Annotated in this window: 45 protein-coding genes (1 of these 45 cut by a window edge); 25 read left to right on the forward strand and 20 right to left on the reverse strand. The window is 67.8% G+C overall.

The window, feature by feature from the left end:
* The 3 genes from A6I89_RS09040 to A6I89_RS09050 form a co-directional block, all read right to left on the reverse strand.
* Nucleotides 1–295, reverse strand: the start of a protein-coding gene (locus A6I89_RS09040; RefSeq protein WP_022594071.1) for a TetR/AcrR family transcriptional regulator. The gene continues 329 nt to the left of window position 1, outside the view; the window shows 295 of its 624 coding nt (coding positions 1–295); the start codon lies at nt 293–295; the stop codon falls past the left edge of the window.
* A 144-nt stretch (nt 296–439) separates the two neighbouring features.
* On the reverse strand, nt 440–1,249 hold the full coding sequence (locus tag A6I89_RS09045; RefSeq protein WP_005515577.1) for an SDR family oxidoreductase: 810 nt from the start codon (nt 1,247–1,249) through the stop codon (nt 440–442).
* Entirely contained in the window at nt 1,246–2,457 is a 1,212-nt protein-coding gene (locus A6I89_RS09050; RefSeq protein ID WP_005515579.1) for an acyl-CoA dehydrogenase family protein, read from the reverse strand. The genes A6I89_RS09045 and A6I89_RS09050 overlap by 4 nt, the downstream gene beginning before the upstream one ends.
* A 77-nt stretch (nt 2,458–2,534) precedes the next feature.
* Here A6I89_RS09050 and A6I89_RS09055 point away from each other — a divergent pair, with 77 nt between their 5' ends.
* Genes A6I89_RS09055 through A6I89_RS09075 form a run of 5 tightly spaced genes read left to right on the forward strand, consistent with a single transcriptional unit; the run spans nt 2,535 to nt 8,245 of the window.
* Nucleotides 2,535–4,112, forward strand: coding sequence for a FadD3 family acyl-CoA ligase (locus A6I89_RS09055; RefSeq protein WP_044990457.1), 1,578 nt, complete (start codon nt 2,535–2,537; stop codon nt 4,110–4,112).
* A complete protein-coding gene (locus A6I89_RS09060) occupies nt 4,109–4,990 on the forward strand; it encodes an enoyl-CoA hydratase (protein ID WP_022594069.1) in 882 nt (293 codons plus the stop codon). The genes A6I89_RS09055 and A6I89_RS09060 overlap by 4 nt, the downstream gene beginning before the upstream one ends.
* Nucleotides 4,990–6,129, forward strand: a complete 1,140-nt coding sequence (locus tag A6I89_RS09065) for an acyl-CoA dehydrogenase family protein (RefSeq protein ID WP_005515582.1) — start codon at nt 4,990–4,992, stop codon at nt 6,127–6,129. The genes A6I89_RS09060 and A6I89_RS09065 overlap by 1 nt, the downstream gene beginning before the upstream one ends.
* On the forward strand, nt 6,126–7,112 hold the full coding sequence (locus A6I89_RS09070; RefSeq protein ID WP_022594068.1) for an acyl-CoA dehydrogenase family protein: 987 nt from the start codon (nt 6,126–6,128) through the stop codon (nt 7,110–7,112). Before A6I89_RS09065 ends, A6I89_RS09070 begins: the two co-directional genes overlap by 4 nt.
* Complete coding sequence (locus tag A6I89_RS09075) at nt 7,109–8,245, forward strand: acyl-CoA dehydrogenase family protein (RefSeq protein WP_022594067.1); 1,137 nt, start codon at nt 7,109–7,111, stop codon at nt 8,243–8,245. Before A6I89_RS09070 ends, A6I89_RS09075 begins: the two co-directional genes overlap by 4 nt.
* Before the next feature lie 69 nt (nt 8,246–8,314).
* Here the strand turns inward: A6I89_RS09075 and A6I89_RS09080 are convergent, their stop codons facing one another.
* The 3 genes from A6I89_RS09080 to A6I89_RS09090 all read right to left on the reverse strand — a co-directional run bounded on the left by A6I89_RS09080 (nt 8,315) and on the right by A6I89_RS09090 (nt 10,741).
* The gene (locus tag A6I89_RS09080; protein ID WP_005515586.1) at nt 8,315–8,959 is read right to left on the reverse strand and encodes a ScbR family autoregulator-binding transcription factor; all 645 of its coding nucleotides are present in this window, start codon (nt 8,957–8,959) and stop codon (nt 8,315–8,317) included.
* 40 nt (nt 8,960–8,999) lie between these two features.
* Nucleotides 9,000–9,863, reverse strand: coding sequence for an HAD family hydrolase (locus A6I89_RS09085; RefSeq protein WP_044990455.1), 864 nt, complete (start codon nt 9,861–9,863; stop codon nt 9,000–9,002).
* A 68-nt stretch (nt 9,864–9,931) separates the two neighbouring features.
* A complete protein-coding gene (locus tag A6I89_RS09090) occupies nt 9,932–10,741 on the reverse strand; it encodes an SDR family NAD(P)-dependent oxidoreductase (protein ID WP_022594063.1) in 810 nt (269 codons plus the stop codon).
* Between the two features lie 116 nt (nt 10,742–10,857).
* Here A6I89_RS09090 and A6I89_RS09095 point away from each other — a divergent pair, with 116 nt between their 5' ends.
* The 7 genes from A6I89_RS09095 to A6I89_RS09125 all read left to right on the forward strand — a co-directional run bounded on the left by A6I89_RS09095 (nt 10,858) and on the right by A6I89_RS09125 (nt 15,467).
* On the forward strand, nt 10,858–11,364 hold the full coding sequence (locus A6I89_RS09095; protein ID WP_037084619.1) for a nuclear transport factor 2 family protein: 507 nt from the start codon (nt 10,858–10,860) through the stop codon (nt 11,362–11,364).
* 40 nt (nt 11,365–11,404) lie between these two features.
* Complete coding sequence (locus A6I89_RS09100; protein WP_013414854.1) at nt 11,405–12,280, forward strand: aldo/keto reductase; 876 nt, start codon at nt 11,405–11,407, stop codon at nt 12,278–12,280.
* A 93-nt stretch (nt 12,281–12,373) separates the two neighbouring features.
* Complete coding sequence (locus tag A6I89_RS09105; RefSeq protein WP_005515594.1) at nt 12,374–12,802, forward strand: cupin domain-containing protein; 429 nt, start codon at nt 12,374–12,376, stop codon at nt 12,800–12,802.
* Nucleotides 12,803–12,949: 147 nt separating this feature from the next.
* A complete protein-coding gene (locus A6I89_RS25090; protein WP_157349023.1) occupies nt 12,950–13,450 on the forward strand; it encodes a DUF222 domain-containing protein in 501 nt (166 codons plus the stop codon).
* Between the two features lie 256 nt (nt 13,451–13,706).
* Complete coding sequence (locus A6I89_RS09115) at nt 13,707–14,174, forward strand: HNH endonuclease signature motif containing protein (RefSeq protein WP_022594057.1); 468 nt, start codon at nt 13,707–13,709, stop codon at nt 14,172–14,174.
* Between the two features lie 113 nt (nt 14,175–14,287).
* Entirely contained in the window at nt 14,288–14,830 is a 543-nt protein-coding gene (locus tag A6I89_RS09120) for a hypothetical protein (protein WP_022594055.1), read from the forward strand.
* Between the two features lie 64 nt (nt 14,831–14,894).
* Nucleotides 14,895–15,467, forward strand: a complete 573-nt coding sequence (locus tag A6I89_RS09125) for a hypothetical protein (RefSeq protein ID WP_044990453.1) — start codon at nt 14,895–14,897, stop codon at nt 15,465–15,467.
* Here A6I89_RS09125 and A6I89_RS09130 read toward each other — a convergent pair.
* On the reverse strand, nt 15,418–16,641 hold the full coding sequence (locus A6I89_RS09130) for a cytochrome P450 (protein ID WP_022594051.1): 1,224 nt from the start codon (nt 16,639–16,641) through the stop codon (nt 15,418–15,420). The two genes, A6I89_RS09125 and A6I89_RS09130, sit on opposite strands and share 50 nt — an antisense overlap.
* A gap of 120 nt (nt 16,642–16,761) precedes the next feature.
* Between A6I89_RS09130 and A6I89_RS09135 the strand changes: the two genes are divergently transcribed.
* The 3 genes from A6I89_RS09135 (at nt 16,762) to A6I89_RS09145 (ending at nt 20,521) form a co-directional block, all read left to right on the forward strand.
* Nucleotides 16,762–17,622, forward strand: a complete 861-nt coding sequence (locus tag A6I89_RS09135; protein ID WP_005515598.1) for an SDR family oxidoreductase — start codon at nt 16,762–16,764, stop codon at nt 17,620–17,622.
* The gene (locus A6I89_RS09140; protein ID WP_022594050.1) at nt 17,619–18,350 is read left to right on the forward strand and encodes an acetoacetate decarboxylase family protein; all 732 of its coding nucleotides are present in this window, start codon (nt 17,619–17,621) and stop codon (nt 18,348–18,350) included. The genes A6I89_RS09135 and A6I89_RS09140 overlap by 4 nt, the downstream gene beginning before the upstream one ends.
* 113 nt (nt 18,351–18,463) lie before the next feature.
* The gene (locus A6I89_RS09145) at nt 18,464–20,521 is read left to right on the forward strand and encodes a neutral/alkaline ceramidase (protein ID WP_022594048.1); all 2,058 of its coding nucleotides are present in this window, start codon (nt 18,464–18,466) and stop codon (nt 20,519–20,521) included.
* A gap of 55 nt (nt 20,522–20,576) precedes the next feature.
* Here A6I89_RS09145 and A6I89_RS09150 read toward each other — a convergent pair whose 3' ends face one another.
* From A6I89_RS09150 to hsaA, 5 genes are all read right to left on the reverse strand, one after another.
* The gene (locus tag A6I89_RS09150; RefSeq protein WP_022594046.1) at nt 20,577–21,032 is read right to left on the reverse strand and encodes an SRPBCC family protein; all 456 of its coding nucleotides are present in this window, start codon (nt 21,030–21,032) and stop codon (nt 20,577–20,579) included.
* Between the two features lie 248 nt (nt 21,033–21,280).
* Nucleotides 21,281–21,868 (reverse strand): 3-hydroxy-9,10-secoandrosta-1,3,5(10)-triene-9,17-dione monooxygenase reductase subunit, encoded by a 588-nt coding sequence (gene hsaB, locus A6I89_RS09155; protein ID WP_022594044.1) that lies wholly within the window; start codon nt 21,866–21,868, stop codon nt 21,281–21,283.
* Nucleotides 21,868–22,767, reverse strand: coding sequence for an iron-dependent extradiol dioxygenase HsaC (gene hsaC, locus A6I89_RS09160; RefSeq protein ID WP_022594042.1), 900 nt, complete (start codon nt 22,765–22,767; stop codon nt 21,868–21,870). Before hsaC ends, hsaB begins: the two co-directional genes overlap by 1 nt.
* Entirely contained in the window at nt 22,767–23,672 is a 906-nt protein-coding gene (gene hsaD / locus A6I89_RS09165; protein ID WP_022594040.1) for a 4,5:9,10-diseco-3-hydroxy-5,9,17-trioxoandrosta-1(10),2-diene-4-oate hydrolase, read from the reverse strand. The genes hsaC and hsaD overlap by 1 nt, the downstream gene beginning before the upstream one ends.
* 10 nt (nt 23,673–23,682) lie before the next feature.
* A complete protein-coding gene (gene hsaA / locus A6I89_RS09170; RefSeq protein WP_172504621.1) occupies nt 23,683–24,831 on the reverse strand; it encodes a 3-hydroxy-9,10-secoandrosta-1,3,5(10)-triene-9,17-dione monooxygenase oxygenase subunit in 1,149 nt (382 codons plus the stop codon).
* 217 nt (nt 24,832–25,048) lie between these two features.
* Here hsaA and A6I89_RS09175 point away from each other — a divergent pair, with 217 nt between their 5' ends.
* The 6 genes from A6I89_RS09175 to A6I89_RS09200 all read left to right on the forward strand — a co-directional run bounded on the left by A6I89_RS09175 (nt 25,049) and on the right by A6I89_RS09200 (nt 31,823).
* Complete coding sequence (locus tag A6I89_RS09175; RefSeq protein WP_005515610.1) at nt 25,049–26,209, forward strand: 3-ketosteroid-9-alpha-monooxygenase, oxygenase component; 1,161 nt, start codon at nt 25,049–25,051, stop codon at nt 26,207–26,209.
* Nucleotides 26,206–26,559 (forward strand): hypothetical protein, encoded by a 354-nt coding sequence (locus tag A6I89_RS09180; protein WP_005515611.1) that lies wholly within the window; start codon nt 26,206–26,208, stop codon nt 26,557–26,559. The genes A6I89_RS09175 and A6I89_RS09180 overlap by 4 nt, the downstream gene beginning before the upstream one ends.
* Before the next feature lie 204 nt (nt 26,560–26,763).
* Nucleotides 26,764–28,467, forward strand: a complete 1,704-nt coding sequence (gene kstD / locus A6I89_RS09185) for a 3-oxosteroid 1-dehydrogenase (protein ID WP_022594038.1) — start codon at nt 26,764–26,766, stop codon at nt 28,465–28,467.
* A gap of 12 nt (nt 28,468–28,479) precedes the next feature.
* Nucleotides 28,480–29,340: a MaoC/PaaZ C-terminal domain-containing protein gene (locus A6I89_RS09190; protein ID WP_005515613.1), complete on the forward strand. Its 861-nt coding sequence runs from the start codon at nt 28,480–28,482 to the stop codon at nt 29,338–29,340.
* 105 nt (nt 29,341–29,445) lie between these two features.
* Nucleotides 29,446–31,287, forward strand: a complete 1,842-nt coding sequence (locus A6I89_RS09195) for a cholesterol oxidase substrate-binding domain-containing protein (protein ID WP_022594037.1) — start codon at nt 29,446–29,448, stop codon at nt 31,285–31,287.
* Between the two features lie 140 nt (nt 31,288–31,427).
* The gene (locus A6I89_RS09200; RefSeq protein WP_005515615.1) at nt 31,428–31,823 is read left to right on the forward strand and encodes a CD225/dispanin family protein; all 396 of its coding nucleotides are present in this window, start codon (nt 31,428–31,430) and stop codon (nt 31,821–31,823) included.
* Between the two features lie 24 nt (nt 31,824–31,847).
* Here the strand turns inward: A6I89_RS09200 and A6I89_RS09205 are convergent, their stop codons facing one another.
* From A6I89_RS09205 to A6I89_RS09230, 6 genes are all read right to left on the reverse strand, one after another.
* Nucleotides 31,848–33,308, reverse strand: a complete 1,461-nt coding sequence (locus tag A6I89_RS09205; protein ID WP_013414840.1) for an MFS transporter — start codon at nt 33,306–33,308, stop codon at nt 31,848–31,850.
* Nucleotides 33,305–34,141 carry a mycofactocin-coupled SDR family oxidoreductase gene (locus A6I89_RS09210; RefSeq protein WP_013414839.1) on the reverse strand — a complete coding sequence of 279 codons (837 nt, stop codon included), beginning with the start codon at nt 34,139–34,141 and terminating at the stop codon, nt 33,305–33,307. The genes A6I89_RS09205 and A6I89_RS09210 overlap by 4 nt, the downstream gene beginning before the upstream one ends.
* A 167-nt stretch (nt 34,142–34,308) precedes the next feature.
* Entirely contained in the window at nt 34,309–34,644 is a 336-nt protein-coding gene (locus A6I89_RS09215; protein WP_022594036.1) for a DUF202 domain-containing protein, read from the reverse strand.
* On the reverse strand, nt 34,641–35,003 hold the full coding sequence (locus A6I89_RS09220) for a YidH family protein (protein ID WP_005515619.1): 363 nt from the start codon (nt 35,001–35,003) through the stop codon (nt 34,641–34,643). Before A6I89_RS09220 ends, A6I89_RS09215 begins: the two co-directional genes overlap by 4 nt.
* A gap of 34 nt (nt 35,004–35,037) precedes the next feature.
* Nucleotides 35,038–36,300: a DUF1214 domain-containing protein gene (locus tag A6I89_RS09225; RefSeq protein ID WP_022594035.1), complete on the reverse strand. Its 1,263-nt coding sequence runs from the start codon at nt 36,298–36,300 to the stop codon at nt 35,038–35,040.
* 9 nt (nt 36,301–36,309) lie between these two features.
* Nucleotides 36,310–37,227, reverse strand: a complete 918-nt coding sequence (locus tag A6I89_RS09230) for a TauD/TfdA dioxygenase family protein (protein ID WP_022594034.1) — start codon at nt 37,225–37,227, stop codon at nt 36,310–36,312.
* Nucleotides 37,228–37,637: 410 nt separating this feature from the next.
* Here A6I89_RS09230 and A6I89_RS09235 point away from each other — a divergent pair, with 410 nt between their 5' ends.
* Nucleotides 37,638–39,158: an MFS transporter gene (locus A6I89_RS09235; RefSeq protein WP_022594033.1), complete on the forward strand. Its 1,521-nt coding sequence runs from the start codon at nt 37,638–37,640 to the stop codon at nt 39,156–39,158.
* Here the strand turns inward: A6I89_RS09235 and A6I89_RS09240 are convergent.
* Nucleotides 39,101–39,733, reverse strand: a complete 633-nt coding sequence (locus A6I89_RS09240; RefSeq protein WP_232244887.1) for a TetR/AcrR family transcriptional regulator — start codon at nt 39,731–39,733, stop codon at nt 39,101–39,103. The genes A6I89_RS09235 and A6I89_RS09240 overlap by 58 nt on opposite strands.
* A gap of 179 nt (nt 39,734–39,912) precedes the next feature.
* Between A6I89_RS09240 and A6I89_RS09245 the strand changes: the two genes are divergently transcribed.
* Nucleotides 39,913–42,252: an arylsulfatase gene (locus tag A6I89_RS09245; protein WP_022594031.1), complete on the forward strand. Its 2,340-nt coding sequence runs from the start codon at nt 39,913–39,915 to the stop codon at nt 42,250–42,252.
* A gap of 36 nt (nt 42,253–42,288) precedes the next feature.
* On the opposite strand, the gene A6I89_RS09250 is transcribed toward A6I89_RS09245, so the two are convergent.
* On the reverse strand, nt 42,289–42,957 hold the full coding sequence (locus A6I89_RS09250; protein ID WP_013414834.1) for an IclR family transcriptional regulator: 669 nt from the start codon (nt 42,955–42,957) through the stop codon (nt 42,289–42,291).
* A 293-nt stretch (nt 42,958–43,250) separates the two neighbouring features.
* Here A6I89_RS09250 and A6I89_RS09255 point away from each other — a divergent pair, with 293 nt between their 5' ends.
* Entirely contained in the window at nt 43,251–43,733 is a 483-nt protein-coding gene (locus A6I89_RS09255; RefSeq protein WP_013414833.1) for a VOC family protein, read from the forward strand.
* 104 nt (nt 43,734–43,837) lie between these two features.
* Nucleotides 43,838–44,632 carry a mycofactocin-coupled SDR family oxidoreductase gene (locus A6I89_RS09260; RefSeq protein WP_013414832.1) on the forward strand — a complete coding sequence of 265 codons (795 nt, stop codon included), beginning with the start codon at nt 43,838–43,840 and terminating at the stop codon, nt 44,630–44,632.
* Nucleotides 44,633–44,826: the final 194 nt, after the last annotated feature.

Here is a 44,826-nt window from a genome sequence, read left to right on the forward strand (position 1 = left end):
ACGCGATCACGAGAGCCTCGAACGTCTCGCGCGAGCCCATGCCGGCGGCGACGATCTCGCGGTAGCGGCCGAACAGGTCGTCCTGGAAGCCGCGCAGGATCTCGTCGACCATCGACTCCTTGGAGTCGAAGTGGTGGTAGAGGCTGCCGGAGAGGATGCCCGCCGCGTCGGCGATGTCGCGCACGGTCGTGGCCCGCAGGCCGCGTTCGGCGAACAGGCCCGCAGCGAGTTCGAGGAGCTCGGCGCGGCGCCCGGACTTGTTCGAAGACTCGTCGGCGCCTCGGGGTGGAGTCATGCCGGACATCCTACCAACCAAGCGATTGCTAGGGTATCGGCGCATTTCGCCCAGCGGACACTCCTGTGCCGCGGCCGAATGTCACATCGGTGCAGTCGGACTGCACCGATGTGACATTCGGCCACCACGAGCACGGAAGGTTACCTACGCGCGCTGGCTCGAGACCGAGACGATCTCGCCGGTCATGTAGGTGGTGTAGTCGCTCGCGAGCATCGCGATCACCGACGCGATCTCCCACACCTCGGCCGCGCGGCCGTAGGCCTCACGCGACGCCAGGTTGTCGAGCAGCTCGTCGCTGGTGACCTTCGCCAGGAAGGGGTGCTTGGCGATGGACGGCGACACCGCATTGATGCGGACACCGAACTCGGCGGCCTCGATCGCGGAGCAGCGGGTGAGCGCCATGACGCCGGCCTTGGCCGCCGCATAGTGCGACTGCGAGTGCTGCGCACGCCAACCCAGGACGGAGGCGTTGTTCACGATGACGCCGCCGTGTGGGGCCTCCTTGAAGTAACGCAGCGCGGCGCGGGTGGCGCGGAAGGTGCTCGTCAGCGTGATGTCGACGACGCGGTCCCACTGCTCGTCGGTCATGTCGACGATCGGGGTCTCGCCGCCCAGGCCTGCATTGTTGACCAGAACGTCGATGCGGCCCAGCTTCTCCGCAGCGCCGACGATCAGCGCGTCGACCTGCTCGGTGCTCGAGACGTCGCAGACGAACGACTCGACCTGCTGGCTGCCGAACTCGGCCGACAGCTTCTCGACGGTCTCACCGAGACGACGCTCGTGGAAGTCCGAGACCAGGACGTCGGCGCCCTCGAGCAGCGCGCGGCGCGCGGTCGAGAAACCGATGCCGGTGCCGGCCGCGGCGGTCACGACGATCTTCTTGCCCTTGAGCAGGTCGTGGCCCGCGACCTCTTCGGGAGCGACGGCGAGCGGGGACTTGATGGTGGCGGTCACGGGCGTGCCTCTCGGGGAAGGCCGAGCACACGCTCGGCGATGATGTTGCGCTGGATCTCGTTGGATCCGCCGTAGATGGTGTCGGCGCGCGTAAACAGCCACAGGCGCTGCAGGTCGTTCAGCTCCTCGCCGGGCTCGGTGTTCTCCACACCGATCAGCGACGCGGCGCCCTGGACCTCCATCGCGAGCTCGCCGAGCCCGCGGTGCCAGTTGGCCCACAGCAGCTTCGCGACGGACGCCTCGCCGCCGTTGGCACTGGCGTCGACGCTCGCGAGCGTGCGCAGCGCGTGGGCACGGATGACCTGCAGGCTCGTCCACGCGCGGGAGATCTTGTTGCGGATCGCCGGATTCTCGGCGGCACCGTTGCGCTCGGCCAGTTCGACGATCGACTCGAGCTCACGGGCGAAGCCGATCTGCTGCCCCAGGGTCGAGACGCCGCGCTCGAAGGTGAGCGTGCCCATCGCGGTGCCCCAGCCGTTGCCCTCGCCACCGACGACCAGGTCGGCGTCGGTGCGGGCGTTGTCGAAGAACACCTCGTTGAACTCGGAGGTGCCGGTGAGCTGGATGATCGGGCGGACCTCGACACCCTCCTGGTTCATGGGAACCAGCAGGTACGACAGACCCTTGTGGCGCGACGAGCCCGGCTCGGTGCGCGCGACGACGAAGCACCAGTCGGCGAGGTGCGCGAGCGACGTCCAAACCTTCTGGCCGTTGACCACCCACTGGTCGCCGTCGAGTCGCGCCGTGGTCGACACGTTGGCGAGGTCGGAGCCGGCGCCCGGCTCGGAGTAACCCTGGCACCACAGCTCGGTGACGGTCTTGATGCCCGGCAGGAAGCGCTGCTTCTGCTCCTCGGTGCCGAACGCGATCAGCGTCGGGCCGAGCAGCTCCTCACCGATGTGACTCACGCGCGCAGGCGCATTCGCGCGCGCGTACTCCTGATGGAAGATGATCTGCTGGCTCAGCGTCGCCTCGCGACCGCCGTACTCCTTCGGCCACCCGAGGCAGGTCCAGCCGGCGGCAGCCAGGTGACGGTCCCACTCGAGGCGTTCCTCGAACGCCTCGTGTTCACGTCCCGGCCCGCCGAGGCCCTTCAGCTCGGCAAACTTCCCGGAGAGGTTCTCTTCGAGCCATTCGCGAATTTCCCGCGCAAAGGCCTCGTCAGCAGCTGCCTGCTCGCTGGTCTCAATACCCTGGCTAACGTCCACAGCGATACGGTACCCTACCAAGCACTTGCTTTGTATAGAGGTTCCGCCTCGCCTTAGGAGAGATTGTGAGCACGAATGTGACCACCGAGCCCCGGACGACCCCGGCCGCGCTGTGGCGCGCCGTTGAACAATTCGGATCGAACGAGGCTGTTGCGGACGGATCCGACCGCACCACTTACACCGAACTGCTGGAGCGTGTGCGCCTCGCCGCCCGCGCACTGATGGCCAAGGGCGTCGAAGCGGGCGACCGCGTCGCCGTCTGGGCACCCAATACCCACCACTGGATCGAGGCTTTCCTCGCCGCGCAGTACGCCGGCGCGACGCTGGTGCCGATCAGCACCCGCTACACCGGGCACGAGGCCCTGGACCTGCTCGAGCGCACCCGCGCCAAGGTCCTGGTCGTGCCGGACCGGTTCCTCAAGAACGACCGTCTCGCCGACGTCCTCAAGGCCGCCGGCCCGGGCGGCATCCCGTCGCTGCAGCTCGTACTCCGCACGCCGTCGGACGACCCGACCTCCGGCGCCCCCACCACCGAGTTCCCCGGCGGCGAGATCCTCGAATGGGATCAGCTCGCCGCCGCAGCCGAGCCGGTTTCCGTGGAGGAGGCCGACGCTCGCGCCCGCGCCGTCTCCCCCGACGACGTCGCCGACATCCTGTTCACGTCCGGCACCACCGGCAAGAGCAAGGGCGTCATGACCGCGCACCGCCAGACCGTCGGTATCGCCGACGCGTGGGCCGACTGCGCCGAGGTCGACGAGAACGACCGCTACCTGGTCATCAACCCGTTCTTCCACACTTTCGGCTACAAGGCCGGTCTCATGGTGTGCATCCTGCGCGGCGCCACGATGGTGCCCGCCGCCGTCTTCGACGTCCCCACGATCATGACGACGATCGCGAACGAGAAGATCAGTGTCCTGCCGGGCGCCCCGACGATCCACCAGACGATCCTCGACTTCCCGACCCGCGACGAGTACGACCTGTCGAGCCTGCGCGTCGCGATCACCGGCGCGGCCGCGATTCCGGTGGTGCTGGTGGAGCGGATGCAGGCCGAACTCGGCTACGACGCCGTCATCACCGCCTACGGCCAGACCGAGGCCGTCGTGGTGACGATGTGCCGCACCGACGACGACCCGGTCACGGTCGCCACCTCGTCCGGACGGGCGATCCCCGGCATGGAGGTCAAGATCGGCGAGCACGGGGAGATCCTGGTGCGCGGCGATAACGTCATGCTCGGTTACCTCGACGACCCGGAGTCGACGAAGAAGACCATCGACGCCGACGGCTGGCTGCACACCGGCGACGTGGGCGTGCTCGACGAGCGTGGCTACCTCGACATCACCGACCGCCTCAAGGACATGTACATCTCCAACGGGTTCAACGTGTACCCCGCCGAGATCGAGAATGCGCTGGCGCGAATGGATTCCATCGTCGAGGCGGCCGTCATCGGTATCCCGGACGAGCGGGCCGGCGAGGTCGGCCGCGCGTACATCGTGCCGAAGGCCGGCGTCGAGGTGACCGCGGAGGACGTCATCGCGTTCTGCAAGGAGCGTCTGGCGAACTTCAAGATTCCGCGCGAGGTGAAGATCGTCGGCGCGCTTCCGCGCAACCCGTCGGGCAAGGTGCTCAAGAACGATCTGCGAGAGGGCAAGGCATGACCGTCCCCCACGACGTTCCCGGTGGGGGCGAGCTTCCCGACGAGGGAGAGGTCGTCACCTACGAGGTGCGGGATCACGTCGCGTTCGTGACGTTGAACCGCCCCGACTACCGCAACGCCCAGAACTCGGTGATGACGTACGCCCTCGACGCCGCGTTCGAGCGGGCCGTCGAGGACGACGACGTGAAGGTGATCGTGCTGGCCGGTAACGGCGAGCATTTCAGCGCCGGCCACGACATCGGCACGCCCGGCCGCGACCACCACGTGCACTACGAGAACAAGGCCGCGCTGTGGTGGGACCACCTCGGCAAGGCGGGCGGCGACCAGCGTTTCGCGCGCGAGACCGAGGTCTACCTGGGCATGTGCCGTCGGTGGCGGGAGATTCCGAAGCCGATGATCGCGCAGATCCACGGGGCCTGCATCGCCGGTGGCCTCATGCTCGCGTGGTGCTGCGACCTGATCGTCGCGTCGGAAGATGCGTACTTCTCGGATCCCGTTGTCCGCATGGGTGTTCCGGGTGTCGAGTACTTCGCACATCCGTGGGTGCTGGGATCGCGGTTCGCGAAGGAGATCCTCTTCACGGGCGATCGCTTCTCCGCGCAGCGCGCCTACGAGGTGGGCATGGTCAACCGGGTGGTGCCGCGTGCCGACCTCGAGACCGAGACCCTGGCGCTGGCCGCCCGCGTCGCGGAGATGCCGCGGTTCGGCCTGGCGCTCACCAAGAAGGCCGTCAACCAGTGCGAGGACCTCATGGGACAGCGCGCAGGTATCGATTCGGTGTTCGGCCTGCATCACTTCGCCCACGCGCACAACGCCGAGGTGGGCAGGGACTCGCTGGGTGGAATGGACGTCAACAGTATGAAAGCGAAGGCGAAATAGTGGATCTCGAACTGGATGAAAAGGCCCGCGCCTTCCAGCTGGAAGTGCGCGAATGGCTCGCGGCCAACGTCCCGGCGGAACCGCTGCCGTCGATGGACACCGCGGAGGGCTTCGAGGCCCACCGCGAGTGGGAGCACAAGCTCGCCGACGCACGCCTGTCGACGGTCGCGTGGCCGGCGGAGTACGGCGGCCGCGACGCGTCGATGATCGAGTGGGTTCTCTTCGAGGAGGAGTACTACAAGGCCGGTGCGCCCGGGCGCGTCAGCCAGAACGGCATCTTCCTGTTCGCGCCGACGCTCTTCGAGCACGGCACCGAGGAGCAGCTCGCGCGCATCATGCCGCGCATGTCCCGCGCCGACGACATCTGGGCTCAGGCCTGGTCGGAGCCGGAGGCCGGTAGCGACCTGGCGGGCATCCGGTCGACGGCCCGCCGCACCGAGGGCGGCTGGATCCTCAACGGTCAGAAGACCTGGAGCTCGCGCGCCGTGTACGCGGACTGGGGCTTCGGCATGTTCCGCACCGACCCGGAGGCGCAGCGCCACAAGGGCCTGACGTACTTCATGTTCCCGCTGAACCAGGACGGCGTCACCGTGCGCGCCATCCCGCAGCTGGACGGCGAGCCCGGCTTCGCGGAGATCTTCTTCGAGGACGTCTTCGTCCCGGACACCGACGTCGTCGGTGAGGTGAACAACGGCTGGCGCGTCGCGATGAGCACCGCGTCCAACGAGCGTGGCCTGTCCCTGCGCAGCCCGGGCCGCTTCATCTCCGCGGTGAACCGCCTGATCGAGGTGTGGAAGACCGAGACCGACCCCGCCGACACAGCGTCGCGGGACCGCGTGGTCGACGCCTGGATCGGCGCCGAGGCGTACCGCCTGCACACCTGGGGCACCGTCACCCGCATGCTCGAGGGTGTACCCCTCGGCGTCGAGGGCTCGATCAACAAGATCTTCTGGTCCGAGCTCGACGTCCGCATCCACGAGACGGCGCTCGACCTGATGGGCGCCGACGGCGAGCTCGCCGGCAAGTGGCAGGACGGGTACCTCTTCTCGCTGTCCGGCCCGATCTACGCCGGCACCAACGAAATTCAGCGCAACATCGTTGCCGAGCGGATGCTCGGACTCCCGAAGGCGGATCGATGAAATTCTCTCTGTCCACCGAGCAGCGCGATTTCGCGGAGAGCCTCCGCGGCCTGCTCGCCAACGCCAACACCCCGGCCGTCGTCCGGTCGTGGGGTGAGAACGACACCGCCGCCGGACTGGCCCTGCTGCAGCAGCTCGCCGAGACCGGTGTGACGGCGCTCGCCGTGCCGGAGGAGTTCGACGGTATCGGCGCGCACCCGGCCGACCTGGCCGTCGCGTTCATCGAGCTGGGCCGTGCCGCGGTTCCCGGCCCCGTCCTGGAGACGGCTGCCGCCGTCCCCGCACTGCTGTCGGCGCTGAACGACCAGCAGCTGGCCAAGCGCTTCCTGCCCGGTATCGCCGAGGGCAACCTCGCGTCGCTGGTCCTCGAGCCGTCCACGCCGCGTGCCCTCGACGCCGACGTCGCCGAGCCGGTGCTGCGGGTTTCCGGTGACACCCTCGAGTTGGTCCGCCCCACCACGCAGCTCGAGTCGGTCGACCCGGCCCGGCGCCTGTTCGAGGTCGAGTCGGTCGAGACGCTCGCGCAGGGTGCGGACGTGGCCGCCGCCGCGGAGAAGGCGTACGACCTCGCGGTGCTGGCCGCGTCGGCGCAGCTGATCGGCGCCGGCCACGCGATGATCGAGACCGCCACCGACTACGCCAAGAACCGTTCGCAGTTCGGTCGTGTGATCGGCAGCTTCCAGGCCGTCAAGCACCACATGTCCGACGCCCTGGTGGCCGTCGAGATGGCGACCCCGCTGGTGTACGGTGCGGCGATCTCCATCGCCGAGGGATCCGACACCATCGCCCGCGACGTGTCGGCCGCCAAGGTTGCTACCGCGAACGCCGCGTACGTGGCGTCGCGCAAGGCGCTGCAGGTCCACGGCGCGATCGGTTACACCCTCGAGTGCGACCTGTCGCTGTGGCTCACCAAGACGCGGGCCCTGCAGTCCGCGTGGGGCACCGCCTCGACCCACCGCGCACGGATTGCGAGCGCGCTGTGAGCGGGGTCGGAGTGTTCGCGGAGGAGCAGACCGAACTCCGCAAGACGGTTGCCCAGTTGCTGGCCAAGCGCGCCGACGCGGCCGCGCTGCGCAAGACGCTCGAGTCGGGCGAGGCTTTCGACCGCGGCCTGTGGGACGTGCTGTGTCAGCAGGTCGGTGTCGCGGCGCTCGCGATCCCCGAGGAGTTCGGCGGCTTCGGCGCCACCCTCGTCGAGCAGCACCTGGTGCTCGAGGAACTCGGCGCCGCGCTGACGCCGTCGCCGATGTTCGGCTCCGCGGTCCTCGCCGCGCAGGCGATCCTGGCGACCGGCAACGACGAGGCGTGCGAGCGCCTGCTGCCGGGCATCGCGGAGGGCTCGTCCATCGCGGCACTCTGCTGGGTGGGCCCCGAGGGCCACTGGCGCAGTGACGACGTCGCGTGCACGGCCGCCGGCAGCGACGCCGCCGGCTACACCGTGTCGGGCACCGCGCACTACGTGCTCGACGGCGCGCACGCCGACGTGCTCATCGTGGCCGCGGCCGTGGAAGGCTCGGACGGCGTCATCGGTTTGTTCGAGGTCGACCCGACCGCTGCCGGCGTCGCGCGCCGTCAGCTGCCGACGATGGACCTCACCCGCCCGATGTCGTTGGTGGAATTCGACTCCGCCCCGGCCGTGCGGCTCACCGCCGACGACGCGACCGCGGCGCTCGAGAAGGTCCGCACCATCGCGATCGTCGCGCTGTCCGCCGAGCAGGTCGGTGCCGCCGAGCGCTGCATGCAGATGACGGTGGACTACAGCAAGGACCGCGTCCAGTTCGGTCGCGCGATCGGCAGCTTCCAGGCGCTCAAGCACCGCATGGCGGACCTGTACTTCCTGGTGGAGACTGCCCGCTCGGCGTCGTACGCGGCCGTGCACTCGCTGAGCGAGGGTCTGCCGACGGCCGCCGCCGACGCGCTGGTCGCGAAGGCGTACTGCTCGGAGGCGTTCCTCGCGGTCACCGGTGACGCCATCCAGCTGCACGGTGGCATCGCGATCACGTGGGAGCACGACGCACACCTGTTCTTCAAGCGAGCCCACGGCAGCGCTCAGCTGCTGGGGCAGCCGGAAGAGTTCTTCAAGGAGATGGAGACGCTCGCGGGTCTGCCCGCCTGATCTGCCTCTCGATCGCCCGAGGGCCGGCCCGGAATCTTCCGGGCCGGCCCTCGGCGTACATCGGGTGGTTCAGTCCTCGGTCTGCGGGATCCAGCGCGCCTCGCGGATGCGCGCGGCCTTGTGCCGGCGTCGCGGCGCCATGATGCCGGGCAGGAGGAACGACAACATCTGGTCGATGCGCTCGTACAGATCCTCCCGTCCCGTGAGCACGTTGGAGACCATCTGCACGCCGGTGAAGGCACCGACGATGAAGCGGCCCAGCTCCTCCGGGACGACCGTGTCGACGATGTCGCCCTCCTCGATCCCGGCGCGCGCCACCAGCTCACAGGCATCGACCCAGTCCTCGTACGGCCTCTGTGGCCCGCCTTCGGCGCTCATCTCGAGGGTGAGCCGGATCCCGGCCCGCACGATCGTGTCCTCGAGCATCTGCCGGCCCATCTCGTAGCAGAGCATCACCAACTGGTCGAGTCCAGGCTCACCCGAGGAGGTGATCGCCTCGACGGCCTTCATCGAGATCGCGTGCTGCTCGTCGATGACCACACTCGCGAGGTCGTCCTTCGACTTGAAGTGGAAGTACAGCGCGCCCTTCGTGATACCGGACAACTCGACGATCTCGGCGAGGCTGGCCCGCTCGTATCCGACGCGGTCGAACATCTCCGCCGCACCGTTGACGATCTGCTGCCGCGTGATCACCGCCCGTTCCTGCCTGAGCATCAAGCCGCACCCTTCGTCTGACGTGTTCCGACGCAAAGCATCATTGCCGACGGAGGGGAATCCGACCAGAGTTATTTTCGACGAGCTCCTCTCGACCTGCCAATTCTTCGAGGTAGTGCGCGACACCGTCGTCGTCGTTGGAGGGCAACACCCGGCCGGCGAGGGCTCGCACCTCGGGTATCGCGTTCGCGGGACACAGCGCGGTACCGGCCCACGTCAGCATCGGGATGTCGTTGACGGCGTCACCGATGACCGCCACCTCGCCGACCGCGATGCCTCTCGCCGCACACAGTCGCGCGAGCGCACTGGCCTTCGACACCCCGGTCGCCGCCATCTCGACGTACGGGGCACCCGAGTGCGTCAGTTCGACGCCGTCCACCCCTGCCTCGACTGCGAGTCGGTACAGCTCCCGGCTGGGCACCTCCGGATGCCGGGCGACGATCTTGACCATCGGCTCCCCCACTCGCGGCAGTTGCTCCTCGAGAATCATCTCGTCGAGTGTCCGGTGGTGGTCGGCGTAGTCGCACAGGGCCGCGTACTCGGGTTCGGCCACGAACGTCGTCGGCCCGACGTTGGCGAACACCACGCCGGGTACGAGCGTGCGGACGCGGTCCATGGCGGCGAGCGCCTCGGCGACCTCGATCGAGACGGTGCCGGTGATCTCGGGCGTGCCGTCCGCGAGGTCCAGGGTGACCGCTCCGTTGGCGCAGATCGCCTCGCCGCGGAAACCGCACGACCGGGCCAGGGCGTCCACCGAGTGACGGGCCCGTGCCGTCGCCCACACCACCTCGATGCCGGCATCCCGCGCCGCGGCCATCGCCCGCGCCGTGCGCGGCGACACCATCCGGTCGGACCGCAGCAGGGTGCCGTCGAGATCGGAGGCCACCAGTCTGATTCGCGTCACATGTCGATGATCCCAGGCGGGCGATGCGGCGCGGCTGTGGCCTGGTGGCCAGTCGTGTCCGTGACCCCTCAACGCCCGAACACGGTGCCGCCGTTGAGGTGGATCACCTGAGCGTTCACCAGGCCCCCGGCCTCGCTGCACAGCCACAGGATCGCCGCACCGACGTCGGCACCGGTACCGAGTCGGCCGATCGGAATCCCGCGGATCATCTTCTGCACGGCGGGATCGTCGGCGCGCCCCAGCCCCTCCATCAACCCCAGCGCCAACGCGTTGGCAGTGACGCCGTGCGGTCCGCATTCCACGCCGAGGTGTCGGATCAGCGCCTCCGAGCCCGCCTTCGCGGCGCCGTACGCCCCGACGCCGATCGGCAGTCCGCGGGACGACGCTCCCGAGGAGATCTGGACGATGCGGCCCCACCCGTTCTCGATCTGGCGGGGCAGCACCGCCTGCACGATGCGCATCGTCGCCGCCAGGTTGAGGTCGATCTGCAGTTGCCAGTCGGCGGGTGGCATGTCGACGAACTTGTTCGGCCGGCCGCCGCCGTCGGGGACGCCGGCGTTGTGGACGAGGATGTCGACGTCGCCGACCTGCTCAGTCGTCCGGGCGAGCGCGTCGGCGGTGGCGTCGACCTTCGTGACATCGAACGGGCAGGCCACCGCCTGTCCACCGGCCTCCGTGATCGTCTCGGCCACCGACTCGGCGCGATCGGCATGGAGATCGTTGACCGCCACCGTCGCTCCCGCCGCGGCCAGGACGCGCGCGATACCGGCCCCGACGCCCCGGCCGGCACCGGTCACCAGGGCAGTGCGACCGCCCAGCCCGAACTGTTCCACACCGAGGTCCATCGCGTCCTCCGTCCACTCCGACAGTGAGCACATGGTGACAGTCCGTCGTTCTCAACGGGTTCCGACTCCCGGCGACCGGGATGTGCGGTGTGCGAACGAATTCCGTGGAATCGATCCACAGCGCCGCGTCGCTGTGTGATGCTCCGCGGATGACGGTCCGTTCCCCCGAAGAACTCGATGCGCTCGAGGACATCCGGCAGCTCAAGTACCGGTACTTCCGCACGCTCGACCTCAAACGCTGGGACGACTTCGCCGACGCACTCGCCGACGACGTCGTCGCCGAATACGGAACGCACGCCTTGAGCAGACCGCTGGTGTTCGAGAGCCGCGACGCCCTGGTGGGCTTCATGCGGAAGGCGCTCACCCCTGCGGTCACCTCGGTGCACTTCGCCCATCACCCCGAGATCACGGTCGTGGGATCCACCGCGGAAGGGTCGTGGGCGTTCGAGGACACCGTGATCATCCCGGAGCATCGGTGCCTGATCCGCGGCGCGGGCTACTACCGGGACGGCTATCGCCGCGACGACGACGGCCGCTGGCGGATCACCCGCACGTCGTACGAGCGGATCTACGAGTCGATGATCTCGCTCGACGATGTCCCGAGTTTCGAGTTCCTCGCGCACATGTGGGCACAGCCGCCGGCGAAGGGCGCCTGACTTCCCTGCAGCGGACCTCGAACGCTCCTAGCCTGGATCCATGACCACTCCCGAGATCACCCTGAATTCCGGAACAGTCATCCCCCAACTCGGCCTGGGCGTATGGCAGGCCACCAACGACGAGACCGAGCACGCGGTCCGTTTCGCGCTCGACGACGCCGGCTACCGGCACATCGACACCGCCGCGGCATACGGCAACGAGGAGGGCGTCGGCCGCGGCATCGCGAAGTCGGCCGTGCCCCGCGACGAGGTCTTCGTCACCACCAAGCTGTGGAACTCCGACCAGGGCTACGAACCCACGCTGGCCGCGTTCGACACGAGCCTGTCGCGCCTCGGGCTCGACTACGTCGACCTCTACCTGGTGCACTGGCCGCTGCAAGACCAGGACACCCGTCTGCGCACATGGGACGCGATGGAGAAGATCGCCGAATCCGGGCGGGCCAAGGCGGTGGGGGTGTGCAATTTCGAACCGCACCACCTCCAGGAACTGGTCGACCGTGGTGGCCTGCTCCCGGCCGTCGACCAGGTGGAACTGCACCCGCATCTCCCCCAGCACGCCATTCGCGACTTCGCCGCCCTCCACGGAATCGCGGTCGAGTCGTGGAGTCCCCTCGGCGGCACCAGCAACTCCGGATGGGGGGACGCGTCCAAGCCCAACACGCTGCTCGACGACCCGGTCATCACCCGTATCGGCGACGCGCACGGCAAGTCCCCCGCGCAGGTTCTCATCCGATGGCACCTGCAGAACGACCTCATCGTGATTCCGAAGTCCGTGCACGACAATCGCATCGCGCAGAACATCGACGTGTTCGATTTCGAACTGACCGAACAGGACCTGACCGACATCGCGACCCTCGACGACGGCGTGCGCGTCGGGTTCCATCCGGACGAGATGAACCTGGGCGCGCCGAGCTAGGCCGATCGCGGAAGATTCGCGAAAACGCCGCGGCTGCCGCCCACTTCCCGCACGATGGTCCCGCACCCAGACCGGTTCGGGGAAGGACCAGACATGCGCGCTCGCCACCGCTTCGCCCTCGCCGCCGTCTCCGCCGCGGTGGCCCTCGGCCTGGCCCCGGGGGTCGCCGCAGCCACCCCGAGCGAGGGCGTCACCGGCGAGATCATTGCGCAGGCCACCGTCGGCGACCAGGACTACATCCTCCGGAAGGTCACGATCGCACCGGGCGGCACCACCGGCTGGCACTTCCACGACGGCATGTTGTACGGCATCGTCACGGAAGGCACGCTGACGCACTACAAGTCCGACTGCACCACCGACGGCATCTACAACGTCGGCGGCACCATCGTCGAACCGAGTGGACACGGCTACGTCCACATGGGCCGCAACCTCGGTCCGGCCCCGATGGTCCTGCACGTGCTCTACGTGCTTCCGACGGGCAAGCCGATGTCGGAGGACGCACCCGCGCCGGGCTGCGCGTAGTCACCCGAGTCTGCCAGAGGGCTCCGCTACTATCGAAACTATGTTCGACTCGGTGGCGGCGGCAGGGGCGGTGGAGCGGATGCGTCCGCCGCACTCGCCGAGCAGCACGCCCGAATCGCCCGCGAGCAGTTCCGCGAGATCGATTGGGTGACGACCCTGTTCGTAATCCGCTGCGAGGAGGATGCGCGAGCGGGACGGAACGAGGCGCGCGGCGAGTTCGCGCACGTCGAGGTCGCCGGCGTCCTCGGGCTCACCGAATCCGCGGCACGACGCATGATCGATCTGGGGTGCGATCTGCGGTGGCGTCTGCACCAGGTCCGCGCCGAGTTTCGGGCCGGCCGGATCGACCTCGCGAAGGCTCATGCACTGTCCGAGGCACTGTCGAACGTCTCCGACGACAAGCTGGAGGACATCGAGCGCCGCCTGCTCGACGGCGCGGGCCGCTCGACCACCTCCAGGCTCGAGGAGCGCGCCCGACGGCTGATCGCCCGACTAGACCCGGATGGCGCACGGGAACGACGACTCCGAGCCGCCGACGACCGCGACGTCAGAGTAATCGCACACGATCCACGCACGCAGGCTCAACGCCGCCGACCCTCCTCGGGTTCGACGACGCGCCCGGCTACCTGTCCGGATACGGGGCCATAGACGCCGACCTCGCCCGCGAACTCGCCGCGGATGCAACGTGGAAGCGGATCCTCATGCTGTCCGCAGCCGATCGGGCCGGACTGGCCGGACTGGCCGAGGGCTCACTCGGCGGACCGGTGCTCGGCAGCGGCCCACCCCTTCCGGCGCCGAAGCACTCTCCGCCGACGGTCACGGCGAGAACGCGAAAGCGATTGCAGGAAAGAACCTATCGGCCGAGTGGCCGACTGTCCGAGATCGTCCGCACGAGAGATGGTGTGTGCCGATTCCGAACTGCGCCGCGGCGGCCGCCACCTGCGACCTCGACCACACGATTCCGTTCGACCACGATCACCCCGAGCGGGGCGGGCTCACCACCGAATCGAATCTTGCCTGCCTGTGTCGGACCCATCACCGACTCGAGACGCTCGGCTATTGGTCCGTCCGTCAGATCGGTGAAGGTCGTCTCGAATGGCTCGATCCCACCGGCCGGGCCACGATCACGCATCCACGCGGACCGTTCGCCGATCCGGAGATGCAGCCGGACCTGACGGCCGGACTCGACGACCGGCTCACGGCTCGACTCACCGATGCCCGTACCCTCGCGCGCCTCAACTACTCGACAGCCGAAGGCGACCTCGACTATCTACTCGACAGCCTGATCCCCGCACGCCATCGTCGACGGCCCGCCCCGCGCACATCCTGTCCGGTTGGGACCATCGACTACGACGGCGCCCCGCCGTTCTGAGACTCGGAAACATCCATCCAGGGAACGGGCAATCGATGTCGAAGGTCCGCCCGGTAGTCTTCCCGACAACTCGCCGACTGCGACCGAACAGTCGGTCGTTTCGGGAGGACCACGTGAAGACGTTCGGCCGCGCGGCCGCTGCCGCGATACTGAGCACCCTCGCCCTGCTGCTGCCGGGCACCGCAGTCGCAGAGGTCATGACGGCTCCGGGCGCACCGAATTCCGGATCCGCGGCCGTCGAGATCCCCGGGGTCCCCTTCTACCTCCCCGGCACCCTGGACTCCCGCGACGCCCGCATCGTCTACCTTTACGGCGAACGAGAGATCGCTCGTGCCAACGACACTCAGAGGGCGATCGGGGTCCCGGCCGAGGTGCGCTCACGCGTCCTCTTCGAGATGCGCAATGCGCTGCGGACCTACACCCGAGTCGTCATGTCCGACCGGATCACCGCACTCGGTCTCGAGATCACCGACCCCAACATGACCTGGGAACAGATCACCGCCCGCTACCGCGCCCGCGGACTCGACGGGACTGCGCTGCACGAGGCGATCGCCGAGTCGGCCTCGAAGTCCCGCAAGGGCATCGACGAACAGTTCGGCCTCGACCCGGAGAACCTGCCGCCGCTGCCGGCGATGCGGCTCGCCCCTGCCGCCTGACGACCACTACCTGAGGACGGCGGTTCGCCCACGCGCGTCCCGTCGGGTACGTAGGGTGCCCGCTATGGGGGCTTCGAGAATCTGTGTGGGGGTATTGGCCGTCGGATTGGCCGCGGGTTGCGGGTCGTCGGGCAGCACCGACGTCAGCACTGCCGCGACCACGCCGAGGGCGGACCTCCCGGGCTTGGTCGAACCGACCTGCCTGGCGGGCAATCTGCTCGCGGGTGCGGGCCTGGTGAGCGAAGCACCTCCGGCCCCGCAACCCACTGCCATTCCCCCCGATTTCGAGCCGGTCCGTGTCGTCACCTGCGAGAGATCTGACGGCACCGACGCGAACGTGACGTGGATCGAGCAACACCGGCAGGATGACCTGACCGCGGTGCTCGCCGGCTACGAACTGCCCACCGATGCCTTGAGGACGACGCAGATCAACGGCGTCGACGTACGGACCTGCCGCGTCGATCAGATGACTCCGCCGATCGTCTGGCTCGTCGACGCACAGGGTCTCGCGATGCGCCCCGCACTCCCCACCGGCGAGTGCGGCGAATACAAGTGGGACGCGATCACCGCGATCCACGCGCTGCCGGTCACCCAAACGATCGGCCACTTGATTCCGGTCGCCGCGCCGCCGCCGTGAATTTCACCGGCATCTCCTCGAGACCCGACACGAAGTTCGCGGGCCGCCGCGGCAGGGGCTCGGACGTCGCGAGGGCCATGTCCGGCAATCGGGCGAGGAGGCGCTCGAACATCATCGCGCCCTCCAGCCGCGCGAGCTGGTTGCCGAGGCAGAAGTGGGTGCCGAAACCGAAGGCCACGTGCGGGTTCGGCGACCGCCGAGTGTCGAAGCGATCCGGGGCGTCGAACACCGTTTCGTCGAAGTTGGCGGACTCGAACAGCAGCAGCATCTTCTCGCCCTCGCGCAGGTCGGTGTCGAAGAATGTGGTGTCGCGGGTGACGGTGCGGGCCATGTTCTTGATCGGCGACACCCATCGCAGCATCTCCTCCACCGCGAGCGGGACGCCGGACGGGTCGGCTACCAGACGGTCGCGCTGATCCTCATGCAGCATGAGCTGTTCCATGCCACCGCTGAGGACGTGCCGGGTGGTCTCGTCGCCGCCGATGAGGATCAGCAGCGATTCGTTGACGATCTCCTGGTCGTCGAGCCGCTGCCCGTCGATCTCGGCGTGCACGAGGATGCTGATGAGATCGTCGGCGGGTTCCTCGCGCCGCTCGGCGATGGTGCGGAAGGTGTACTCGTTGAAGGCGACGTACGCGTCCATCATGGCCTTCAGCTGTTCCTCGGTTGCGTTGCTGCCCAACGCCTTCACCAGGTCGTCCGACCACCGCAGGAACACGTCGCGTTCCTCGGGCCGGACGCCGAGCATGTCGCCGATCACCGCCATCGGCAGCGGTGCGGCCAGATCGGCGACGAAGTCGCACTCCCCCTTCTCGCACACCGCGTCGATCAGTTGGTCGCAGATCTCGCGGATCCGCCCGATCTTCGCCTCCACCTTCTTGCGGGTGAAGCCCGTGTTGACGAGGCGCCGGCGTTGCAGGTGCGCGGGATCGTCCATGTCGATCATCTGTGGCAGCGGACCGGTCTCCGGACGGATCCCACCCGCGTTGGAGAACAGCGCCGGGTCGCGCTCCGCGGCGATCAGCGCGGCGTACGACGCCGCGGCCGCCACCCCGTTCCGATCCCGGAACACCGGTTGATTGCTTCGCATCCACGCGTACGCCGCGCGCGGGTCGCCTTCGGTGCCCGCATAGAAGCGGCCGTCGAGCAGATCGGTGTCGTCCTCGATCGTCATGCGCGTGCTCCTTCATCCGAACGGATGGACCGGAAAGCCTCGACAATCACCCAAACCTGCCCCGATAGTAGAACTTGTTCCTACGATCGGCGGGGTATCGGACACACGAGGGGAGACGTGATGGGTTCGGAGGCGGACGCCGGCGCATTCACCGGCAGATCGGTCCTGGTCACAGGCGGCGGGAGCGGCATCGGGTTCGGGATCGCGCAGGATCTCGTCGCGGCCGGCGCGCACGTGACGATCTGCGGCCGCAGCGCCGACAAGCTGACGACAGCAGCCGAGAAGATCGCGGCGACCGGCGCCTTCGCATCCGGGGGGTCGGTCTCCACGGTCGCGGGCGACGTCACCGTCGAGAGCGACGTCGAGGGTGCCGTCGCGCGCGCGATCGAGACCACCGGACGCCTCGACGGCGTCGTCGCCTGTGCGGGCGGCAACGAGACCATCGCCCCCATCACGCAACTCGACGCCGACGCGTGGCGCCGAACCGTCGAACTCAACGTCACAGGCACGATGCTGACGATCAAGCACGGCGCCCGCGCGCTCGTCGCGGGCGGCGGTGGAGCGATCGTCGCGATCTCGTCGATCGCGTCCAGCAACACCCACCGCTGGTTCGGCGCCTACGGGGTGTCCAAATCGGGCGTCGACCATCTCGTGCAACTGGCCGCCGACGAGTTGGGCGCCAGCAACGTCCGCGTCAACGGCATCCGTCCCGGCCTCACCCGCACCGACCTGGTCGCGATGATCACCGACGGCGGCCCGATCCTCGACGACTATCTGGCGTGCACTCCCCTCGCCCGGGTCGGCGAGGTCGAGGACATCGCGGCGCTCGCACTGTTCCTGCTCGGACCGCAGTCCACCTGGATCACCGGACAGGTCATCAACGTCGACGGTGGCCAGATGCTCCGGCGCGGACCCGACTTCACGTCGATGCTCGAACAGGTCTACGGCGCCGACGGACTACGAGGAGTGGTGTCGCAGTGAGTTCACATCAGGTGCTCGGCAAGCAGGTCGACATGCCGGTCGAGATCCGGACGGCGTCGGCGTTCATGGCGATGTACTCGGTCCCCACGAAAGCCGCGCAGCGACTCGTCGACCATACGGGCCTCGAGATCCTGCAGTGGCGCGGCGGGCGCGGATTGTGCGGGCTGGTGTTCGTCGACTACATCGACGGCGACCTGGGTCCCTACAACGAATTCGGCGTCACGTTCATGGTGCGCGATCACGAGCAGCGCGGCTTCAACCACGTGCGACGGGATCTGCGTTCCCTGGCGCGCGGCAAGGCCGGCGCCCTCATCCACCAGCTCCCGGTCGACGGGGAGTTCACCCTCGCCGCCGGCCGCGGCATCTGGGGTTTCCCGAAGATCATGGCGGACTTCGAGGCCGACCACGTCAGCGACGTCCGCCGCGGCAGAGTCAGCCAGGACGGGCGCCTCATCGCGGAACTCACCGTCAAGCAGGGCATCCCGATGCCCGGCCGCGGGACCAACACCTCGCTCGACGCCTACTCCCACCTCGACGGCGTCACCCGGCGCACCTCGTGGGACATGAACCCGCGCGGAGTCCGGACGCGATTGGGGGGAGCCGAATTGATCCTCGGGGACCACCCGATCGCCGACGAACTGCGATCGTTGGGGCTGCCCCGCCGCGCCCTGGCGACCACCACGATCCCGGACCTGCGGATGACTTTCGGGGACGCGTCGGCCGTCTGATCCCCCGAACCGCGCGGCGCGCCGGGCCTTGCGAATCCAGACCGCTTGGTGTGTGCTGGAGACTTGGACGCTTGCTCAAGTTCGATTCTCCACTTCGCGCAAAGGATTACGTCGTGACGATCAGTCGACGCAGCGTGCTGGCCGGAGCCGCGGCCGCACCGGCGCTCGCAGCCATTGCCAGCTCGACCGCTTCAGCTCAGCCTCGCTCGGCCACCGCCCCGGCCCACCGAGCCGCGCCCGATCGCGGGTTCCGGGTCGGAGTCGGCCTGTCCGACATGACCGGCCCGGTCGCCGAGAACGGCATGATGGGCTACTCGCAGTTCGACCAGCGCGCCGAGGGCCTGCACCAGCGAACCCGGGTGCGCGCCTATGTCTTCGCCGATGCCGACGACAACCGCGTCGTCTACACCTGCGCCGACACGTGCATGGTGTTCCAGGCCGTGCACGACGCCGTGCTCGCCCGGCTCGCCGCGAAGTACGGCAACCTGTACACCGAGAAGAATGTGATGCTGACGGCGGTGCACTCGCACGCGGCGTGCGGCGGCGCGTCGCAGGACTACGCGTACAGCCTCGCGACGCTGGGCTTCCAGCCGCAGGTGTTCGACGCCGAGGTCGACGGCGTCGTGGAGGCCATCGTCGCGGCGCACGACAACCTCGCGGCCGGCACCGTCGCGTACGGGCGCAGCGAACTGAAGGACGCGAGCGTGAACCGGTCGAGGGCGGCCTTCGATCGGAACCCGCAAGGCGACAAGGACTACTACCCGCTCGGCATCGACACCGCGATGCGCGTGCTCCGGATCAGCCAGGGCGGCGACAACGTCGGCGGCATCGGCTGGTTCCCTACCCACGGCGCGTCGCTGACCAACAAGAACCACCTGATCTCGGGCGACAACAAGGGCGCCGCCGCGTATTTCTGGGAGCACGATGTCGCCGGGGTGCGCTACCTCGACGGCAAGCCCGGGTTCGTCGCGTGCTTCCCGCAGACCAACACCGGCGACATGTCCCCCAACCTGGATCTGAAGCCCGGCCACGGTCCCACCGCCGACGAATTCGAGAACACCCGGATCATCGGTGAGCGGCAGGTGGCGGCCGCCCGCGAGGCGTTCAGGAAGGCCACGCCGCTGGCATCGACCACGGTGGACAGCCGAATCATGTACCTGGACATGGCGAACCAGGTGGTGGACGGCAAGTACACCTCCGACGGCCAGGTCCGTCGCACCGCCCCGGCCTGTGTGGGCGCGGCGATGGCGGCCGGCAGCACCGAGGACGGCCCGGCGATCGAGATCTTCACCGAGGGCACTCGCAACCCGATGATCGACGCGCTCGGCGGCATCGACACCCCCACCCCGCAGTGGCTGGCCGACGCCCAGGCCCCCAAGCTGGTGCTGGTGCCCGTGGGCCTGCTGCCCCCGGACGGCTGGGTGCCGCACGTGCTGAAGATCCAGATCATCCGCATCGGTGACGTCTACGTCGTCGGCGGCCCGGCGGAGTTCACGATCGTCTCGGGCCTGCGGATCCGCCGCACCGTCGCCGAGGAACTGGGTGTCCCACTCGAGAACGTCATCTTCAACGGCTACGCCAACGCGTACTCGAGCTACTGCACCACGCCCGAGGAGTACGACGCCCAGCAGTACGAGGGCGGCTCGACGCTGTTCGGCCGCAACACTCTTCCCGCGTACCAGCAGGGTTTCGCGGCCCTCGCGGCAGCGATGAAGGCGGGGGCCGACGTCCCGCGCGGCCCGGCGCCGCGCGATCTGTCCGGCTTCCAGCCCGGCTTCGGACGCGAGTTCCCCTTCGACGCACCGCTACCCGGCCGCGACTTCGGCGACGTCGTCGTGCAGCCCGCGGGCAGCGTCGGCACCGGCGAGCAGGTGGCCGTCGAGTTCGTCACCGGCCACCCCAAGAACGACCTGCACCGTCGTGGAACGTATTTCGAGGTGCAACGGCGCGACGGCGACCGGTGGACCCGGCACGCGGACGACGGCGACTGGGCCACCAAGTACCGCTGGCGCCGGGAGGGCCTCAATTCCTCTGTCGCACGCATCACGTGGGACGTGCCCGCCGGCACGCCGTCGGGCACCTACCGCATCCAGCACTTCGGCAACTGGAAGAACCCGGAGGGCGCGGTGTTCGCCTTCACCGGAACCTCGGCGGAGTTCACCGTCCGCTAGCTCCCTCACCGGCTGAAGGGTCCCTTCGTACGCTCACAGCGCACGAAGGGACCCTTCAGCCGTTCGGGGTCTCGAGAATCTCCCTGGCGTTCTCCAGGTTTCCCCGTATGTCTCGCGCGTACAGCTTCTGCACGATGGCATCGGCGAACTTGAAGAGACCGGAGCCGGTCTCGCCCTCCTGCAGAAACGTCACCTTGGTGGCGCCGTCGCCGGCGCTGTCGAAGTCCAGCTCACGCGTGTACCCGATCTTCGACTCCCGCGAGGCAAAGCCGATCCGCTTGTTCTTCTCGTAAGCGGTGATCTCCTCCGTCGCGTGCACCTTCGCGCCGGCGACCCGTGCGTCGAGCGATGCCACCGAGCCGACCTGGTCGGGAGCGCCCGAGAGCATCTTGTACTCGCTGATGTTGGTTCCCCACTCCAGCGCGTGCACGGGATCGGTGAAGTACTCGAACACCTCGGGAAGCGGACGATTGATGACGACGGATTCGTCCGTCCGCAGTGTCTTGGCCATGAATCTCACATCCTCGACTCGCGACAATGGTCGACGCGTCACGCATGAGTTTGGCGCACCCGCGCCGATGGACTGCTCGCGCAGTCGCTTTCACGATCCACAACACGGCATCCGCACGAGCATCACTTTCGATCCTAGTCCGGCATCCTGCGGTTTTGAAGGGCCCCGAACAGACGAAGGGTCCCTTCACGCGCTGTCAGCGCACGGAGGGACCCTTCAGCCCTTTTTCCTCCCCCGGGGCAAGCTTGCTACAGCCAGGTGTCCTCGTTGGCGGTGGTGAGGAACGCCTCGAGATCGTCCCGCCACTTCGCCGGCACGGTCTTGTCGGGTTCGATGCCGGTGTACTGGCCGCGATAGAACAGTAGCGGCCGTTCGGTCTTGATCTCGCTCATCGAATGCACGCGCCCGAACACCACGTAGTGGTCACCACCGTCGTGCACGGTCTCGACCGTGCAGTCGATGTGCGCGAGCGATCCGGTGAGGATCGGCGAACCCAACGGCGATGGAGTCCAGTCGATTCCGGCGAACTTGTCGGGCTCTCGGGATCCGAACCGGGCGCACGTCGACTGCTGTTCCTCGGCGAGCACGTTGACGGCGAAGCGGCCGGAGCGCTCGATCGCCGCCCACGAGCGCGACGCCTTGGTGGGACAGAACAGCACGAGCGGCGGATCGAGCGACAGCGCCGCGAACGACTGGCAGGCGAACCCGACCGGGGCGTCGTCGTCGATCGTGGTGATGATCGTGACGCCGGTGCAGAACTGGCCGAGCACGGTCCGGAACTGGCGCGGATCGATCTCCGCGCCGGTCCCGGCACCGGCCGTCTCGTGCGCGGACATTACTTGAACCCCACCGTGAAGTCGTGACCCCACAGGCTCACGGCGGTGCTCTCCTTGGCGATCCACGTGTCGTCCTCGACCTCGAGGCCCTCGCAACCGAATTCGACGTCGAATCCGCCCGGCGTCTTCATGTAGAACGACAGCATCAAGTCGTTGACGTGGCGGCCCAGCGTCGCCGACATCTTCACGTTCTTGCGGAGCGCGCGATCGAGGCAGAGCCCGACGTCGTCGGAGTTCTCGACCTCGACCATCAGATGCACGATGCCGGAGGGGTTCGGCAGCGGCGCGAACGCGAGGCTGTGGTGGCGCGGGTTGCAGCCCAGGAAGCGCAGCCACGCCGGGTCACCGTCCGCCGGACGCCCCACGACCTGCGGAGGCAGGCGCATCGAGTCGCGCAGCTTGAATCCGAGCACGTCGCGGTAGAACTCGAGATCCGCGGCGTCGTCCTTGGTTGCGAGCACGACGTGCCCGAGCCCCTGCTCGCCGGTGACGAACTTGTGCCCGTACGGACTCACGATGCGGCGGTGCTGCAGGGCGATCGTGTGGAAGATCTCCAGGCGCGACCCCGAAGCGTCCCGGCACTTGACGAACTCCACGACGTTGCGTTCGGCCGCCTCCTCCTTGGTGCCCTCCTCGAACTCCCAGTCGGCCTTGGCAAGGCGCTCACGGATCTCCTGCAGCCCTTCGGCGTTCGCGCATTCCCAGCCGGTGGCGTACAGGCCGTCACGTTCACCGGGAACGATGACCAGGCGCGCGGGGTAGTCGTCCATGCGCAGGTACAGGTTGTCGGGATTGGAGCCCTTGCCCTCGATCATGCCGAGCACCTTGAGCCCGTACTCGCGCCACGCGGCCATGTCGGTCGCCTCGATGCGCAGGTACGCCAGCGAACGGATACTCATCACTTACCCCCTTCTCGGGCGGAGCCTCGGGCGATGTCGCTGTCGAGCAGGAAGTCGCTCGCGAGCCGGTTGAACTCGTCGAACTTCTCGAGCTGCGCCCAGTGTCCGCAGCCGCCGAAGACGTGCAGTTGGACCCGCGGAATCATCTTGAGCGCCACCAGCGCACCGTCGATCGGGTTGACCCGGTCCTCGCGACCCCAGATCAACAACACCCGCTGACGCAGCTTGTAGGCGTCGCGCCACAACATTCCGAGCTCGAACTCCGAACTCGAGAACGACCTACCCATCGCCTTGGCGGCCGCCAGCGACTCGGGCGCACTGGCGGCGGCGAACCGCTCGTCGATCAGCTCGTCGGTGATGAGCTTCTGGTCGAACACCATGATGCGCAGGAACGCCTCGAGGTTCTCCCGCGTGGGCTGGTACGCGAACTTGCCGAGATTCCGGACGCCCTCGGTGGGATCCGGCGCGAACAGGTTGACGCTCAGGCCACCGGGGCCCATGAGCACCAGCCGGCCGGCGCGATCGGGGTAGTCCAGCGCGAACCGCACCGCGGCACCGCCGCCGAGCGAATTGCCCAGCAGGTGAACGCGCTCGGTGATACCGATCGTGTCGAGCAGATCCTTCAGCGCCGACGCACTGTGCCGGAAGTACTGGGGGTGCTCGGTGGGCTTGTCGGACCGGCCGTAGCCGGGCTGGTCCACCGCGATCACGTGGAACTGCTGCGCGAGAACGGGAATGTTCTTCGCGAAGTTGGACCACGACGACGCGCCGGGACCGCCGCCGTGCAGCAGCACGATCGTGGGGCCGTTGCCGACACCCGCCTCGTGGTAGTGCAGCTTCAGGTCGTCGCGGACCTGCGCGAAGCGCGAGGTCGACTCGTACGTGAGCTCCTCGGTTGCCGTCATGTTCCGCCCCCTAGACCATCGTGTCGGTGAGCGGCAGGCCGAACTCGGCGCCACCGAACATCACGTACGCGCGCTCGGCGTCGTTGGCGGCGTGCACGCGGCCGGCGTGCGCGTCGCGCCAGAAGCGCTGGATGGGAGTGCCGTTCGCGAGCGCCGTGGCACCCGAATTCTCGAACAGCAGGTCGATCGAGGCGATCGCGCGGCCGGTGGCGCGAACCTGGTCACGGCGAGCACGCAGGCGCAGTTCCATCGGCACCTCCTCGCCGGCGAGCAGGTGCGCGTACTCGTCGGCGACATTGCCCGACAGCTGACGCCACGCGGCATCGATGTCGCTGGACGCCTCGGCGATCCGGATCTTGGCGAACGGATCGTCCTTGGCCTTCTCGCCGGCGTACGCCGCACGAACACGCTTGCCCTGGTGCTCGACGTGGGCCTCGTAGGCGCCGTACGCCATGCCGACGATGGGGCTGGAGATGGTGGTGGGGTGGATGGTTCCCCACGGCATCTTGTAGACCGGGGCGGTGTTCTGCTGCAGACCCGGTGCCGTCAGGTCGCTCATGGCCTTGAAGCTCAGGAACCGGTGCCGCGGGACGAAGACGTCCTTGACGACGACGGTGTTGCTGCCGGTGCCCTTGAGGCCGACGACGTTCCAGACGTCGTCGATCTCGTAGTCCTCACGGGGAATGAGGAAGCTGCCGAAGTCGACGGGGCGGCCGTCCTTGATGACCGGTCCACCGACGACGACCCACGACGCATGGTCGCAGCCCGAGGACCATGCCCAGGCGCCGTTGACCTTGTAGCCGCCCTCGATCGCCTCGCCCGCGCCCATCGGCGCGTACGACGACGAGATCCGGACGTCGGTGTCCTTGCCCCACACGTCTTCCTGCGCCTGCTGGTCGAACAGGGCGAGGTGCCAGTTGTGGATGCCGAGGATACCGGCGACCCATCCGGTGGAGCCGCAGGCGCTCGCGATGTTGCGGACCGCGGTGTAGAAGGTGACGGGATCGGACTCGAGCCCGCCCCACTGCTTCGGCTGCACCAACCGGAAGAAGCCGGTCTCCTGGAGCGCCTTGATGGACTCGTCGGGGATGCGGCGCAGATCCTCGGTCTCCTGCGCGCGTTCACGCAGCACCGGCAGTAGCGCGTCGATCCGCTGCATCACCTCGTGGCTGTCATGGTCACCCACTGGACGCTCCCGTCTGTAATTCGATGTTGACTTGCCCTGAGACTAGAACACGTTCTCTTCCATGTCGAGAAAACGGCAATTCCACTGGTCATACGAAGTCATTGCCGATCACAAGCACCTGAAATCTAGCGAAATCCGTCGAAGTTCTATAACGTGTTCTAGCAACAGCTAGAAGGGATGTGAGGTACTGATGGCGCAGATTCGTGAGATCGATGTGGGAGCTCCGCAGACGCGTTTCGCACGCGGTTGGCACTGCATCGGTCTGGAGAGCGAGTTCCTCGACGGAAAGCCGCACGCGATCGAGGCGTTCGGCACCAAACTGGTCGTCTTCGCGGACAGCCAGAACAAGCTCCACGTTCTCGACGCGTACTGCCGGCACATGGGCGGCGACCTCAGCCAGGGTGAGATCAAGGGCGACTCGGTCGCCTGCCCGTTCCACGACTGGCGTTGGGGCGGCAACGGCAAGTGCACCGACATCCCGTACGCCCGTCGAGTGCCGCCGATCGCACGGACCCGCTCGTGGATCACGCTGCAGGAGAACAAGCAGCTCTTCGTGTGGAACGATCCCGAGGGCAACCCGCCGCCGGACGACGTCACGATTCCGCGCCTGCCGGAGGTGTTCACCGACGAGTGGACCGACTGGAAGTGGAACCGCATCCTGGTCGAGGGTTCCAACTGCCGCGAAATCGTCGACAACGTCGTCGACATGGCGCACTTCTTCTACGTCCACTTCGGCTTCCCCAAGTACTTCAAGAACGTCTTCGAGGGCCACGTCGCGTCGCAGTACCTGCAGAACCACGGCCGGCCCGACGTCGGCAGCATGGGGACCCAGTACGGCGATTCGGTCCTGGACTCGGAGGCGTCGTACTTCGGTCCGTCGTACATGGTCAACTGGCTGCACAACAACTACAGCGGCTACAAGGTCGAGAGCATCCTGATCAACTGCCACTACCCGGTGACCCAGGATTCCTTCGTGCTCATGTACGGCGTGGCCGTGGAGAAGCCGAAGGGGCTCGACGACGCCACCAGCGACAAGCTCGCCACCAAGTTCACCGAGGGTGTGGCGATGGGCTTCGAGCAGGACGTCGCGATCTGGAAGAACAAGACCAAGATCGAGAATCCGCTGCTCTGCGAGGAGGACGGCCCGGTCTATCAGCTGCGTCGCTGGTACGACCAGTTCTATGTGGACGTCGCCGACGTCGACGAGAAGGCCACACAGCGGTTCGAGTTCGAGATCGACACCAGCAAGGCCGTCGAGGCCTGGCAGCGTGAGGTCGACGCGAACCTGGCACGCCAGGCGGAGGAGAAGGCGGCGGCCGAGTCGGCCGCCGAACACAAGACGGGAGTGTGAAGATGACCTCGACCTGGGCCAAGGCCCCCAGCTACGCCGACAGCCCGGCCCGGGTCGAGGCCGTCCGCGCACAGACCGCAGTGGACCAGCACAACTACCTCGAGCAGGGGCTGCAAGAGGTGCAGTGCCGAGCGTGCGGAACATGCGTGCTCGTCCAGAAGAACAGCTTCAAGCACACCAGCATCCAGTGGCAGGGCAACCCTGCCGAGGTGTGCCCGGAGTTCACGGCCGCCGGCGGGCGTGCCGGGTCGCGTCAGACGTGCCCCCGACTGCTCAGCAGCATCCAGCACGCGGTGATGGAAGGCATCCTCGAGGTCCCGGAGGAACGGCGGACCGACTCCGCCGGCTGACGTACCCACCAGCGCCCACTGCGAGGCCCCGAACCGTGCAACGGTTCGGGGCCTCGCCGCGTCCGGCCGGCCCGCCTCTCCACCCTCTCGCCGACGTGACTGCAACACGTGTTCGTTTGCAACCGAGGCCGGTGTAAAGACCCGGCAATACTTCCTGGCAGAAAGGATGGACTGTAATGCACCTAGTTCTATAACGTGTTCTACATGAGCAAGCAGGAATACGACATCGTCGTCGTCGGCAGCGGCGCAGCCGGCATGACTGCAGCCCTCACCGCGGCACACAAGGGGCTGAGTGTGGTCGTGATCGAGAAGGCCGCCCACTACGGCGGCTCGTCCGCACGGTCGGGCGGAGGTGTCTGGATCCCGAACAACGAGGTACTGAAGCGGGACGGTGTCACCGACACCGTCGACGCGGCGCGCACCTACCTCCACAGCATCATCGGCGATGTCGTCGATCCCGCGAAGATCGACACCTACATCGACCGTGGCCCCGAGATGCTGTCGTTCGTCATGGAGAACAGCGCCCTCGAGCTGCAGTGGGTGCCGGACTACTCCGACTACTACCCGGAGGCGCCGGGCGGGCGACTCGGCGGACGCTCCGTCGAGCCGGTCCCGTTCGACGGCAATCGGCTCGGTGACGACCGCAAGAACCTCGAGCCCGACTACGTCAAGGCCCCACGGAACTTCGTCATCACCCAGGCCGACTACCGCTGGCTCAACCTGCTCATGCGCAACCGCCGCGGACCGCTGCGTGCCATGAAGGTCGGCATGCGATTCCTGGCGGCCAAGGCGCGCGGCAAGGATCTCCTGGTTCGCGGGCAGGCCCTCATGGCCGGCCTCCGACTCGGCCTGCGCGACGCCGGGGTCCCGATCCTGCTGAACACCCCGCTCACCGAGCTGTACACCGAGGACGGCGCGGTGCGCGGCGTGAAGGCACTCGTCGACGGCCCCGACGGACCGACCGAGCAGATCATCCGGGCCCGCCACGGCGTCGTCCTGGGCTCGGGCGGATTCGAGCACAACGACGAGATGCGCAAGAAGTACCAGCGCGCCCCGATCGGTACCGAATGGACCGTCGGTGCCGCGGCCAACACCGGTGACGGCATCGTCGCCGGCCAGAAGCTGGGTGCGGCAGTCGAGTTCATGGAGGACGCGTGGTGGGGTCCGTCGATCCCGCTCACCGGCGGCCCCTGGTTCGCGCTGTCGGAGCGCACGCTGCCCGGCAGCATGATGGTCAACACCCGCGGCCAGCGCTTCGGCAACGAGGCCGCACCGTACGTCGAGGCGACTCACATGATGTACGGCGGCAAGTACGGCCAGGGCGAGGGTCCGGGCGAGAACATTCCGACCTGGATGATCCTCGATCAGCGCTACCGCAACCGGTACACCTTCGCCGGCATCACGCCGCGCTCGCCGTTCCCGGGACGCTGGCTCAAGGCCGGAGTGGTCGTCAAGGCCGACACGATCGCCGAACTCGCGGAGAAGGCGGGGCTGCCGGCCCACGCGCTCACGGAAACCGTCGAGCGGTTCAACGGCTTCGCGCGCAACGGTAAGGACGAGGACTTCGGGCGCGGCGACAGTGGCTACGACCACTACTACGGCGATCCGCGCCTGAAGAACCCGAGCCTCGCCGAGATCAGCAAGGCGCCGTTCTACGCGATCAAGATGGTGCCCGGCGACCTCGGCACCAAGGGCGGCATTCGCACCGACGTCGACGGTCGCGCGCTGCGCGAGGACGGCTCGGTCATCGAAGGCCTGTACGCGGCCGGCAACTGCAGCTCTCCGGTCATGGGCCACACGTACGCCGGACCGGGCGCGACCATCGGTCCCGCCATGACGTTCGCGTACCTCGCGGTGCTCGACATCGCCGACCGTGCCCGTGCCGCAGCGCCGTCCGTGACGAACTGACAGGAGACGACAGTGCCCATCGATCCGTCGATCGCGATCGGAGCCGAGCTACCGGCTCAGGAGTTCTCCTGGACTCCCTCGGACGTGCAGCTGTACCACCTCGGAATCGGTGCGGGCGCACGCCCACTCGATCCCCGGGAGCTCGCCTACCTCGACGACGTCAAGCCCCAGGTGCTGCCGACGTTCGCGACGGTCGTGGCGAACATCCACGCGACCGAGGCGCCGCGGGTGTCGTTCCCGGGCGTCGAGATCGACCTCGCGAAGGTCGTCCACGGCAGCCAGGAGGTCACCGTCCACGCGCCGATCCCCGCCAGCGGGTCGGCGCAGACCACGACTCGGATCGCCGAGGTCTGGGACAAGGGCAAGGCCGCGGTGATCGTGCAGGAATCCACTACGGTCGCGCTGGACGGGTCGCCGTTGTGGACGGCCCGATCGTCGATCTTCGCGCGGGGCGAGGGTGGTTTCGGGGGCGAGCGCGGACCGTCCGAATCGGTCGCTCTCCCCGACAGGACACCGGATTTCGAGTCGATTTCGCAGGTGCTGCCGCAGCAGGCGCTGCTGTACCGGATGTGCGGTGACCGGAACCCGTTGCACTCGGATCCGGCATTTGCGACCGCTGCGGGCTTTCCGGCGCCTATTCTGCATGGACTGTGCACCTACGGGATCGTCTGCAAGGCTGCCACCGACACCGTCCTCGACGGTGATGCCAGCCGCGTCAAGGGATTTCGCGCTCGTTTCGCCGGGGTAGTCTTCCCCGGCGAAAGCCTCCGGACGCGAATGTGGCGCGACGGCGACCAGCTGCTGATCTCCGCAACCGTTCCCGAGCGTGACGACTCACCGGCCCTGGCCGACGTCGTGCTCACTGTCGCCTAGCGACGTCCGCACACAGCTGTACCGGTCGGGTCGGCGTCCACGCCGACCCGACCGGGAATATCTGCACCCGTACTTCTTTCCCCTCACACACCTTGGAGTACACGAATGACGCTCAACGACGAGCAGTTACGGCTGTCCCGGCGAGGATTCCTCACCGCGGGCGCTGCGGGCGCCGGCGTGCTGGCAGCCGGCGCACTCGGCGGCTGGACCCCGGCCTTCGCCGTCCCTGCCGGTTCCGCCGGCTCCCTCGGATCGCTCGGATCGACCGGGCCGGTCGCGCCGCTTCCGACGCCCCCGGACTTCCCGAACGACATCGCGCTGTTCCAGCAGGCGTACCAGAACTGGTCCAAGGAGATCATGCTGGACGCCACCTGGGTCTGCTCGCCCAAGACGCCGCAGGATGTCGTTCGCCTTGCCAACTGGGCGCACGAGCACGACTACAAGATCCGCCCGCGCGGCGCGATGCACGGCTGGACCCCGCTCACCGTGGAGAAGGGGGCCAACGTCGAGAAGGTGATCCTCGCCGACACGATGACGCATCTGAACGGCATCACGGTGAACACGGGCGGCCCCGTGGCCACCGTCACCGCCGGTGCCGGCGCCAGCATCGAGGCGATCGTCACCGAACTGCAGAAGCACAACCTCGGCTGGGCCAACCTCCCCGCTCCGGGTGTGCTGTCGATCGGTGGCGCCCTCGCGGTCAACGCGCACGGTGCGGCGCTGCCGGCCGTCGGCCAGACCACGCTGCCCGGTCACACCTACGGTTCGCTGAGCAACCTGGTCACCGAACTGACCGCGGTCGTCTGGAACGGCACCACCTACGCACTCGAGACGTACCAGCGCAACGATCCTCGGATCACCCCACTGCTCACCAACCTCGGGCGCTGCTTCCTGACCTCGGTGACGATGCAGGCCGGCCCCAACTTCCGTCAGCGGTGCCAGAGCTACACCGACATCCCGTGGCGGGAACTGTTCGCGCCGAAGGGCGCCGACGGCCGCACGTTCGAGAAGTTCGTCGCGGAATCGGGCGGCGCCGAGGCGATCTGGTACCCGTTCACCGAGAAGCCGTGGATGAAGGTGTGGACGGTCTCGCCGACCAAGCCGGACTCGTCGAACGAGGTCGGAAGCCTCGGCTCGGCGGGCTCCCTCGTCGGCAAGCCTCCGCAGGCGCGTGAGGTCTCCGGCCCGTACAACTACATCTTCTCCGACAACCTGCCGGAGCCCATCACCGACATGATCGGCGCCATCAACGCCGGAAACCCCGGAATCGCACCGCTGTTCGGCCCGGCGATGTACGAGATCACCAAGCTCGGGCTGGCCGCGACGAATGCCAACGACATCTGGGGCTGGTCGAAGGACGTCCAGTTCTACATCAAGGCCACGACGTTGCGACTCACCGAGGGCGGCGGCGCCGTCGTCACGAGCCGCGCCAACATCGCGACCGTGATCAACGACTTCACCGAGTGGTTCCACGAGCGCATCGAGTTCTACCGCGCGAAGGGCGAGTTCCCGCTCAACGGGCCGGTCGAGATCCGCTGCTGCGGGCTCGATCAGGCAGCCGACGTCAAGGTGCCGTCGGTGGGCCCGCCGACCATCTCGGCGACCCGTCCGCGTCCGGATCATCCGGACTGGGACGTCGCGATCTGGCTGAACGTTCTCGGTGTTCCGGGCACCCCCGGCATGTTCGAGTTCTACCGCGAGATGGAGCAGTGGATGCGGAGCCACTACAACAACGACGACGCCACCTTCCGGCCCGAGTGGTCGAAGGGGTGGGCGTTCGGTCCGGACCCGTACACCGACAACGACATCGTCACGAACAAGATGCGCGCCACCTACATCGAGGGTGTCCCGACGACCGAGAACTGGGACACCGCGCGCGCTCGGTACAACCAGATCGACCCGCATCGCGTGTTCACCAACGGATTCATGGACAAGCTGCTTCCGTAGGGCCGCCTGAACCGTTCCACCGACGCCGGTGGTGCCCGAGTAACCGCTCGGGCACCACCGGCGTCGTCGTGTGCCGGGCGGGCACCGTCGGCGTACCGTCGAAAGTGATCGGTGACAGTCGCGAACGAGGGAGTGCTGTCATGACATCGTCGAATCCGGAGCCTGTTCCTCCCCCGCCGCCGACCGGCCCGACGGAACCCACGACCGGGTACGCGGGCGGTCCGCAACCACACCAGCAGCCCCCGGCTCCACCTCCGGCCAACGCCGGCTGGGCGGTCGCTTCCCTGGTCGCGTTCTGGCCCCTCGCGTTCGCGGCGTTCAGCAACGCGTTCGAGGTGTATCCGAGGTGGGCGCGCGGCGACTACGCCGGCGCGCAGTACGCGTCGGATCGGGTCCGCAAACTGGGGCAGCTGTCGTTGTGGATCCTCGGCGGAATTCTCGTGCTGCTCGCGATCGCGTACATCGTCATGGCGGCGGTGTGGATCTCGCACGGTGGGTACGACGACAACTGGCACCGCGGCCGGATGGGCTGGTAGCGCGGCCGGATGGGCTGGTAGCGGTCAGCTGACGCGGGCCGGGTCGGGCCCCGGGGCGTCCGCGTCCACCCGCGCGGTGCCGGTCCGGAGCCGCAGCGGAACACAGACGACGACGATCAACGCGACCGCCGAGACCGCCGCGCCGAGCCAGAACAGCCGATCCAGCCCGATCGGCGAGGGCACCGCGGTGGCGCCGACCATCACCGCTGAAGCCGCGAGGACAGCCGCACCGACAGCACTCGCACCCGAGGTTCCGACCGCGCGAACCAGACTGTTGACGCTGTTCGCCGACGCCGTCTGGTCCAGTGGCACCGCCATCGTGATCAGGACCGGCATCGCGGCGAGCGCAAACGCGACGCCCACCGAGACGACGAACGCGCTGATTCCCACCGTGAGGACACTGCTGCCGAACACGCCGCGTTCGACGAAACCCAGACTGATCGCGCCCGCCCCCACGGCCAGGGTGACGCCGGCGCCCCACGCGCGAATCATCGCGGCCGACACCGGGGCGAGGAAGATCATCACGACGCCGCCCGGGAGCATGACGAGACCTGCTGCCGCGGCGCTGAGCCCGAGGCCGTGCCCCTCCGACCTCGGCACCTGCAGTTCCTGCGTGGACGCGTAGGAGCTGAGGAACATGGCGAACCCCAGAAGGAGCGCACACAGGTTGGAGACGAGGACCGGCCGTCGGATCGATGTCCGGAGATCGACGAGCGGATGGGACACCCTCGACTCCAACGGGATCCACACCGCCAGCCCGATCACACCGGCAGTCGCGAGCCCCACGGTGGGCAGACTCCCCCACCCCCAGGTGCCGCCCTTCGAGATCGCGAGCAGCACTGCGCTCAGGGCGGACGTCAACAGCGCCGCACCCGCGTAATCGAAACGGCCCGCGGCGCGGGTGTTCGACTCCGGGACCACGAACGGCAGCAGCACCGCCATCACGACCGCGAACGCCGCGGGCACCCAGAACAGGGACTGCCAGCCGAGATGTTCGTGCAGGACGCCGGCGAGCGGCATCCCGAGCACACTGCCGATGCCGATCGTCGCGCTCATCAAGGCGACACCACTGCCGAGCCGTTCGGGCGGAAGGACGTCCCGCATCATGCTGATGCCGACCGGCATGAGCGCCATGGCGAAGCCCTGCAGCCCGCGACCGACGACCGCCGTCACGAAGCCCGAACCGACGGCCGCGACCACCGATCCGGCGATCATCAGCCCGAGGCACACCAGCATCATCGCGCGCTTGCCGAACATGTCGGCGAGCTTGCCGATCAGGGGTGTGCCGACAGCGCCCGTCAACAGCGTGACGGTGACCAGCCAGGAGGCGCTGGTCGGCGGGACGCCGAGGTCGACCGCGAACGCCGGTAGGACGGGAACGACGAGCGTCTGGAGGAGCGCCACCAGGATCCCGCTGAGGCTCAGTACCCCGATGACGAGCCCGCTCCGCGCGGTGCGCGGAGCGGGCGGGGGATCGACTGTCACCCGGTCACACGGGCGGCATTACCGGCATCGATGGGAAGCACGGTGCCGCTGATGTGGGCGCTGGCTTCGGCGGCGAAGAAGAGCACTGCACGGGTGATCTCGAACGGGTCGAGCCACGGCACGGGCTGCGCGTGCAGGGACTGGAAGACCGGGGCGACGTCGTCCATCGTCGGTTCTTCGAGATCCGGTCGCATCATCGAGTAGAGCGCCTTGTTGTGGATCATGCCGGTCGAGATGTTGCCGGGCGCGATGGCGTTGACGGTGATGCCGTTCTGGGCGAGATCGAGCGCGGCGCTCTTCGTCATGCCGATGACGCCCCACTTCGATGCGGCGTACGCGACCATGTTGGTGTTGCCGGCGCGACCGAGCATCGAGGAGATCGTGACGATGCGTCCGTAGCCCCGCTCGATCATGCCGGGCGAGACCGCGCCGATCGTGTTGAAGACACCGGTCAGATTGGAACCGATGGCCTCGTTCCACTGCGCCGATGTCATCGACTGCACCGGGGCGGCAACCGAGACACCGGCGTTCGCGACCGCGATGTCGACGCGGCCGAACTCGGACTCGGCGCGCGCGACGAGATCGTCCATCGCGGCGCGGTCGGCGGTGTCTGCCTTGACGGCGATGCACTTGCGGCCGGTCGCCTCGACGAGGCGCACGGTCTCGGCCATGTCCTCCTCGGTGCCCAGCGGGTAGAACACCGAGTCGCTGTCCTCGCACCGGTCACAGATGACGACGTCGGCGCCGCGTTCGGCGAATGCCACGGCATGCGACCGTCCCTGTCCCCGGGCTCCGCCGGTGATCAGCGCGACCTTGCCTTCGAACTCCTCCATACTGCTGCTCTCCTCGAGATCGGGGACCGCGACGACACACGGGGTCCGCAACTATCACTACCCGCCCGGGATGTGACTACGGCCACAAGTCCCGCCCAGCGGGAGGCTCCTGCACGCTCCCCACCGAAGCACATTCGACGCCGCGATCGCGAAATGCGACGCGATCGTCACCGCCCGTCGACGAGGATGACGGCCGCCGACACCGCCGCGAGGGCGACGACGGTGACGGCCAGTCCGAGCAGCAGAGCGAACGGATAGACGGCACGACCTGCGTCGAAGCGCTCGCTCACCCGTTCGTACCGGCGGCGGGCCGTCACCACGACGACGGATGCCGACATGATCGCCCACGTACCGAGGACCTGGATCACCACCGAGGATCCGGGCACGTAGCGCAGACAGAGGAAGGCGACCGCGGCGAGGCTCGCGGCCGTGCGCACCCATGCGAGCGTCGTGCGCTCGGGTTGCAGGCCGGGATCCCGCTGTCCCGCGGCCGCCGTGCTCACCGAAGCACCACGATGAGCAGTGTGACGCCGGCGCCGGCGATCATCCCGGCCAGGACGGCCGCGATCGCCGGAACCGGAAGGCTGCGACCGGTGCGCATCGCCGCCTCCACCCCCATCCATCGGAGAAACGCGAAGACCACCAGCAACACCGCGCCGACGAGCAGGCCGACCACCAGGACGGTGTGCACGGTGGGGCCCACGACGTCCGTTCCGAACGCTTCGAGGCCGACCGCGGCGGCGATCAGGCCGAGCCCGGTGCGCACCCAGGCGAGATAGGTGCGTTCGTTCGCGAGCGTGAAGCGCGGGTCCGGATCCTCCCCTTCCCGGAAAGCCCTGGGCCTCCACCCGCGCGTCGTCATCGTGATTGCTCCTCCTCGTGCCCCGGCGATCGTGTCACCGACCGTAACGCTTCAACACGGCCGCGCGCCTGCGCGCCAGCGTTGCACGGCGCCGGGCCGCGTCGACCCGTTCCGTGGTCGCGGGCAGTTCGGCGAGGACCTCGTCGAACCTCACCTTACGCACCGTCGGCGTCGGCAGATCGGTGCCGGTGGCGAGCCACCATCGGTACACGCACCGGGTGAACTCGTTGCCCGCGGTGTCCAGCCAGTTCGCGACGCCGGGGTCACGGTGCGCCACCACGGCCCGGAACACACCGTCGGGGTCGAGCACCGCCTGGTGTCCGTTGAGCGACGTCTGCCGGTAGGTGTAGTCGAGCGACTGTCCCCAGTAGTCACCGAGGTGGATGTTCCAGAAGTGGCATTCCGGCGGCGTCACCTCGAGAATCAGAGCCTCGTCCGGTGCGATCTCGAAAGTGCCACCGCCGTATGCGATGTGCCCACCGTCACCGGCGTACGACGAGCTCACCGCCGGCTGGGTGCGCAGCACGTTGCGGTCGCCGTCGCGCAGGCTGTACATCGCCGCCCAGTATTCGGCGAAGCCGTCGACGAAACGTCCGACGGATTCCACCTGGGCGGTCACGGTGACCGGTTCGGTGACCGGGCCGGACCCGTGGACGTCGATCCGCTCGATCGACAGGTGGTACGGATCCTCGGCGTTCCAGTCGTAGAAGTACTGGCGGGTGATGATGTCCCTCGTCGCCGGCGGCATCGGCAACCAGTTGCCGTCGTGCGGTTCGGCACTGATGATCACCTCGAAATCACCGTTGTCGCGCAACGCTATTCCGCCAGGGTTGGAGATCGCACCGAGTGTCGACCCGGTAGCGGCCTGGAACGCGGCCCGGAAGTCCTTCGGCCGGTCGCCGTCCGACTGCGCCTTCTCGTACAGGGTCACGGTGTCGTACAGCGTGAGTCCGATGTAGCGGGCTCGCCCACCGGTTCCGGTGAGCCGGTACGTCCCTGCCGGGTCGAGCACCGCGTGGCCGAACAGGCAGTCCGGGGACTCCGTCGCGTACCGCTTGGTGTTGTCCTGCAGGTGTCCTAGCTCGGGGTAGTCCGGATCGGCGCTGAAAACCACCTGCTCGAGGCCGGCGTTGAGCAGGTTGAGCAGGTACCGGTAGCCCGCCGCCCGCATCGCGGGGTCGTCCGACCGCGGGTCGCCCTCGATCACCTTCGAAGCTCGGGAAAGGTTGTCGCACAACCCCTGCCACGCCGCGTCGAGATCTTCGTTGCGCCGCCGGCGCTCGTCTGGAGCCTGCACGGCGCCCCCTCAGGCCGGCACGTCGCCGAGAATGGCGACACGTTCCATCACGCGGCGGTGCGGGAAGTAGTCGCTGGCCGCGTAGTGCTGCGTGGCACGGTTGTCCCAGAACGCGATCGAGTTGGGCTGCCACCGGAACCGGCACTGGAAGTCGGGCACCTTGGCCTGGTCGAAGAGGTGGCGCAGCAGCGCCTCGCCCTCGATCGGGTCCATGTCCGGGATGTGTGTGGTGAACAGGCTGTTGACGAACAACGTCCGGCGGCCCGTCTCGGGATGGATCCGGACGATCGGGTGTTCCACCGGCGGGAACTGTTCCTGCATCGCCGCAAGCTTCTCGGGACTCATCGACCGACCGAACGAGGGAACGAAGTCGTGGACCGCGACGCGTCCCTCGATCTTCTCCTTCACCTCGTCGGACAGGCAGTCGTAGGCGTTCCCCATGTCGGCCCACAGCGTGTCGCCACCGGCCGGCGGCACCTCCAGCGCCCGCAGGACGGACCCGAGAGGCGGCCGCTTCTGCCACGTCACGTCGACGTGCCAGATGTTCTCCGTTCCGGGACTGTCCTCGCCTCGTTCGAAGTGGACCACCTCGGGAACCTCACCCTGGGGAAGCAGCGGATGCACCTCCAGTTCACCCCAGTGACGCGCGAAGTCGCGGTGCTGGGTCCCGGTGATCTGCTGATCACGAAAGAAGACGACTTTCCATTCCAGCAGGGCCCGGCGCAATTCCTCGATCGCCTCCGGACTCGGATCCCGCAGATCCACGCCGTGGATCTCCGCACCGATGAACGGCGTCACCGGCCGCACCTCGAACTGCGTGTAGGGCTCCGACGCGAAACCGTCGGCGCACCTGCGCATCCCGCGCGGTCCGAACTCGATCGAATGGCCGCCGATCTCGACGGTTCGACTACTGGTCAGCGTTGCCATGCAAGTCTCCTGGCTTTCGAGGGATCCCGCTCCGAACACACCACCGCCGACGCCTCCGTTCGGCTGAGCCGACGAGTACGTCCCCGGCAAAGTATCAGTCAGCGACTTAAATCGTCAAGACACTGACTTAAAGTATCGAAACATGCTGTCCGGAAGGAGCATTGAAGGAGTCAGCGGCGGGACCGAGGCAGCCTGCCCCGCCACCCACTGAGTGGGACCCGCGTCACAGGACGCCGTCCGGGTGGGACTAAGGTCCCTTCCCCGGGGCGACTTCGCCACCACCCCGACTCCGTCGCGAATGCCACCACCAGGCACATCCCTCACGACTTCCTCACGACGACGAGCCGATCTGCGCCTCAGTGCTGCCCTGCGCGGCCGTCGCCGCTCGACATACGAAACGAAGGACCACGATGGCGCTAGCCCTCACTCCTGTTCACGGCAAGATTCCACGCGCTCGCATCTTCGCCGTGCTCGCCGTGATCATCTTCTTCTCCGAGATCGCAACCTTCGAGATCCTCATGGTGTACCCGGCGATGCCGCACATGGCACCGGCGTTCCAGACGCTGAACATCGCGTGGGTGGTCTCGATCGTCACTCTCACCGGCGCCACGCTCATGCCACTCATCGGCAAGGCGTCCGACCGGCTCGGTAAGAAGCGCGTGATCCTCGGCCTCGCCGCGGTATTCGTGCTCGGCAGCGTCGTGTGCGCGACGGCGACCACGTTCCCCGTGCTGCTCGCCGGCCGAGCCATGCAGGGCGTCCTGGTCGGAATCGTCGCGCTCTCGTACAGCCTCGTACGCGACATCATGCCGCGCGATTTCGTTCCCGTCGCACTGGGCATGGTCGCGACCGGTATCGGAATGTCCGCGGTCGCGGGCCCGTTCATCGCGGGCTGGCTGATCGACGGATTCGGCTTCCACGGAATCTTCTGGTTCATGGCCGTCTATCTCGCCGCACTGATTCCGCTGTACTGGTCGGTGGTTCCGGAGAGCCCCGTCCGCACCGACCGTCCTGTGGACTACCTCGGCACCGCCCTGCTCGGACCAGGCGTCGCCGTCCTGCTCCTCGGCATCACGAAGGGCAGTTCGTGGGGTTGGTCGGCCACCAGTACCCGCGGGCTACTGCTGGTGGGCGTCGTCATGCTGGTCGCCTTCGTCGCGTGGCAGCGGATCGCTCCGCACCCGCTGATCGACCTGGGAATCCTGTTCGGCCGCAGGTTCGGTCCCACCGTGCTGGCCGTCACCGGGCTCGCGTACATGATGAATGCACATTCGATGTTGATGCCGACGCTGCTGCAGACACCTGCCGGACTCCCGGGAATCTCCTACGGCGCCGGACTTTCCGCCACCCAGTACGCACTGTGGACCTGCCCGCTCGGTATCACCGCCATGTTCGCCGGGCCGTTCGGCGGGTTCCTCGCCAAGAGGATCGGCGCCCGCCAGGTTCTGCTCGGCTCCGGGATCTTCTTCCTGATCACCATGTTCCTGGGCAGCAAGCTGTTGACGTTGCCGTGGCAGGTGGCGCTGCTCAGCGCGATCGCAGGCTTCGCAGTCGGCTTCCTGCACTCGTCGAACGCCAATCTGGTGCAGGACGCACTACCGCCCGAGACCAGCGGCGTGGGAACCGCCATCGCTGGGGTGACGATGCAGCTGTGCTCCGCGATCGCCGTGACGGTCACCGGTGTGGTGATGTCGCACCACGTGCAGGCGGTCGACCCGAAGACCCACGCCGTCCTGTACGCGGACGCGGCGCTCTCCCGCGGCTTCCTCTACGCGGCCGCCGTCGGACTCCTCGGCGTCGTGGTCGCTCTCGTGATGAAGCACGGACGTCGGCCTGCCACCGGCGGCCTGCAGTCACCGCTCCCCGCGGGCGGTCACGCCGAGGCCGAGTCCGGTGCCTCGAGCGCCCCCACCGACATGTCGATCAGATGACGCACGGTCTCGTCGAAGCCGACGTCCACCAGGGTGTTGCCGCCGTTTCGGCGCTGCTCGAAGACCGCGAGGGCCGAGACCGCCATGTTCAGCATCAGGTCCACCCGAATCACCGCGACCCGTCGTGGGAGGTGGTCGAGCGCCCGCATCAGCCGCGTGGAGACCTCGCGACTGACCTCGGTGACGTCGGACAGCTCCGCGTTCGCGATGTCCACCGAAGGCGACACCCGGGCGATGAACTGCGCGTAGTACGAGTCGGTTCCCGACGTGCGGAGGTAGTCGGCGAGCGGCACGACGACAGCTTCGACGAGACCTCGGATGTCCTGTCCGCGGCCCTCCTCGTCCAGCTTGGACAGGAAGGCCGCGCGACTGCGATTGATCTCGCGCATCCGGCGCCGGAAGACCTCGAGCACGAGACCGTCGCGCCCGCCGAAGTGGTACTGGACGGCCGAATTGTTCTTCTGACCGGCCGCGGCGGCAACGTCACGCATCGACACGCCGTCGATGCCACGTTCCGCGAACATCCGCTCGGCGACCTCGATCATCGCGCTCTTCGCGCTTCCGGGATTCGACACGCCGAGAGCGTAGTAAGTCGGCGCTTTAAGGGTCAAGGCGCAGCGGGTACGCTCCCCCGCAGATCCGGCGACGTCGAGCCCGCCCCCTCGAAGCCTCGCAGGGTTCGTGCCTCGAAATGGGCTCCGCCGCAATGAATACGACGTTCCGCACTCGTTCCACACCCCCAGAGAGGTGCTCCATGAACCGTCATTCGATCCCCATCGTCCGCACCGATCCACAGATCTCCACGGCGGTCGACTACCGCAACCAGACGGAGCCGTTCAGCCGCCCCCAGCCCGTCCGTCCGCCGTCCGGCGCACCGAACGTCCTGCTGGTGATGCTCGACGACGTCGGATTCGGTGCCCCGTCCGCGTTCGGCGGGCCGTGCCGTACCCCCACCGCGGAACGACTGGCCGCCGACGGCGTCAAGTACACCCGGTTCCACACCACCGCGCTGTGCTCGCCGACGCGGGCCGCGACCCTCACCGGACGTAACCACCACAGCGTCGGCTTCGGCGTGATCGCCGAACAAGCCACGGCGGCGCCCGGTTACAACGGCACCCGACCCGACTCGGCCGCCACGGTTGCCCGCATCCTGCAGGGCAACGGGTACGCGACGGGCGCGTTCGGCAAGATGCACCAGACACCGACATGGGAGATCAGCGAGGCCGGCCCGTTCGACCGGTGGCCCACCCGCGAGGGATTCGACCGCTTCTACGGGTTCCTCGGCGCCGAGTCGGACCAGTTCGCGCCGGTGCTGTACCGGGACTTCACCGTCGTCGATCCGCCGTGCACGCCCGAGGAGGGCTACCACATGTCGGAGGACCTGGTGGACCAGGCGATCGAGTGGATCGAGTCCGTCGGCACCATGGACCCCGACAAGCCGTGGTTCTGCTACCTGCCGTTCGGTGCCTGCCATGCGCCGCTGCAAGTTCCGGACAGCTATCTCGACAAGTACCGCGGAGAGTTCGACCACGGCTGGGACCGGCAGCGAGAGATCACGCTCGAGCGGCAGAAGCAGCTCGGTGTGGTGCCGCCGGAGACCGAACTGGCGCCGTGGTCGGGCGATCTGCCGCACTGGGACGACCTGGACGAGGGCCAGAAGAAGGTCTCCGCCCGCCTGATGGAGCTGTACGCGGCATTCCTCGAGCACACCGACGATCAGGTCGGACGTCTCGTCGACCGGCTGCAGGAGTCGGGCGCGCTCGACAACACGCTGGTGCTCTACATGCTCGGTGACAACGGCGCCTCCGCCGAGGGCGGCATGGAAGGCTCGTTCAACTACCTCGCCGGACTCAACGGCTACAAGCAGACCACCGCCGAGGTGCTCGAACGCTTCGACGAGCTGGGTACCCCCACCAGCTACCCGCACTACCCGGCGTCGTGGGCGCTGGCCCTCGACACTCCGTACCAGTGGGCCAAGCAGGCGGCGTCGCACTACGGTGGCACCCGCAACGGCCTGATCGCGCACTGGCCCAAGGGAATCAGCGAGACCGGACTCCGCCACCAGTGGCACCATTGCGTGGACATCACGCCGACCATTCTCGAGGCTGTCGGTGTGCCCGCTCCCGATTCGGTCGACGGGGTGCCGCAGAAGCCGATGGAAGGTGTCGCGATGAACTACACCTTCACCGACGCGAACGCGGCGGACCGGCACACCACGCAGTACTTCGAGATCTACGGCAACCGCGGCATCTACGACAACGGCTGGACGGCGGTGACGCTGCACCGCGCCCCCTGGCTGATGGCGACGTACGGGCTGCAACTGCCGACGTTCGACGAGGATCGGTGGGAGCTGTACGACACCAGCGTCGACTGGTCGCAGGCTCGCGACCTCGCCGACGAGTTCCCCGAGAAGCTCGCGGAGCTCCAGCAGAAGTTCCTCGTCGAGGCGGCCCGGTACCAAGTGCTGCCGCTCGACGACCGCACCGTGACCCGCAACGTCGCACCCGCGGACCGGCCGCCGCATCCGCTGCGCGGACGAACGAGCATCACGCTGTACCCGCACATGAACGGCCTGCCGGAGAAGGCGGCACCGCCGTTCTTCAACCGGTCGTACGTCCTCACCGCGTCCCTCGAGACCGGCGGCGAGCCGTGCGAGGGTGTGCTGGCAAGCGTCGGGGGCAGCTTCGGCGGCCTGGCGTTGTACGTCGCGGCGTCGAAGCCGGTGTTCTGCTACAACTTCAGCGGCGGCGGCACGACGTTCGTGCGACCGGACGTGGAGCTGACCGCGGACACCCGCGAGGTGCGCCTCGAATTCGATTACGACGGAGGCGGAATCGGTCTGGGCGGAGTGGCGCGACTGTTCGTCGACGACGTCGAGGTGGGCAGCGGCCGCGTCGAGCAGACGACTCGCGCGATCTTCAGCATGAACGAACAGCTGGATATCGGCGTCAACCGCGGCAGCCCGGTGTGCGAGGACATCGTGGGCCGCTTCGCGTTCACCGGGCGTCTTCACCACGTCCGCGTCGACCTCCCGGGCGAGGGCCGTCCCGAGACGGCCGACGAGCGCCGGCGCGTGGCGCTGGCGACGCACTAGGCGCTTCGCGCCCGTGCGCCTTTCTGGTAGTCCCCACTACCGAAAAGGCGCACGGGCCCTCCGGGCCTGCTCGAGTGCCCGGAAGATCGCGCCGGCAGCCTGACGCACCGGCGCGCCGTGCGCCTGACTGAACTGGACACGAGAGGGCCGCCCGCAGATCGAGATGCCGGCCCGCAGTTCGCCACGGGTGTCGATCGGTGCCGCGATGATGTTGATGCCCCCACCCTCCCCGCTGGACTCGAAGGCGAGGCCCTGAGCGCCGGACGCGAGGAGACTCCTCCCGATCGCCGACCGGTGGGCAGGCTGACGGCTACCCGGCCGGCTGGGAAGCTGCTGCGCCAGGCTCCCTCCCACCCTTTCCAGGTACAGGACGTCCGGGCCGTCGAGAACTCCCAGGAAGACGACGTGCCCCGTGGTGCGGTGAAGCCAGTGGACGATCGGCGTCGCGGCCACGCTCAGACTGTTGCGCTGCAGGGCAAGCGATCCGAGCTCCATCAGCCGGGGACCGAGCTCGTAGGCACTGCCGTGACGCTGCAGCCACTTCATCGCCACCAAGCGCTCGAGAATTCGGTAGGACGACGTCCGCGGGATTCCGGTGTGCGCGGCCAGCTCGGCCAGCGTCATCTGGCCACGGCCCGTATCGAACGCGCCCAGCACCGCGGCTACCCGATCGAGCAGCGTGGACGGTGGTGGAGCTGAGCGCATGGCGGTTTGCCTCACTGTGATGCGACGCGGGGAACGAGAGACGCGGCGAACGGACGGCCCGGGTTCGCGAGTGGGGCGACCACAGCATCGAGAAGATTCGATTCACACCCGCGGATCCCGACCGATATCGAATATTGAACCTTCATTCAGCGAATGCTAACACGCACTTTTGGTCGGTCAAGTGTTCACTGCATGGAACAGATCCTTGAGTCCGAACGCAGCTTTGAACGATCATTCATCTCGAGATCCGAACCCGCACTCGCACTTGTGACGCAACTACAAGGAGGATTCCGGTGGGACCGTTCGCCGTACCCGACGTCGATTTCGGACTCGGAAAGCTGCATCACGTCGGCATCGTCGTGCCGGACTCCGAAGCCGCGGTGCAACACTTCGAAGACCTCTATGGCCTCCCGATACGTCTGCTGCCGGAGTCGCACTACCACTGCCGGATCGACGGCATCGCGCACTCGACGGTCCAGCGCCTCGGACTCAGCATCGACGGCCCCCCACACGTGGAGTTGCTCCGCGAAATCCCTGAAACTTCCGTATGGCAGCCCCATTCGGGGGTACATCACCTCGGATTCGTGGTCGACGACCTGGCCGCGGCGTCGGCGGCCCTCGCACGTCGCGGGGCACCACTGTGGATGGGCGGGCTCGGTGACGGTCGGTGCCCGGTCGGCACCGCCTATCACCGCGACGCACTGGGGCTGACCATCGAACTACTCGACGCTGAGACCGCCGCACGGTTGGCCTCCCGGCTCGACGACGCTCGATGACGCACAGGACCGCCGGCGAAATAGCACAGCCGCGAACCAATACAGAACATCGGTGACCACTCAATGGAACAAAAAGAATTCACGTCCGGAGGGCCTTTATGAGAATGCACGGCAAAGTTGCGCTGGTGACCGGGGCGGCGCAGAGCCAGGGACGCAGTCACGCCGTGGCGATGGCATCCGAGGGGGCCGACGTCATCGCGCTCGACATCTGCCGACAGATCGATCTCGTCCCCTACCCGATGGGAACCTCCGAAGGACTTGCCGAGACTGCTCGCCTGATCGAAGCGGCAGGCCGGCGCGTGCACGCTGCAGAGGTCGACGTGCGGGACCGAACCGCCCTCGAGCGGGCCGTCGCGAAAGGCGTCGACGAGCTCGGCCGACTCGACGTCGTCGTGGCGAACGCCTCCATTTGCACGGTGCAACGGCACGAGGACGTGACCGACGAAATCTGGAGAACGACGCTCGACGTCAACCTCACCGGCGTGTGGAACACCTGCGCCGCCACCATCGCGCACCTGGAAGCCACCGGCGGAGGGAACATCGTCGTCACCGGGTCGACGGCGAGCACGGTCGGGCTGCCGTTCTACGCGCCGTACACGGCGTCGAAGCACGCCCTCACCGGCCTGTGCAGGTCGCTGGCGCTCGAATTGGCCGACCGGAACATACGGGTGAACATGATCAACCCCACCGGGGTCGACACGCCACAGGGGCACTCGCAGGTACTTCCCGAACTGCTGGCCGAGCGTCCCGACCTCGCCCCCATCTTCGTCAATTCGCTGCCCGTCGAACGCATCGACGCGTCCGACGTGACGAAGGCGCTCATGTACCTCGCATCCGACGACGCGCGGTACGTCACCGGCATCTCGCTGCCGGTCGACGCCGGATCGACCATTCGCTGAACCCACTCGACCGTCAACCACCGCAGACACTTCGACCGACGAGGAGATTCCATGACCAGGGTTGTCTACGCCCGCAGTGTCCACGACGAGCGCGAGATCGAGGCCTGCCTCGAGGTCTTGCGTGGTGGTCCGTTCGCGTTGAAGATCGGCAAGAACGTCGCCGAGATGGAGCGCAAGGTCGCCGACCTGTACGG

It is taken from the genome of Prescottella equi, assembly GCF_002094305.1.
In the GTDB taxonomy this organism is placed as follows: Bacteria; Actinomycetota; Actinomycetes; order Mycobacteriales; family Mycobacteriaceae; genus Prescottella; species Prescottella equi.

Coding starts and splice junctions, on each gene's coding strand:
- A6I89_RS09070 (WP_022594068.1), top strand. CDS start 6,126: ATGAAATTCTCTCTGTCCACCGAGCAGCGCGATTTCGCGGAGAGCCTC.
- A6I89_RS09220 (WP_005515619.1), bottom strand. CDS start 35,003: ATGACGACGCGCGGGTGGAGGCCCAGGGCTTTCCGGGAAGGGGAGGAT.
- A6I89_RS09250 (WP_013414834.1), bottom strand. CDS start 42,957: ATGCGCTCAGCTCCACCACCGTCCACGCTGCTCGATCGGGTAGCCGCG.
- A6I89_RS09130 (WP_022594051.1), bottom strand. CDS start 16,641: ATGACGATCGAGGACGACACCGATCTGCTCGACGGCCGCTTCTATGCG.
- A6I89_RS09260 (WP_013414832.1), top strand. CDS start 43,838: ATGCACGGCAAAGTTGCGCTGGTGACCGGGGCGGCGCAGAGCCAGGGA.
- hsaD (WP_022594040.1), bottom strand. CDS start 23,672: ATGACGGCAACCGAGGAGCTCACGTACGAGTCGACCTCGCGCTTCGCG.
- kstD (WP_022594038.1), top strand. CDS start 26,764: ATGAGCAAGCAGGAATACGACATCGTCGTCGTCGGCAGCGGCGCAGCC.
- A6I89_RS09125 (WP_044990453.1), top strand. CDS start 14,895: ATGGGGGCTTCGAGAATCTGTGTGGGGGTATTGGCCGTCGGATTGGCC.
- A6I89_RS09195 (WP_022594037.1), top strand. CDS start 29,446: ATGACGCTCAACGACGAGCAGTTACGGCTGTCCCGGCGAGGATTCCTC.
- A6I89_RS09100 (WP_013414854.1), top strand. CDS start 11,405: ATGACCACTCCCGAGATCACCCTGAATTCCGGAACAGTCATCCCCCAA.
- A6I89_RS09060 (WP_022594069.1), top strand. CDS start 4,109: ATGACCGTCCCCCACGACGTTCCCGGTGGGGGCGAGCTTCCCGACGAG.
- A6I89_RS09095 (WP_037084619.1), top strand. CDS start 10,858: ATGACGGTCCGTTCCCCCGAAGAACTCGATGCGCTCGAGGACATCCGG.
- hsaA (WP_172504621.1), bottom strand. CDS start 24,831: ATGCAGCGGATCGACGCGCTACTGCCGGTGCTGCGTGAACGCGCGCAG.
- A6I89_RS09200 (WP_005515615.1), top strand. CDS start 31,428: ATGACATCGTCGAATCCGGAGCCTGTTCCTCCCCCGCCGCCGACCGGC.
- A6I89_RS09175 (WP_005515610.1), top strand. CDS start 25,049: ATGGCGCAGATTCGTGAGATCGATGTGGGAGCTCCGCAGACGCGTTTC.
- A6I89_RS09150 (WP_022594046.1), bottom strand. CDS start 21,032: ATGGCCAAGACACTGCGGACGGACGAATCCGTCGTCATCAATCGTCCG.
- A6I89_RS09080 (WP_005515586.1), bottom strand. CDS start 8,959: ATGCTCAGGCAGGAACGGGCGGTGATCACGCGGCAGCAGATCGTCAAC.
- A6I89_RS09090 (WP_022594063.1), bottom strand. CDS start 10,741: ATGTGCTCACTGTCGGAGTGGACGGAGGACGCGATGGACCTCGGTGTG.
- A6I89_RS09135 (WP_005515598.1), top strand. CDS start 16,762: ATGGGTTCGGAGGCGGACGCCGGCGCATTCACCGGCAGATCGGTCCTG.
- hsaC (WP_022594042.1), bottom strand. CDS start 22,767: ATGAGTATCCGTTCGCTGGCGTACCTGCGCATCGAGGCGACCGACATG.
- A6I89_RS09230 (WP_022594034.1), bottom strand. CDS start 37,227: ATGGCAACGCTGACCAGTAGTCGAACCGTCGAGATCGGCGGCCATTCG.
- A6I89_RS09210 (WP_013414839.1), bottom strand. CDS start 34,141: ATGGAGGAGTTCGAAGGCAAGGTCGCGCTGATCACCGGCGGAGCCCGG.
- hsaB (WP_022594044.1), bottom strand. CDS start 21,868: ATGTCCGCGCACGAGACGGCCGGTGCCGGGACCGGCGCGGAGATCGAT.
- A6I89_RS09235 (WP_022594033.1), top strand. CDS start 37,638: ATGGCGCTAGCCCTCACTCCTGTTCACGGCAAGATTCCACGCGCTCGC.
- A6I89_RS09245 (WP_022594031.1), top strand. CDS start 39,913: ATGAACCGTCATTCGATCCCCATCGTCCGCACCGATCCACAGATCTCC.
- A6I89_RS09105 (WP_005515594.1), top strand. CDS start 12,374: ATGCGCGCTCGCCACCGCTTCGCCCTCGCCGCCGTCTCCGCCGCGGTG.